Source organism: Paenisporosarcina sp. TG20, from assembly GCF_000286315.1.
Classification (GTDB): Bacteria; Bacillota; Bacilli; order Bacillales_A; family Planococcaceae; genus Paenisporosarcina.
This window is the reverse complement of record NZ_ALJG01000357.1, coordinates 1-45,310: the sequence shown is the minus strand read 5'-3', so window position 1 is coordinate 45,310 and position 45,310 is coordinate 1. Positions and strand designations below refer to the sequence as shown.

Below are 45,310 nucleotides of genomic sequence, written 5' to 3'. Positions count from 1 at the left end.
TTCCCACTGGAGTCGCCGCCTTGCGCTACAATCAAACGATACCTGTTTAAAATAAACGGATAACAATTAAATGTTCGTGTTTATTATCTAATTGAGGAGTTATGAAATTGACTCAAGTGGAATAGAGAAAAAATCTTAATTACATTATTTGAATTAAGTGAGTAGCTTCTAGTGCTGTCTATTAGGATAAAATACACTAATAATTAAAAAACGTTATTGTTTTAGTGGTCTTGTTTACTTGGAATAAGGTTATTATTAGGGGAAATAGGGTGAACAATAGAATCATGTAAAACAGAATCAATTTTAAAAAGGCCACTCCTTAAGTGAAAACTGTGGGAGTGGCCTTCTATTTTATTTATAGGCTCGTCTATATGGATAATGATTAAAAATTATGCAACAACTAATCTGTTATCTTTAAAGATAACAGGGCTTCATGTATCATTTGAAGTTTTGTTTCGACACGGTGCATTAAATAAAATGACACAAAAATCGGAAACCCTACTTCCTGGATCATTGTCAGCCATTCATCCATCAGAAGTTCCTCCTCTCTACTATTAATCTCACGAAAAATCCAGTGTTTCTTAACTGTAGAAAAAAAGGCTGCACACAATTAAATTGTGGCAGCCATTTTCTTCATGATATAAGAAAGTATAAGTTTTTTCGAGTTACACCTTTGAACTTGGAGTAGCTATGTCTAGCTCCAAGCGCCAGCCCGCACCTAAGCTTCAGGCCCTCATGCGAAAGCAGGCTTTCGATTCGGTCCTTCCAGCGCCGGCGTCGGACTAGAAGGCGCTTTCCGCTTTTCTTATATTAAAGTGCAGTTACGTTACGTTCCACAATACGCGCCTGGTAAGCAGATACAAGGTTTGCACCGTCAGCGTAAAACACGTTACTAGCAAGCAAAGCCTGCATGCCAGTGTCTACTTCTAGACTAGTTAAGTCTGCACGAGGCTCGTCCACAGAAATCGTAAACTTTTTCCCTTGAGCTGTATCAAACAACATTTCTAGTACCTTTGCCATTGGTCATTTCCCCCTTTCAAATTAGTTTTGGATATTGCCGGTTTCAATCTTTTCCGAAGCGAGTAATGGACGGGAAGAGAACCCGGACAAAATACTAGTGACACTTCCTAACTGATCAGCAGTTGCAGCTTGACTGATATTGCGGTATGAAGATGCTTTCTTGATCACCTTACCTTCTGGAGTGTAACCAGCTTCAAACGTCATACGAACAACAGCTTGTTTAAAGTCGATGATTGCCATGTTTATCACCTCCTTTCAAAACTTATATAGAGAAGGAGAGAGGGAAAGACGACACGAGAGACATATTCTTCTAAAATATAGATTTAGGTTAATTTCATTCACTAGAAGAATTTGAATAAAGGTATTTAATAGGGCCGAATTCGTGTGAGGATTTTGAATAATCTAGCATACAATTGTTTTATCGAAGTCTTTAACACCCCTACATTAGTTGGTATGTAGTAAGAAGGAGAGTTATTTTTGTGTGAGTAGGATAATTCGGAAGGTTTATCAGAAAGATACGTCGAACTAGATAAAAGAAGAGGTTCTGTAATGGCAGTAGTCATGCTATTTTTTATGCGTCACATGTACACAAAGAAACGAATGAATTTGATCATACTAGCTACTAGTGCAATTGTTTTTGCTGGTTCACTTTGGTTGGTACGTAGTCAAACAACTGTCGAAGATACCTCTTGGATGAAAGCAATGATTCCGCATCATTCCATTGCCATCCTGACAAGTGAGCGTGCTAATTTGTCAGATTCTCGCGTCCAAGAGCTTGCAGATAAAATTATTGAGGCACAGCGTAAAGAAATAAAGGAAATGGAAAAACTTATAGAAGAACTGGAAGACGAGAAGTAATAGAATAGAATATATTATCTATTTGATTTATCTCTCTTGTCTTCAACACGGCTACTCAAGTTTTTCTCACTAGAATTATAGATTTAGTCCATGCTAAAACACCTTCGATTTCTGTACTTGTGTACTTTTTTTACGAAGGTGTTTTAAAGTGTCTCATTAATTTGAAATTATACGATAAGGTTCTCGAACCTTTTTTAGTAGTATTTGTTCAAATCTTTATAAAGTAAGAGATTTTAAGCTGACATTTGTCGGCACATTTCAGCACAGGAACGACAAATTTTAGCGCATTCTTGGCAATGATCGTCTTTGAATGTCTCACATTCAGTAGCACAAGCTTCGCAAATTGATGCACAAAGTCCGCAAAGTGCTTTTGAGTTTGTACTGTTTCTTGCCATAAACCCTGTTGCTACAAAGCAAATATCAATACAATCACGTAAAGTTTGCATACAGGCAACTCTTGCATGAACATCTGGTTCTTGTAAGCATGCAGTAAGACATTCTTCACATGCACGAGAACATCGCAAACATTCCTCGATACATTGATCCATCATTGTTGGAGAAGTTGAAATAACCCCCATTTTATTTCACCTCCTAATAAAAAACTGATACCTAAATAGTGTTCCTAATGAATCATTTTTTATGCAAACTCAATTAAAAACCGAGAAAATGGGAACAATAGAACAGAATGGAAAAACAGTGGCAAAAAACTTATTTTTATTGTAAAAGGAAATAATAAAGTTGCTATTATTAACTCTTCATGTTTATTTCTAGAAATTAGTGGTATTAAATGATAGACCATCAATGGAGGTTTTTGTATTGCAAAGTAATAAAGATAATAAGGATTTTTTCTATTTCCATATGGGGACCTTTGAGGTATCTTTCGATAAAAAGTATCGAATTATAGCATTATTGAATGACTTAACCTTAGGGTTAGAGTTTTTAATTGGTAGTATATTATTTTTGTCTGAGTCTACACAAACAGCAGGGGTTATTTTGTTTATTATTGGAAGTGTCCAATTACTATCCCGTCCTCTACTCAAAATTTTGCATGCCTTTCATTTTTCTCGAAAAAATCGAACATATTTTGATAATTCTAGTGAATAAGTTACACACATTAATTTTGGAATAAAACCTATTTTGACGTCTTGGAACAACACCAACTAGAAAGTTTAAGGAGTTGAGAATATGGAACGTTATTGGTTAAAGTTCAAGGAGAGTATTTGGTTTGTTCCTAGTTTGTATGGTTTACTCTCTGTCATTTTGGCCGTTATTTTTTCTGCGATTGATCTAATATTAGAAGATTTTCTATTGGAATCCGTTCCACATGTTATTTTAACGACGGTCGACCTTGCACAGATAATATTAGGTGGTCTATCAGCGGCACTCTTGACCATGACGACGTTTACTTTCTCGACAATCCTGGTAGTATTAACGACTTATTCTTCTCAGTTTTCACCACGAACCATGAAAAATTTTGTTCGGGATCCAATGGTGTGGAGAGTGTTAGGAATCTTTATGGGTGGATTTATTTATACCACGTTATCATTGTTATTTATGCAAGAGTCAATTAACGGGGAAACGGTTATTTCTTCATTCGTAGGTGTTTTGTATGCGATGGTTTGCCTTGGTTTTTTTGCAGCTTTCATTTATCACATTGCTCAAAATATTCAAGTGAATAAATTAATTGAGAAGTTGGCTATTGAAGGTGAAGAGGCAGTCGCAGGTTATGAAAAACTTTTGAAGAGAGAAAATCTAACGACAAATATAGATGGGAAATGGTCTGCTCACCCTATTGCTCATCCAATTATTGCAGGTCAAGACGGGTATATTCAATTGTTCGATATCATTCAACTAGTATCTTTAGCTAAAAAATATGATGGCCGAATCGAAATCGAATTTTATATCGGAGATTTTGTTCCATCTGGATCAACTGTAGTTACACTCTATCTAAAAGAATCAACTGAAATTGAAGAAAACCCTGAAAAATTGTTTACTATTGGACGTGAGCGGGACACAAGACAGGATCCAGTATTTGCGATTCAAAAAATGGTAGAAGTTTCGTTACGTTCCATATCGCCAGGAATTAATGATCCTAACACGGCCATCCATAATATTCATCAATTAGGTAGGTTACTAGGTAGATATAGTCAATTACCTAAAGCAGATTTAATCTTCATGGATAAAGAAAATAAACAGCGAGTTAAGCTTAGTCTTCATCGTTTTGATGAAGTGCTTTACCACACATTCTATCAATTAAGTCATTTTGGACAAGGGGATGTTTCCGTTTTGGGCGCCATGACGGACTCGCTCATAAATGCAGCACAACTAGCACCAATACAATCTAAAGAGGATATTTGGAAAATCCAATTGTATATCATTGAAAGCATGGATAAAAATGAAATCCAATCTTTAGACCGTCAGTTTTATCAAAGGAAAATTGATTTATTGGCAAAACTTGCAGCTAAGGAAACCATTAATTTGGAGAATCTAGTAAACAAGTCTACTCAAAGAGCCAACCTTTTGTAATTGTAAAAAGGTTAAAAATGGTCGAAACTTCAACTTCTTAGGACGTTTTTGATGAGAAACCAGCATGGCATACGTTACGTTTCACGTAAGCCACCATCTACTATGAAAAGTGATCTTCAAGCAAAAAAGAGGTAATAGTAAAACTCTTCAAAAAAAATAAATATTGAAGGGTTTGGTTTAATATTGTCTTTTGTCTACAAGTGTTTCTATACAAAAGTATATAACTATAGAGTCTCAAGAAACCCGAGTTCATAGTGTTTTTAGTATAGCTAGACTAACATGCTAAAACGTTACTTCTTCGGTACCACTCTCGTTAATCTGATTAATGTGAAGTCGTGATTTCCTTTTTTAGAAACGCAAGTTTCCTCTTAGTAGAAGTCCTACCAGAATATAGGATTGGGTACGTTAATTTTATAAAATATGACAACTTTTTATATGTATTTACGTTGATTTTTTGATTTTTAAAAAGGAATGATTGTAGTGGAAGGCGGCGACTCCTGCGGAAAAAGCGAGACAGACGAGACCCCGCAGGAGCTTGCGACGAGGAGTCTCGGTTGCTCGCCCGCGGAAAGCGTCCGCCTGTAACGAAAATCACTAGACTTTAATAGAAGGCTATCTTATAAAGGACCGGACGTACTTTGCTGGATTTACTTATGTTGGATGTGACTATTCTTATTATTTGTCACAGCAACATTATGGTAAAATTTTGTCCATTTAAAGGAATTAATAGATGTTTGTCGAAAGTATAATGATGAATATTGAATCTATAGTTTTAGGAGATGGTGAAGTATGAGTGGGATTTGTATCTAAGCATATAGAACGGGATCGGGAGTTACCGATATATCGGCAAGAACTTTTAGACAAAGCGTTAGCGGATTTGTCTAAAGATCAAAGTGTGTTAGCCATTTATCTTGGAGGATCCTTAGGTAGAGGTGATTTTGATAATTATTCAGATATTGATTTACATGTTATCGTGACTTCGGATAGTAAAAATGGTTTTATTAAGAACAAACGAGAACGCTCATCAAAATGGGGAACCGTATTATTCCACGAGCAAGCTTCTCCGACCACACCTGTTGTAGTTACACACTACGATAGTTTTATAAAGGTGGACAGTTGGTATAAAACGATAGATGAGGTCGTTCCATCTATATGGTTAAAAGGGTTAAAACCTCTTTACGATCCATCCAATCTTTTGAAACAGTTAATAGTGGAAATATCCAATCAACAATTTATAATTGAAAAGGAAGATATTTCTTTTTGGAAGAACAAGGTCCTCGCCTTTCTCCACGAAACATACCGGGCTTTTATGAGAAATGAGATGTATTATGCACTTTCCAACCTGGATAGAGTACGATGGTTGATCGCGGACGGATGGTATATGGAGATGGATAAGCATCTGGATAGTTCTTACGGCGTATGGTCAAAAGTAGAAGGGAACCGGAGCCAATTAAATGATTGGCAACTATCACTTTTGAAATCTTGGTCATGCGGTCGGGAACCCAGTTGCATTGCTAGAACGATGGAAAGTATGTATCCAGAGTTATTGCGACTGAATAAGTCCTTAAGCCAAAAAATCGGAATCGATGATGAGGAAGAGACTTTTAAGAGAATAATCAATATGGTTTTATAAACATAAACTTTAAAAGTGATTAATTATCTACAACATACACAAAAAAGCTTACATAATACAACAACTGAAAAGAACATCTTCAATCCAGGTATAGAAGGGTGGGAGTGTTCTTTTGTTGAGTAAATTGATTAAAAATTAATGTAAATCCCCTTTGTTCATATCTTTATTAAGATAATCAGAAATATTCTTTGCATCATAATCTATTCCGTTAATTTGGGCTGATCCTACTCGAGAAAGCAAAGGAAGTCCCAAGAAATAAATTCCTTTTAGTAGACTGATTCCCCTCCTATGGAAGGGTTTGTTCTGAGAATTTAACACGCCAGGAATGTCAATCCAACTGTAAATTGACTTGGATGGGACATTTAATTTTGTCCGGACCTATTTTTGTGTTTCTTTATAGGGGATAAATATAAGAATAGTCAAACTACTATATTGATTAAAATGTATAATGAAAAGTAATAGAGAAAATTTTCTTTCCAAAATGGAAATATAAGATACATAGAAAGGAAGTCCTGCATCGTGAAACGGTTCCAAGAGAAATATAATCCTTCCTTAATCGGTAGAGCTACTCAATTGGAACAGTTACATTTGATTATAGATGAAGGACTAACAGATCGCATTCAAACGATTGTGATCAAGGGAGAAGCTGGAATAGGTAAAACAAATCTAGCCCATGACTTTACTAATCAAGCGCAAGAGAAGGGTTGGCTGGTGTTAAAGGGTCATGCTTGGAATATGGGGAAAGGCCTTGCATTTGCCCCAATAATTGAAGCGTTCCGTTCAGAGTTAGAACAATACACTCCTAAGAAAAGAAGTACGCTAGCTATGGAGTATCCTTATCTAAATGTCTTATTTCCTAGTCTAGGAGGCCCTCTTCCTATTCCGTTAGCTCAGGCTAGTCTTGAAAGAACTAGGTTATTCGAAAGCTTAAGGCTTTTTACTTTATCTTTATCTGCTCAAAGGTCAGTAATCTTCTGGATAGATGATTTACCTGAGGCAGATCTAGATACATTAGAATGGATACAATATTGCATTCAGTATACTAAAGAAGAGGGACGGCTTGTGATTTTGTCTACAAGTAGAAGTTCTCTTTCGTCTGAATATGAACCTTACAACCAACTAGAGAAATATCTTGCTCACCACAAGCTGCTTAAGACAATAGAATTAAGCGCCCTATCCATCTCTGAAAGCAATGAACTTATACGGACAAAATTGTCTGGGAAGGTAGAAGATAGGACCTTGAGTGCAATAAGTGCCCATACTGGAGGAGTTCCGCTCTATATTATAGAGATGGTAACCAATCTCGAACTATCTGGAGGTATATATAACCATGATGGAAGCTGGGATCTAGATAAAGGAGCCGAAAAACTGGTTCCTTTAAGTATCACATCCTTACTTGAAGAGAGGTTGAACGCTCTTTCTGCAAATGAGTGGGATCTTCTATTATTGTTTATTGCTAGTAAACAGTTTATCCCATGGGGAGTATTACAGAAAGCGAGTATTACTAAGGACTTATCAGACCATGTGTCAGGTTTGCTGAAAAAAGGAATCATAAAAGAGGAAATCGTCATAGATGATATTGTGTATACACTATCACATCCAATGTTAAAAGATGTTGCTGTACCGAAATTTCAGCTGCTAGAGATTCGTCAAGCTCATTATACATTGGCAAACGCTTGGTATAACCAAGACATTATTTATGCTGCAAGACATATGTTAGAGACTGGAACTATGTTCGATGGCTTATTGTCAGCAAATATTTTGTATAAAGCAGGAGAAAGATATTTAACACTTAGAAGCTATGAAAAAGCAGTTGAATATTTAGAAAAGGCGAAACAAACTCTTCAAGCCATAGACTCTTCTGACAATAGTGAATTGCAATTTAGCGTTAGTCTTATGCTTAGTGAAGCGCTCACATATGTAGATAAACCACATCAGGCGCTAGTTCTTTTAAACCAACTATTTCAAGAGACATTTGAAGATCCTATCAAAATAAGAATTAAACGTTTAATGGCTTGGGTTGAATCAACACGTTCATTTGAAGAATGTATGCGACATATTTTGGAAGGACTCGATTTATGGGATGGTGAAACAGAAAGTGCGGATATACTATGGATGATGAATGAAATGGTGTTTAATGATTTAAATGCAGGACAAATCAGTCAAGCTAATAAATCCATTTTGTCTTTAAAAGAGTATGTTATGAAATTCCCATCACCTCACGGAGAACTTCTTTGGAGAAACCGTGAAGCCCATTTTTCACTCATGTCATTGGATCGTTCGCCTGTTAGTCTAGAAAAGGCAAATACGATGCTTGCAGATGCGCGCATGTTACGTGAACCAGAGTTAATTTATGACGTGTATTGTTTATTTGGCTACGTTGCTTTAAATCAAGGTGATTTTAACAAAGCTATAAAATATACAAAGGAATGTGTAGAATTAGTCAGACAAAACGGGATGGTCATTCATGAAATATCTATTCGCTTAGTAGGGATGAATGCATATTTCATGCAGGGTGACTGGAACAAGTCGTTGCTTGAAGCAGAAGCCATTGAGAATTTAGCACGGGATTACGAAGTGTATGCTGCGGTGATTTGTACATTGGATTTAAGAGCTCTCATACTAGTATTACAAGGGAAAGAAGCAGAAGGACATCTTCTTGTTCTAGAATCGCTTAAACTAACTCATGAGGTATTTCTTGAAGGGGGAGCACATCAGTCAAAGTCTGCTTTGCATGTCATTGATGCTGTTGAAGCAATTACACAAGAGTATCTCGAGGATACTTCTGTAGGAAGCAAAATAGTATATTGGGGAAATGCACATGGAATGCAAATCTTTTTAAAGTTAATAGAGGGGCTTTGGCTGGTGAAAGTCGGATTGGTGGAAAAGGCAGAAGAGCTTCTAGTACAATTATATCAAGGGACGCCTGAAAAGGAGCCTAACTATGTAAACGGTGTTAGTCATCTACTGGCAGGTTTGCTTCGTTATCAAAATGGTGAAATTGATGTTGCAAGAGATCATTTAAATAGAAGCATAAATTGCTTTGAGATTCTTCGAACACCCTTAGAGTTAGCGATAGCCCGCGCAATCGTATCAGATACATACGAGACTAGCGAAGCTACTACTATAAATGAACAAAGTATTAAAGAGTTTAGAACCTTGGGTGCCTCTGTCTTTGAAAAATGGGCTTCTCATAAGAACCTGTTTAATGAGAAGTTTAGTGAAGGAGATAGCGGAAGTGGACAAACCGAATTTCCTCTTGTTGAATCATTAACTAAAAGAGAAGTCGAAATATTGGAAGCAATAGCTTCAGGTCTTTCTAACAAGGATATTGCAATAAAATTTAGAATTACTGAAGGTACAGTAAAAAACCACTTATTTAATCTATATGGAAAGCTAGGCGTTAATAAAAGGATTCAATCTGTTTTAGTAGCAAGGGAACATGGTATCATCGAATAGCTTCTGTAGTGGATATATATTATAAGTAAGGGGAAGTCTGTAATTAGTAAAACGTTAGAAGTTAGGCTATTATATGATTTACAAACTAAATTAGAGGTGAAAAACATGACTGATCAACGTAAAAAAATAACAATTTATAGTGATTTTCTTTGACCATTCTGTTTCATAGGGAAAGTCCCGCTTGACCAGTTGGTTAAGGAACAAAATGTAGAAGTAGAGTGGAAAGCATTTGAATTACGTCCAGAAGGGGTTGAAATCCCTCCGAAAACCAAAGAATATATTGAACGAGCTAAGGCTGGGGTAGAAACTTTGTCTACTCAGTATGGTCTTAATATGCAATGGAATGATAAGAGTAAACATTCTAGACATGCTTTAGAAGGAGCAAAATTTGCAAAAGTAAAAGGTTTAGAAAACGAATATCATGACGCTATCTTTGTTGCTCAATTCCAGGAAGTTAAAAATATTGATGACTTGGAAACGTTAATCAGTTTAGGTAAGCAAATTGGTTTGAATGAAGAAGAGTTCCGACAAGCTTTGGAAACAAGGAAGTATGAGGAAGATGTACTGAGCGATCACCAAGAAGCCACACAACTTGGAATCACTGGTATCCCTTGCTTTGTTTCTGGCAATAGAGGAGTTATGGGTGCACAAACATATGAATCCCTTTTAGAATTAATTGACAATGATTAACTTTTTACATTAAGAAGATTATCTGACTCACTAACTTAAAAGAGTCTGCTTATATAGGTAAAGAAGCTATTCGCACATTTTGTATTATGTGTGAATAGCTTCTTTTATGTGTTTAAGGATGCAATAGCTTTTTCTGAACTTACACGGCGTTTTCTACCTAGTATATTCACGATGAGAACACCTGAAATTGCAATAATTCCACCTATAAGTGATAAAGTTGATGGCAATTCATTTAACCAAATCCATGCTACCAAAATCGCAATTCCTGGTACGAGGTACATCATGCTTGATACAGTGCTAGCATTACCTAAAGATAGTGCAGTGGCCCATGTAACATAAGCGATGCATGCAGGAAAAATGCCAACATAAAGGGTAGATAAATGTGCTTCCATTGTGGCGTTTTGAATAGATGTAAAGAGTCCAGGTGAAAAAATGAGAAAAGGAAGGGTACCTGCCCAAGTAAAGTAAGCTGTTAATTCTATTGGATTATAACGAGTTAACAATGGTTTTTGAAATACAAAGAAAAACGAAGTTGCGAGCGCTGCCATTAATAATAGTAATGATCCAGTAGAAAATGAGAATGACGAGCCAGAAGACCCCAATGTAATAAAGACAATTCCAGTAAACCCAACCCCAAGGCCTACCCAACCAAGTGGGGTTAAACGCTCTTTTAATACAATAATCGCGATGATCGCAGTTAAGATGGGTGCTGAGCCAATCAACATTCCAGCAGTACCCGCAGGGATGGTTTGTATCCCGAAAGTTAATGCAAAATGATAAAGACTAATTCCGGTCCAACCAAGAATAAAGATACTTACTAAATCCTTTTTATGAGGCAATTTGAATTTACTTCCTGGCCACATGGCATAAAGGAGAAATAATACTGATGAAATCAAATAACGAACTAGTACTAGATGACCAGCTTCATAGCCCCCTTGTAAACTAGCACGAATACCAGCAAAAGCAGAACCCCATAGAATAATTGTAATGAATGCCATTGAAAAAACTTTTGTATTCAACTTCATCCCTCCCTGTTTAATTTTAAATGTTCGTTTCATCATAACATGTGGGTATATCTAAATCCCAAATATACTCTTAATTTCACCAGATCATAACTATCATAGAATTAAATAAGGAAAAGTAGATAACTGAGGTAACCCTGTCAGGGGGATGTAATGGATAATTTTACTAGGAGTATAGAGAACATCTTAAGTTTTACTTGTATAAAAAACCAGCATAGAAAGTAAAATTTACCCCTAATTAAATTGAGATGGTCCTAGGACAACCTTTCAAATTTATTGCGTAGCCTTTGTCTGTAATAACTTTATGCTCATTGCGATAAAAACGATTCCTGTTAGTTTGTTTAAAACAAGTTGTATTCTTGAATTTCCTCTTAGTTTATTTGTCGAAAGGGAAGAGAAATTAGCTACGAATAACCCCCATATGCCTCCAGTTAAACAAAAAGTTAAACCTAACACAATAAATGGTAGGGGACTTGTATTTTCTAGGCTAATAAACTGAGGTATTAATGCAATAAAGAACAGTGCCACTTTGGGATTTGTCACATTGGTTATCAACCCTTGTAAAAACATCTTTCTATGGGGCATTTTCTGTACAAGTGCTTGTTCTGGTACGGTAGTCTTTTTAACTATCAACATCCTAATTCCTAAATAGGCCAAGTATACTGCTCCTACTATTTTAATGGTATTAAATAGTAAGGTTGAGTTCATTAAGATAATAGATAAACCAAAGGCAGCTAACAAAGTATGAACGATAGAACCAGATGTAATACCGAGTGCGGAATAAACACCTGCTTTGGTTCCTTGTGAAATGCTTCTACTGATAATATACATGGTATCCGGTCCCGGGGTTAAGTTTAATAAAATAGCAGTAATAACAAAAACTTCAAAGTTTATAATACCGAACATATTCATTCTCCTTGGGTTTAATGGTTAATTTATTTTACATTGAAATGACAAAAGAATACAGCCTTATTCATCTTAGTTGTAAACTTCTGATAACCCCGTATTCATTGCTGGAAGTGTGATTAATAGGATCATTAAAACCAAGGATATTTCGAGATTACTGGAGTTCTTTTTTTAGTTGAAAAGTATATCAATTTGAAGAGAAATCTGTAGGGATTTTAGATAAGTGAAGAAAATCGGTTCGCTTTATTTGCGATTTCGAAGATATTGCTAGTTTTTTTAATGAAATTTTGGGTGAGCGAGTGCTCAGTTGGAAATTTTGAGGTCCAAGTTGGAAAAATACGAAGCCAAGTTGGAATATTTGAACTCCAAGTTGGAAAAATTACGTTCCAATTTGGAAAAGAGAAAATATGGAAGTTAATAAAGAGACCCGGAAACAGAAGGAAGATACAGTTTGGTTTATAACTTTTAACTGATATAAAATTGATGTACCAAGAACCCAGTGTAGATAGAGACTAATATTTTAAAACGGGATTTCTTTGGTCGGATCTCGTTAATCCTATTAAAGTGAAGAGTTTTGATGCTATGAATCTTTAACTTGAAGAACATTGTATCTTCTACATAGATAATTGGCAGAATGTGATTACCCCTTCATACCCCAGGTAGTTTTATAAAATCATTGTCTTTCTTACTTGTGGTTATGGTTATACTGCAGTAATTTGCAGTACGAAGCGAAAGAAAAGACGTCATTTCGTTCAATTTCGAACAAAATTTCGCCTTTTTAATACGGATCAGAAAGCATAAAATTATTATCGTTTTTCTTTCTATAAATATTTTCTATGTCTAGCTCCAAGTACCTGACCGATTGGATCTTATACCGAATAGAAAGGAGAAAGATTAGCCTTTCATCCTTCCAACGTCGGTGAATTTCAGTTTCCAACAAGAATATAAAATCTGGACTTAGCTTTAATTCAGTAGCTTTAAAAAAGGATTTTAACAACAATTCAGATGACAGATTACTCATATATGTGAATTCACTTCCTACTTAAATAGGAACTCTAAACAATTCTTAAAAAGATACTTACAAATTTAAAACGTAAGATTTTCAGTGTCTAGAGGAGGAAGGTGTTTATTGATATAGATATATTTATACCTTACGCTTTTGAATAATGGGTCTTAATCTATATCCAAATAAGCCCGCAAGAACTGCTAGTAATAGGTCTTTTGGTAGCGGAACAGCCATCCAAGCCCAAGCCATTTTGTAAGAAAAGGCATCAGGTGCTGCAAACCAAAGCTTGTAGGCAGCGTACATCCAATTTGTACCGAAAAGATAGTTAAATGCAGTTCCGGCCAAAGCTGCGACTACAAAACCAACTTTCTTTGGATACTTTTCAACAATATATCCAGCGATGTATGCAACAAAAATAAAGGAAATAATAAAGCCAAATGTTGGACTTAAGATTGTGTCTACTCCACCAGAAAAGCGAGCGAAAACAGGTAATCCTGCCAAACCGATAAGTGCGTACACAATCATGGCAATTGCGCCATGGCGTTTACCAAGTAAGAGGCCGGCTAGTATTGCAAAGAATGTTTGTAGTGTAATTGGCACACCACCAACTATTAAAAATGAAGAAATGTTGGCACCAACCATCATTAATGCGGCGAACATCGCCGTTTGAACCAATTGTAAAGTACGTGAATGATTTGCTGATTTCTCTACTGTTGAACTAGTCATTAGAACCCTCCAAAAACTTAATATAGTAGTAGTATAAAAGATTAACAATTTATAAGTCAACCTTTTTTTTATTATGGTTAACACAAAGGTCAATAATATCCCATGTGGAGGATAGTGATTTGTAAAACTCTTTATAGAAGGCGTAAACAAAATAGTATCCAGGCTATGTTCGAGTTTGGGTGTTATTTCGTGTGCTCATAGGTAATTGTCCCATCGTGCTTAAGCTCGTAGTCAATATCCTCAGTTTGAAAAAACATTTATAGCAAATAAAATCATTTTAATAATTATACTGAGTCTTAACAGTGAAAACGGATGTGTGGACTTACTTACTTAGTCCACACATCCGTTTATTAAACTAATTGCATTAGGTTTTTGAGTCTATTTAGATAAAATCACTCCAGTAAATTTGTCATTCAAAAGGTAATCTGGTGCGTAGGTTATTTCAAACTTACTTTATTTCATACAAAGGGGAAATGACTAAGGTATAAACTGAATAAATATTTTTGTTAGCAATGCTCTGCGAAAAAATATTGCAAGTCTCTGAACACTTTTTACAAAATGCATCATTCGGTTTATTATAATAATCCATATTTTATTATGTAGGTGACACTCGGGGTCGAACTAGGATAAAGGGAGTGTAGACCTTTTCCTTGAAACTTGGCTATGTCACCGACGTTTAACAACGATAAAGCTTATCCACCCTGGTAATATTGAATGTCCTTTTCTTCAAGAATATCTAACATTTCAAAATATCCAGGTGTGTTCTCAACTTCATAATTTCTAATACAATCTAACAGTTTAATTTTTAATTCTTGGGATAAATCTTCTCTGTATTGTTGTTTAGTTTGTTGCAATGATCGGTCGATTTTTGCTGAAAATAATTCTATAACGATTTCGAGTGAGTTGTTATCCGTTTTGGATTGCTTTACGAGTGTATACAAACTTTCATTCATTCCTACCCCTTCCTTCTCTATCCGTTTTCAATGAGTTTTTTAGCTTTTTTAATGCTTTTTTATGGCTTCTGGAAACTGCTTGCTGGGATTTATTTAAGTAGACTGCAATTTCAGAGTCATTTAAACCATAGATATAAGTTAAATTTAGCAGTTGACGCTGATTTTCCGTTAAAAATTGAATTGCTTTATATAAGGAATAACTTGTTAAATGATCGGCAATGTTGGAAGAAGTAATATATACTTCTTGTCCTTCTTCTTGCCATTCTTTAGAAGCTAAATAGTCAAGTAATGGTACATAACGGTCTTTTAGTTGACAATCCAGAATCGACTTATTCCTTTCTAGATATAAGTTTACTTTCTTATCATAATTTATGGCATTAAAGTATATAGTTTGAGATAAATAGTTGGTAAATCTAATTGTGAAGTAATATTCTCTGAACGTATCATCTAGTTTTTTCTTTGACAAGTTCGTTGGATTTTCGATTACTTCTACTAATAGATCCATATTATCTGGAATCTCTAAAAATGATTTTATTACTGGATTTTGAAGATGTTTTTCAAATTTATTAAGGTAGTTTTCAACATTGGTACTGGAACTACTGAATAAATCTTTCAATTTATAACACCCCCCGCAAAGAACAATAGTTCGGTTAAGCGGTAAGAAAAGATTAAATATTAGTTGTTTTCGTTTCTCTAATTCTTCATCTCAATTTGTGGTATCCATCTTTTATTACTTCATTAAGCTCAAGTATGACAACTTCTAATTTTTCGATTTTTTTCTCGAAGCGATAGAAGAGATAAATAGTAATCGCAATCGGAAACCCAAAATTCCCTAAAATAGTTGTCCATACTGGAACATCTAGTGCATTCATAAAATATCCTCTCCTTCTTTTTATTAGTTGTTATTTATTAAAGAAGAACGATTGAAATATTTCACAACGTCTAGATGTGACTTTAATAAAAAAATAATGGATTAATCGGTTCTAAAGAAAAGAGTTATTGCATATTAAAGGTAAATAGGTAATAGGCACTTTAATCAAATATATGAAAAAACAGATGCCTTAATTGAAAGTATGGGGCATCTGTTTTTTCTTTATATACTTATCAGAGCTCTTACTGTTGGTTGATCAAAGACTTTTTTAACATAATCCAAAAGTGTCAAATAAACAAGGCCGTTTCCTTCAATCTTTGGTGAGTTCCCAAGTGGAACGGTTCTTTTTATTAATTGGGAATACAATTCAGGGACGGTCAAATCACGTTCAAAAGTTGAATTAGAAATCACTTTTAACAATGCCAATGCGCCTGATACGTGTGGAGCAGCCATTGATGTGCCGCTTAATGTCGCATAATTTCCATTGAGATAGGTTGAAACGACTTTCTCTCCAGGAGCGACTAAATCAACTTGATTATTTGAATTGGAAAATTCAGATGACTGCCGTTCTAGGTTAACTGCACCTACGCTAATCACTTCGTTGTAACTTCCAGGATAGCCAAATTCATCTGTTGAATCTTGATCATCTCCATCATTACCCGCTGCACATACTACTAAAATGTTTTGATTTACTGCTTTAATTATTACATCATGCAGCTCCTTTACATCAGTCGGTCCACCTAGAGACATTGAGATAATGTCTACTTTTTGGTCGATAGCGTATTGGATGGCTTTAATAATCCAGTCGTATTTCCCCGAACCATTTTTCCCAAGTACCTTCAAGATTAATAAGTTTGCTTCAGGCGCGACGCCTACAACACCAGTATTATTCAAACTAGCAGCAATCGTTCCGCATACATGTGTTCCATGCCCATTATAATCTTCAAACTTTAAGGAATCTCCTTCATCGTCCTCTGTGAAATTGTATCCACCAACGATTCGATCCATTAAATCTGGGTGATCCGTATCGCAGCCTGTATCTAAAACTGCTACGGTAATACCTTGTCCTTTTGTTTCTTGCCAAATCTCAGGGGCTTGAATAATCTCGATTCCTTTAGGTATTTCATTTACCATTTCTAGGTGCTCTACTAATACGTAAGGTATTAAATGTACATATTTTTCCATGTTCTCCCTCCTCCAATTATTTTTAAGCCGGTTCTTGATGTAATTTAATTGTATGAATTTTGAAATAAAATTAATAGATTACAATGTAGGATTTTAGAAGATATAAGAATAGGTATATGTCCTTGAAATTTACAAGAACATTTTATAAAATTTTTCATTTTGACAGTACTCGACATGATTTGATAATAAAAATTTAATAGATAATAATAACAGTGTTTTATATTCGTTAGAGAAATCAACAACAGGATTAATTTAGGTATTATACCCATTTTATTTAGCGAGAAGATGATTATGTTCACGTTATTAGGATCTAATGCGATGAAGAAACAGTAGTTAATTGGGTCTAGATTGGTCGCTACCTTATTAGTTGGAGTTGTAGCTTGATGGGCAAAAGAAAGCTAAAAGGATGCAAACAATGGAGCAGGCTCAGAATTTATTCTTGTGAAATTAATAATTTTTTCTTCAAGTGAATTATACTTTTCAGAGATATGGAAGACGGTAAAATGGTAGGTTACGACATCGTTGTCGGTTCTGAAATTGGATTTAAGCCATTGCGATTAATAACCATATAATTACAGATGAACGTAAAAATAAATGAGTTTCACTCAGCCTTACTACTACTCTGATTCCAAGATTTTTTTACACCTCATTTATCGTTTCGGGAATTTACTATTGGTCTAGCTGTTCATGTCGGAGTTTACATATCTGAAGTCATTTGAGGTTCGATTAGTTTAATTGATAGAGGCCTGTAATTTTATTTACAGATATTAATATTTTTTTATTATTTATAAAAAATATTAATATATCTTTAAATTTTAAAAAAATATTTAGTACTTCTTTAAAATTTATATTGTTTTCTTGAAAACACTTAGTTATAATGAAATTAATTAGACGGAGGGTGACTGATGATTGACTTGACTGAATTAGATATAAATTTATTGAAATCTCTTCAAAAAGATGGGAAGAAATCCTATACTCAGCTTGCTGAGGATTTTAATACCACGGTAGCTACCGTTAGTAATCGTGTACAACGTTTGATGGACAAGGATGTCCTTAAAATTGTGGGTGTTGTGAATCCCATTAAAACTGGAAATCCGTTTGTTTGTATTTTTAATATGAAGGTATCCATCCCGAAATACGAAGAAGTGATTGCCAAACTTCATGCTATTCAAGATGTTCGTTATATTGCTGCAACAGTAGGTAAGTTTAATTTAGTGGTTGAGGTTGTAACGTCTTCGAATACAGAATTATATAGAATTATACGTGAGGAATTTAATAATATTGAAGGCATAGAACAATACGAATCACTATCTCTATTAGAAGTCCATAAACAATCCTATGAGTTTGGGGCTGGAGTAAAATAATTTTAAAGTTGAATAAAGAACTTGCTCAAAAGTGAGTGTTCAAAAAGGAGCATAAAAAGAGCCAAGTAGGTCGAGGCGGCGTAGCCTTCGAGCACCGGAGCGTATGGTGTTGATACGTGAGGAGCAGAGAAGCAAGCCAACGAAGAGATACGACAGCTATTTTTAGCGGACTTTTTGAACAACCTCTAAAAGGGTAATTAAAAGTTCGTATACAAGGAGGTGAATAGGAAGCCATAAAGTAAAAGATTGATAGTTTGGTCTAGTTATGTTTAAAATTTTGAATTTGATAATTTTAAAGGAAAAAATTTTTTTAAAATAAATAGTCAGAAAATTTTAAGTATAAGTACTATTTTGTTAATGGGAGGTGAGAAGGATTAATAATACGACGAAAAATATCAAAGAATCTATAGATTTACTTGAAACGATGAGCAATATCGTTAATGTACGTCATTTTGAATCTCGTTCTATTCCAATAAAAACACTTAATTTATTGTTTGAGGCGTTTAGTCTTGGTCCTTCTTTAGCAAATCAGCAGCCTTGGGAAATTATTGAAATAGAACAAGAAGAAGTCAGGAAGATTGTTAAAGCAACACTGGATCCTTTCTTAACAGTAGGGACAACCGGAGGACAAAGTTGGTTGAGTTCTTCACCACATGTTTACTTAATCATTAATGATTTAAGACGTGCTGAAGCTAGGATCGGTCAGGTCGGACAAGTTTTTTCAACACAAGATACGTTCGCGGCTCTACAAAATTTAAGAATATATGCCCAAATTGAAGGTGTCGGAACTTCAGTTGTCAGGGAGTTTGACACAGATTTATTAAAGAAGGAATTAAAAATTCCAGATGCCTATTCTCCGGTCGCTATTTTGGCAATGGGTTATTCAATTGACGAACCTGAGATTCCTCCGAGATTTACGTTTCATGAAATCCTCCATAAGGGGGGTGTAGAAGATTAATGACACACGAAGAAATTTGGTCGATTTTTGATCGGCGTGCGAGTGTAAGGAGTTTTTCAGATCGCACCATAGATGATGAAACGGTTGATTTGCTCATCCAGTGTGCTGTGACAGCTCCATCAAATGGAAATATGCAACCTTGGGAATTTATTGTAATAAGGAGTCAAAGCATAAAGGAAAATATCGTTGATTGTACATTTCTCGGTTATCACTCTAAAGGAGGGACTCATCAAAACTGGATTAAGGATGCACCCGTCATTATTGTAGCTTGTGCAAATCAAAAAAGAACGCGTGCACGATACGGTGAAATGGGGAATATAGGATCAATTATCGATGTAGCGGCTGCGATACAAAACTTACTGATTGCGGCGGCTAACCTAAAGTTAGCATGCTGTTGGGTTGGAGGGTTTGATGAAGGAATGTTAAAGGAGCATCTAAAGTTACCACCGAATGTAAAACCGATTGGTGTGTTACCTATTGGATACTCTACTGAAAAACCAGTTCGAAAGAATCGCTTAAAGATTGACCTTATCACACATACAGAAACATATCACAGTAAAGATAGAAAGGAAGATACAAAGAATGCCAATTAAACAGAAACCATATAACGACTATCGCTCATTTTCTTATTTAGAGGAAGGAAAAGACTATAAACCATACAAACTATCTAAAGAGTATGACCGTGTAGAACCATTTGTTTATCCAGTTTCAGAGGATGAGGAAAAGCGTGTTGAATCAATTTTTGATGAAAACATTATTATTTCCCTGCATGAACATACATTTGTGACTCCTAATGATGTCGGTGAAATTTTTGAATTTCGAAGACAAGGTAGGGATTGGACCGGTTATGAAGGGCTAAGTAAATCTGGGTTAGATGTTATTTTTGAAAATTTTATGGATGGAACAGCATTTATTACGTCGAATGCTGGATGGAAATGGAATGATGTTCTTCACGACTTAGGTATTCGATATAGTGATTTTGCGCATCAGGATTTAGTAATTCGTGCAGAGACACTAGATGACATTCAACGGGCAAAAAAAGAGAATAAAATAGCTTTTGTAACTTCTTTAGAATCTGCAACTCAGATTGAAAATGAAATTGATCGAGTCGATATTTTATATGGATTTGGCGTCAGAGTAATGGGGATTGCTTACTCAGAAGCGAATTCACTAGGATCCGGTCTACGTGAAAAAAACGATTCTGGATTAACAGTCTTTGGTCATAAGGTAGTCGAACGTATGAACAAGCTTGGAATGACAATTGATGTTTCGCACTGTGGTGATCAAACGTCACGTGATGTAATTAAGGCAAGTAATAAACCAATTTTCATGACCCATGTCGGAGCACGTGCAATTTGGGATATTAGTCGGTTAAAGCCAGATGATGTCATTATTTCATGTGCTGAAAAAGGCGGCGTGATTGGTATTGAAGCAGCACCACATACAACGATGACACACAATCATAAGGAACATACGATTGAGTCTGTTATGGAGCATTTCGAATACACAGTGAAGTTAGTTGGGATTGACCACGTTGCTTTTGGTTTGGATACATTATACGGAGACCATGTAGGATTACACCACGCTTTTGCAGAAGCTCTTTCAATTAGCGCTTCACATGCAGGTCCACAATTTGAAGAGGTGCCTTATGTTAAAGGGGTAGAAAACCCTACAGAAGCATATCAAAACGTGGTGAGATGGTTGGTTAAGCACGGTTATTCCAATGAAGATATTGGCAAGGTAATGGGAAAAAATATCATGCGTGTCCTTAAGGAAACGTGGATCAAATAAGAGGAGGGAATATCTTATGATGAAAAGAAAATGGCTGTTTTGGTTTGGATTAGCAGTTTTGCTTACAGTTGTGATTTCAGCTTGTTCAAACGAGGAAGTAAAAGAAGATGTTGTTAAAGAGGAAAATGTTGTGGTAGATGTTGATCCAACTCGTTATCTTGACCCGATTTCAATTTTATCCAGACCGCAGTCTGCGGCACCGGATGAATACGAGACTGCTATTTTAATTCGCGATGCGTTAATTGAATTAGGTGCTGAGACCGAAGTGCAAACAATGCCTTGGGAGCAGTTAGCGGATATCGTTTGGTACGAGAGAGACCAATGGCAAATGACAGGATGGCAAATGGCTGCACGTCCTGAACGTTTAGACCCTGATGAATTTACTTACAACTTGTTCCACTCGCAGGGGATGGTAGATGGATACAACTTTATGGGATACAACAATCCTGAATATGATGCACTTGCAGAGGCACAGCGTGTTGAGGTGAATCAAGATGTACGTGCTGATTTAATTAAACAAGCACAACAACTTATCGCTGATGATGCAGTTTACCATTTTACGGTTCACCCAGACATTAACATTGTTTATAACAAAGATGTGTTTGATGAAGGAACAATTACAGACATGACAGGTATGGGAGCCCGTAACTTCTGGACATATGTAAACGCAGAACCATCGGGTGACCAAACAGATATTATTTTGAACAGTGCAGATAATGTTCAAGCAGTTAATCCATTCTATATTAGTGGTTCAACAGACTCGTGGATAACTGAGTTAATATGGGATCGAGTAATGAGAATGAATGATAAAGGACTACCTGAGGCCTGGGCAGCAGAATCAGTGAAGTGGGTAGATGATACAACGGTTTCAGTAGTTCTTCGTGATGGAATGACATTCCATGATGGTAATCCTGTCACAGCTGAGGATGTTAAGTTCTCATTTGAAGCTCCTAAAACAGGTGAAGTTCCAATGTATCAACCTTTTGTTGAATACATTGAAGAAATTGAAGTTTTGAATGATTTAGAATTAGTATTTCACTTATCTCAGCCATGGGCAGCATTCGAAACGGCCAGCTTGGCTAAGTTGAATATCGTTCCTAAACATATTTGGGAACCAATCTTAACTGACCTTCAAGATTCACCTGAAAATGCTGAATCTTTTCAAGAAGATGTACCTGTTGGATCAGGACCATATAAGTTCGATGCATTACGTTTCCAAGAAGAGGTTGTTTTAGAGGCTAATGAAGAACACTTTAATGCACCAAAATTTGATCGTTGGATTGTAAGAATTATTCCGAATATGGAAGCGGCACTAGGTATGATTCAAAATGGGGAAATCAATTTCTTAGCAACTTACACTGGGGATGCTGAATTGTTGAACACTCGTGTTGAAGAAGCAGGAAATTTAGAAATGGTCACATCCGTTGACCTTGGGTTCCGTTTCTTTGCGGTAAATCAACGTTTGGAACCATTTAATAATTTGGCATTTAGAAAAGCACTACAAGCCGTAATCGATAAACAATTGATTACTCAGATTGTTTGGAAAGGTTTTGCAACACCAGCAGATAGTGTTATTGCACCAACTCTTGAATTTTGGAAGAACGAGGGAATTGAAACACCGACGGGTGGTATCGCTGAAGCACGAAATATCTTAAGCGAGGCAGGCTTTGCATGGGATGAAGATGGTAAATTATTGAAACCTGAATAAAAATGTATTAAATAAAAGGGCTCTGATACCTAGAGCCCTTCTATTCAAAAGGGTGGTGAGACTATGAACTGGATGTATTTACTTAGAAGAATAGGACAAATGATTTTAACATTATGGGTCGTTGCGACGATATTGTTTTTTATTTTCCGTTTAATGCCGGGAAATCCGTTAGCCGCCTATATTGATCCTACTTTCACGGCAGAACAACAACAAGAATTGATGCGCCAATTTGGACTGGACAAACCGTTGTGGGAACAATACTTCATCTATATGGCAAATTTACTTCAAGGTGAATTAGGTCAGTCATTCTTTTACAAAGATTCTGTTACATCTATTATGATGAATGTCTTACCCAACACGATTTACTTAATGGTGTTTTCATTTGTAATTGCATACGTTCTTGGAATTTTGTTTGGTGTATTGTTCGCGTGGTATAGAGGTTCAAAGTTCGAGACGATCGGATTGATTGCAACGTTAATTACTCGTTCAGCACCACAGTTTTGGGTAGGGATGGTTTTATTAGCGATATTTTCGTTTCACTTTGGTTGGTTGCCTTCAGGTGGGGTTTCCGCTGCAGGTTCACAATACAATTCAGAATGGGATAAATTAACTTCACTTGAATTTTATAAATTTCTCTCTTTACCAGCTTTTACGTTGATTTTTTATTTAATTGGTTTACCACTGTTGCTTATGCGTTCAAATATGTTAGATGTGTTAGGTGATACGTATGTTGAAATGGCGAAAATGCGAGGGTTAAGCAAATATCGAATTATGTTTAAATATGGTGCACGCAATGCAGCTCTTCCAGTATTAACCGCTATGGCAGTTGGAATTGGTTATACAATCGGTGGAAATGTCATTATAGAAACAGTATTTTCATGGCCAGGAATTGGACGTTTACTTGTGAATGCCGTAACCGCTAGTGACTATCCATTGGCACAAGGTGCGTTCTTAGTGATTGCTGCATTTATGATTTTTATGAATTTTGTAGCAGACCTCTTATATGGTTTATTAGATCCAAAAATTTCGGCGGGAGGGGGTAAATAATGGAGCAAATGATAGAAGAGCAGAAGGGTAAAGATTCTGAGTTATATATAATTTTAAAGAATTCATGGAGTAATTTTTTTAACTTTTTCAAAGAAGATCGATTTGCGATGGTGGGGCTAATTATCTATTTATTCGTCGGAATAATCGCTATTTTTGCTCCAGTTATTGCACCATATGATCCCCATGAAATGTTACGTTACGATGGTGAATACCGAACTAATGCTGGACCAAACAGTGAGAATATACTAGGAACAACAAATATGGGTCGCGATGTATTTTCACAGCTTATTTATGGTGCAAGACCAGCTGTGTTAGTAGGCGTAAGTGCCGCATTTATGGTTGTTTTAATAGGAACATTGGTTGGGCTTGTCGCGGGCTATTACCGGGGGAAAGTTGATACGTTCTTGATGAGAGTTACAGATGTTGCTTTTGGAATTCCGTTTGAGCCCTTTGTAATCGTGTTGGTTGCGTTTCTAGGACCCAGTATTTGGAATATTGTACTTGCGATGGGGCTTTTATTGTGGCGAGATACAGCGCGAGTTATTAGGTCACAAGTTCTTGTTGTTAGGGAACGAGGTTTTGTTGAGTCAGCAAGAGTTGCTGGAGCGTCTAATTTCCGAATTATTTTCAGACATATTACTCCGAATATTTTGCCGTTAGCACTGTTATATGGTTCTCTCGCAATGGGTTGGGCAATTTTAACTGAAGCGGCCATTAGCTTTTTAGGTTTTGGAGATCCTTCTGCGGTAAGTTGGGGGTTTATGCTTAATGATGCCTTTGTTTCTCAAGCATTATCAAGAGGGTCGTATTCGTGGTTTGTTCCTCCTGGAATTTGCATCATGCTTGTTGTGATGGCCGGATTCTATATTGGTAGAGGGTCTGAGAAAATCTTATACCCAAGAATGAATCAGTATTAAATTGGAGGGGAAAAGATGAGTTTTTTAACCATTGAAGATCTGAAAATTCATTATCAGTTAAAGAACAGTGTCTTTAAAGCGGTTGATGGTGTTGATCTGACAATAAAAGAAGGACAAATAATTGGAATTGTTGGGGAAAGCGGATGTGGTAAAAGTACCCTTGTGAAAGGGATTATGCAGGTCATGGCAAGAAATGGCTTCATTGCTGCTGGTGATATTAAATATAATGGTGAATCGATGATTAAAATGTCTGAATCGAAGCGACGGGCTATTCTATGGAAAGATATCGCGATGATACCCCAGGCTTCAATGGATTCTTTAAATCCAGTTTATCGGGTTGTCGATGCCTTTATTGAAGTCATGACTTTAAAAGGTGGAAAGTCAAAGAAGGAAGCTATTGTTCGAGCAGGGGAACTATTTGAGCTCGTTGGAATAGATAAAAAACGTCTCCGTGATTATCCTCACCAATTTTCAGGGGGGATGAAGCAAAGGGTAGCAATTGCTTTGGCACTTTGCCTCGACCCCAAGATTATTATCGCGGATGAGCCTGTAACGGCACTAGACGTCATCGTTCAGCACCAAGTCTTGACGATGTTAAATAATTTAAGAAGTCAATTTAACTTAACCGTTATCCTCATTACACATGACATTTCAGTAGTAGCACAAACATGTGATGAACTAGCTGTTATGTACGCCGGGAAAATCGTTGAAAAAGGTAATATTAGAGATATTTTAAAAAGTCCAAGACACCCGTATTCAATGGGGTTAAGCAATGCATTTCCAGATTTACTTAAAAACGATAAGCTTATCTCAATTAATGGGAGTGTCCCAAATTTAGCATTGGAACAAAAAGGGTGTCGCTTCGTATCTAGATGTCCATTTTCAGTCGATATTTGTCACACGCATGAACCTGAATTGACTGAATATGAAGAAGGTCGTTATGCAGCTTGCCATCGTGTACATGACTATAATGAGCTACAAGAACTGGCAAAGGGGGTGTCTGTATGGGACAAAGTGACTTCTTAATCGAAGTTGAAGATTTAAAGAAATGGTTTTACCCAAAGCAGTCACTAATTGGTCGTAGAAAAGCACCTCTTCGTGCAGTTGATGGTATCTCATTTTCCATCAAGAAAGGAACGTCAATTGGTATTGCGGGTGAGAGTGGATGCGGTAAAACGACGACAGGAAAACTTTTACTTAAATTGTATGATGCAACGGAAGGAAGTTTCAAGTTTGATGGGGTAGAAATGAATTCCGGTATGACGAAGCAAGAGCTTAAAGATTTTCGCCGGAAAGCACAACTTATGTTTCAGAATCCATATGAAGCTCTTAATCCTCGTTATACCATTTACCAGTCATTACAAGAACCATTAATCATTCATAAATATGGTACGAAAGAAGTGCGCCGGAAAAAAATCATTAATATGCTGGAAAAGGTACGTTTGACACCAGTTGAAAGCTATCTTCACAAGTTTCCTCACCAACTCAGTGGTGGTCAGTTGCAGCGTGTCGTTTTAGCACGTTCATTGGTTGTAGATCCTCTATTTTTAGTCGCGGATGAACCTGTTTCTATGCTAGATGTGTCAGTACGTGCTGGTGTGTTGAATTTAATGCGTGAAGTCACTAGCACAATGGGATTAACAACGGTCTATATTTCGCACGACCTTTCCCTAATCAAATATTTATGTGAAGAAACAGTCATCATGTATTTAGGGTCAATAGTTGAAAAAGGACCAACAGATAAAATTTTATTTTCACCAATGCATCCATATACAATGGCTCTAATCTCAGCAGTACCATCGTCCGATCCAGATGTGGAATTAAAAGAATTAAATATTAATAATTCCATTACGTCGGCTGACAATATTCCAGATGGTTGTAAATTTCAAGATCGATGTCCATATGCACAAGAGATATGTTTCAAACAAGAACCACTGTTACAAAAGACGAAGAACGACCATTTCGTTGCATGTCATTTTTCTGAAGAAATAGGAGGCAAACAATATGAAAATCGTTTATGTAGTACCAGGTCCTATGGATAATAAAGAAGCAAAAAGAAGAGAAAACTTGTTAAAAGAGTGGGTGTTCCCATCCACAGAGGTAGAAGTACGAACTGTAACGACAGGCCCTGCTTCAATTGAATCGATGTATGAAGAATACTTGAGTATACCCGAGACAGCAAAGTTAATGGTTGAAGCAGAACGGGAGGGGGTCGCTGGGGCTGTCCTTGGATGTGCTGGTGATCCAGGACTAGATGCTTATCGTGAGTTGACAAAAGATATGGTTATTATGGGGCCTGGTGCTGTTGGAATGCACGCTGCAGTACTTCGTGGGAGTAGATTTTCAGTTTTAACTGTAATGGATAGTACGATAACGAGTGTCTATGATTTGGTGGACAAAGCTGGTTTACGCTCGAAATTTGTTTCTGTTAGAGCTGTAAATATTCCAGTCCTTGATTTAGCTAAAGACCGTGAAGGGACTCTTGCAAAGTTAGTTGAATACGGTAAGAAAGTTTTAGAAGATGGAGCGGATTGCATTGTTTTAGGTTGCATGTCGATGGGCTTCTTAGAAGTAGCTGAGGATATGGAAAAAGAGTTAGGTGTTCCGGTTATTAACCCTGCTAAAGTAGCAATCAAGATGACGGAGGCTTTCGCACATATCAACTATACGCATTCAAAAAAAGCATTCCATACACCACCAAAAATAGCGAATGGTAAAGTAAAATCTTTAGACGAATTACTTGTAAGCAAATAGAAGGAGGAGTTGTAATGGAAAAATTAGCGACAGTAGAGAGCGATTTATTAGAACAACTGAATTTGGATATTCCAAACCAAGTACTAGGTAAATTTCAAACACTTATTCGTGAATCAAGTAGTGAAGATGAAAAAGAAGCGTTTAAATTTCTGGGAAGTTTACTAGATAAAGCAGGAGTACCTCATACGATTCGCAATCCAAAGATTTACTTAAGTGTTCCTGTTTCAGCCTCTGTAGAAGTGAACGGCAAGACATTCCGAGCAAAAACACCAGCCTTTTCAAAATCTACAGACGGATTGACAGGAGAGCTCATCTACATTTCGGCCGGTGCTGAGTCAAACGAAATGGATATTTTTGCACTAGATGTGTTAGATAAGCAAGCATCTTTTGAAGGGAAAGTGGTTGTTTCAGAAGGGTTTGCGATGCCTGCTCGTGTGAAATACTTTGAAGATCGTGGAGCATTGGCTTCCATCTTTATCAATCCTGGAAAGAATATTCACGATGGAATTTGTACACCTATTTGGGGAAGTCCGGATCTAGATAATTACGAAACAGAGCCAGAAGCTGTTTCCATAGCCGTCAACTATGAGGATGGTCAAGAACTGATTAAACTTGCACAGGATAGTAATACACAAGCAACCTTGAAGACCAAGCTTAAAAAGGGATGGTTTGAATGTCCTCTTTTGGATATTCATATTGAAGGAACTGAGGAACCTGAGAAATTTGTCTTATTACATGGGCATCTCGATTCCTGGACTTATGGGCTTGGTGATAATGCAACAGGTGATGCGGCTTTGGTTGAAATGGCTCGCGTTCTTTATCATAACCGAAAGCATCTTAAACGCTCAGTACGTGTGGCGATTTGGCCAGGTCACTCGACGGGGCGCTATGCTGGCTCAACTTGGTTCGCGGATTATTTCGGTTTAGATCTTGAGGAAAACTGCGTGGCACAAGTTAACTGTGATTCTCCTGGTTGTCGATGGGCTACCTCTTATGAATTTATGGATTGGACAGAAGAAGTCGATGGTCATTGCCAAACGGTAATTCTTGATGCGTTAGATAAGCCATCAAAAGGAAATCGACCAGCCCGGGCTGGGGATTATTCGTTTAATAATATTGGGATTTCGTCTTACTTTATGTTGTCATCGACAATGCCACCTGAATTAGCTGCTGAAAAGGGATATTACCCAGTTGGTGGTTGTGGAGGAAACATCGTATGGCACACTGAAGATGACTTAATTGATGTGGTTGATACCGATATTTTATTGAAAGATATGAAAATGTATTTATTGGCCGTCATTCGTAATGTAAATGCAACGGTGTTACCTTATGACTTCACAAAATCGGTTGAGTCACAATTAAAGGTATTAGAAAAATATGAAGAAGCTGTTAAAGGTGTCTTCACTTTTGCAAGTGTGAAAAAAGACGGTGAGAAATTACTCACTGTAATACAAGAATTTAACGAAAAGCTAGAGCCACTTAAACAAAACGGTTCTCTTCAAGACCAGCAAGTTAAACATGCAAATGACTTGTTACTAGAACTAGGTCGTGAGCTTATTCGAATAAACTATTCACGTGCGGGCAAATTTAGACACGATCCTGCATTAAATATACCGGCCCTTCCTGATTTAGCTCCAGCCACCGAGTTGCATGATCACGAAGAGGGAAGTCATTTATATCTTGTGACATTGAATCATTTATTGCGTGGAAGCAATCGAGTTTCTTCAACCTATAGAAAGTTAATAAAAGAGCTAAGTAATTTCTAAACTAGTGTATTCCTCCCCTTAGAATATAGATGCAAGAGTTAACCGGTATTATAGTAATAACCGAACTGTGGATCTTCACCACAGTTCGGTTATTCTTTTGTAATGGTTAAATAATTATTTGGTATTTAATAATCTATTGACGTCTGTAAAGTACAAAATAGCGGTCGCGATTGTTCTGAGGCCACTATTGTTTCATACAGTTGGTTGCTATTCTTTCTCTATCCAGAAGGAGATATTGAGTACGTAACATCAATATTTCCTTTGCATTTCACGATTGAGCAATTCGAAAGCGGGTACGTAATTATAACCAAGATCTTGTGCTACGGCTTCATATGTTACATTTCCTTCTAGCGTGTTCAGTCCTTTTAGAAGTGCTTCGTTATCTAGGCATGCCTGTTTATATCCTTTATTTGCGATTTGTAATGCATATGGAACAGTTACATTGGTCAATGCCATCGTAGATGTGTTTGGAACAGCACTTGGCATGTTCGCTACAGCGTAATGAAGAACGCCATGTTTTTCAAATGTGGGATTGTCGTGTGTTGTGATCCAATCAGATGAAGTCTCAAAGATGCCTCCTTGGTCGATTGCGACGTCAACAATTACTGAGCCTATGGACATGGATTTGACCATCTCTTCTGAAACAAGTTTTGGTGCTTTCGAACCTGGGATGAGGACCGCCCCTATTATGAGGTCTGAGTTTTTAACAGATTCGGAGATATTAAATGGATTGGAAATGAGTGTTTGTACATCATTACCAAATAACTCTTCCAGCTGACGAAGGCGCTCAACGTTCAAGTCCAATACGGTAACTTGTGCACCTAAGCCGATTGCTACACGCGCAGCATTTGTCCCAGCAACTCCACCACCGATGATCGTCACTTTTCCGCGTTGAACGCCTGGCACACCGCCTAACAGAATACCCTTTCCGCCGTAAATCTTCTCAAGAAATTGTGCCCCGATTTGTGTAGCCATTGCGCCTGCAACTTCACTCATCGGTGTCAATATCGGCAATGTCCGATTCGGAAGCTGTACCGTTTCATAAGCAATTGAAATTACACTTTTCTCTAGTAATGCTTTCGTTAGTCTTGGGACTGCCGCCAAGTGTAAATAAGTGAATAGAATTAGGCCTTCATGAAAAAAATGATACTCTTCTTCCAGTGGTTCTTTTACTTTCATGACCATATCAACGTCCCAGGCATCAGCTGCCATTTTGACAACAGTTGCGCCCACAGAAATGTAATCTTGGTCTGTGAATCCTGATTTCAACCCAGCCCCTGTTTCAATAAACAATTCATGTCCAGCAGTCTTTAGTGTCACGACACCACTTGGAGTCATCGCAACTCTGTTTTCGTTGTTCTTAATCTCTTTCGGTACACCGATTCTCATATCTGCACCTCACTTATTATTATTGAATACCTCTTTCAATATTAATACGATAAAACTAGTCTTATAACCTATTATATTAATTGTTCCAATAATTCTCACTTTACGTAATGTCAAATGATTTAATGAATGGTTATACAAAACGAAGGGGAGTGGGTGGAAGCTGGAGGAAAAAAGCTTTCCATCAAAAAGTGATATACCATTGACCAATCATCCAAGTGAGGAAGGGATGAATTTTTGCCGAAAGATTCCTGTAGAAAAAACATAAAAACCAACATCCTATAACCTCTTTTGGATGTTGGTTTTTAAAATTTAGAATTATTTAGATAAATAATCAATCATTCCAAAAGCACTGACTTGCATGTCGAGTTTAATGATTTCGTATACTTCATGATTATCCTTTACATCCATTTCTCGGAGATGATTCCTTACCAAGTCAAACAGCCTGTCAGCGAGTTCATCTGCCCCTTTTTTTTCGTCAACCACCGCTTGGGCTTCATCCATGAAAATTTTCAGCCATTCAGCCACTTGTTTAAGAGCGTTGTTCGGGTTTTTAGTCATTCCATAATGGCCGTAATAAATGGAAGTCAGGTTCATTGCAAGCAAACGGTCAATTGCTTGTTGCATCGCTTGTGGGTCAAATTGGTTTGGTGAAGTGGATGGAAGAAACAAGTCTATACCATCGCGAACCAGTTGATCATAACGGATTCCTACCGTGTCTCCCGTAAAGATACCGTTGCTGATGGGATCATAAATACTAAAATGATGTTTCGCATGACCCGGTGTATCCAAGAATTGCAATGTGCATGTCGGACTAATTTTTAATAGATCTCCTTCATCTTTAGCGAGTAACCGATCTTCAGGTATCGGAACAATCGGCTCGAATAAATTTGAAAACTTCTCACCGTAAACCATTTTTGCACCAGCGATTAATCTCGTTGGATCCGCTAAATGCCTTGCTCCTTTCTTATGTACAACAACTGTGGCATTCGGACAATCTTGAAGCAGTAATCCTGCTCCTCCTGCATGATCCAGATGGACATGTGTCACAATGATATATTTTACTTGATCAAGTGAAAATCCTAACGCTTCCAAGCCTTTTTTTACATGTTGAACGGAAGGGCTTGGGCCAGATTCTACAAGTGTTAGATGTTCTTCGTTAATGACATATGTTCCAGTCCGTTCAGCTAAACCTAAATCAAATCCATCAATCAGATGGATTCTATCATTTAATTGGACAGGGTGTTTAATTTCCAATAATATAACCTCCTTGAATGAAATAAAGTCTACATGAATTCAGAAAACAGGTGATTGAATTTATTTTATTCTGAATACTCTATTCAGTTTAGTCCAACAGGAGCTATCTTTCAAATTGATAGAGACAGAGATATTGATTTTCTTTAACATTGTTGAATTAACATTAAAATAATAAACATTCCTAGAACACAAAGCGAAAAAATTCTAACCGTCCTATAAGTACTTTTATAATTTGTTCATAAGTAATAAATGCCATTACAAAACCTGCTATAACGTTAAGTATGGATTACATCTAACTATAATTATTGTTAATCACATTTTATACAATGGCTAATTAAATGTAATGTATAAGTAACAGTATTAATCATTATTAGAAGAAGGGAATCCTTAATTCCCTAGCGTCACCATTAAAAGCAAGTAATTATAATATTATGTTTACAGTTATTTAGAAATGTATTATCGATTTGATGGCTGTTATCCTTTACAATAAGAAGATGAGTTTGGAATGGTTGGAGATGAATAAGGCAGTGAATGTGAATACTAAAGTTAACGTGATGCGTTGTAATCTTTCGGTGGCACACCGGTTAAAGAAAAATAAGCCTCAAGTTACGGGAGAACTGTATGGTTTGTTGCAGTCGTCTCCCGTTTTTGATGTCCATATGGAAAGACTAACTGATGGTCAGACAAATCAAAAGCGTGTGGCATTATATGTGGAACCAGCGAAGGAAACCGATAGTAAAGCGCAGGGCATGCAAGTGATGGAGTGTGAGTGGACTGGGAATGGACTTGAAGTGGTTCACTACTATGTGACGAAGAAGCGTCTTCATTTAGGGAATAATCGGCATAAGCATATGAAGATGTCGTTTGATCAAAGAGGTCTTGTGTCATCAGAAATGACGCTTTCTCTTTACGGCCTTATACAATCCCTTCCGATTGCGTCGGAACGTTCTGAGTATGTAAAGAAACGAATTACAGGCTGGGAAGCATACTTACGTGTAATGGAAAGAAACGCAGATGTGGAAAAACTTGAAATTAGTGTGAGAAGTGCTCGATTGAGTCAAGATTTTCGTAAAGTTACTTTTGAATTGCAGAAGTTACCCAATGGTTTCGATAAGTTTTACGGGAAGTCTACTGTACGACTAGCCCCTATAAATCAAAACCTTGGTAAAGTCGTCCAAGTTCAAATGGGCAAGCGAATAATTGACGTGGAACTCGAGAGGGATTTGCAGGAAAAAGCAAGAGAAGGCAAGTGGAAAGTCCCTAGTAACGGGAAACTAGCTTTTGATAATATTGCAGAATTGACGCAAATTAACCGCTTGAAAGAAGGATTCAAAAGACTTGAGAACGGCTGGGCAGTTAATCCAAACCTAGAAAGAATACTATTTGAGAATCGTCCACCCATTAGGAAAGCCAAAATTCCTATTGGGTTAGAATTTAAACAAAACCTGAACGAATTTCAAAGACAAGCCGTAGAAGGTGCGATTGGCGCTCAAGATTTATATGTTATTCAAGGACCTCCTGGAACCGGTAAGACCACGGTGATCTCTGAGATTTGCTATCAAAATGCGAAAATGGGGTTGAAAACGCTCGTTGCGTCACAATCCAATTTGGCTGTAGATAATGCGCTTGGAAAATTGCTGACAGATAAAGAAATAAGAATTTTGCGGATTGGTCGAAGTGAAAGCATCGAGGAGGAAGGCCAACGCTTTGTAGAGGAACAAGTGGCTTTGTACTGGAAAGAACAGACCCTTTCTTCTATCCAAACACATGTGAACAAGTTTGAAACAAATGGTCCAGCTATTCAAGCTGCTATCGATAAGACAAAAGAAACGCTTGAAAAGCTTTTGGCTGAAAGAACTGCTCTCGAGTTACAGTTAACAGAGAAGCAGGAAGCCAAGATTGAGCTAGATCACTTAGAACTTGAGAAGACAACTCTTCAGTCTCACGTGGAAGAGTTATCTCGAGACAAAGACCAGCAAATGGACCAAATGAAGACTGCTAGTGAGCATTTGGTAGGTGTTCAAATCAACTATGAAAAGGCAATAGAACAAGTGGAACTCTTTTCTGGCACTGGTAAGTTTTCAGAGATACAGGAACAAATTCATACTGAAATCGAGGAACTTGAGAATCGACTGAAATATATAGATACAGAATTCACCCTCACGGATAAAAAAATTGAACGTCAGGGATTGATTGGTAAAATCAAGTCCATTAGTTCAAAACAAGTAGCAATGCAAGAAGGTGTCCAACAACTTGAAACCGTCAAAAAGCTAGCTGAGTTAAGAGAGTTAATGGGGGATGAATCATGGACATATCTGGGTGAAGTGTTGTCATTAATTCGTCAATTGGAGAAGCAACAGTTTGATTATATGCGGTTAAATCCAGTATTTCAAGGTTCGCCTGAAGTGGATGCAACATTGATAAAAGCCATTAATTATGCCGAGGAGAAACTCAACGCACATCAATACAACATGAAAATGTTATCGAAGAAAATTAGTATGAATCCACTGCTTGAAACATCGGAAGTGTCGGACCCTCACGCGACTAAAGTTGTGAATGCCTTTCGGGAATACGCCAAAAAAATGCATGGTTTTAGTGAACCTATGAGTCATGGGGATCGGCAAACGCTTTCTTCATATTATGAAAATATGATGAGCTTTAAACAAACTAGGGACTCGGTCCAGCGCAACCGAAGCGTGGGTACTAGTAGTGGGAATGAACGATTAAAACAGGAAATATTACAGACGTTTGAGGCGCTGAAAGAAGCAGTTGGAAAGGCTATGTTACAACGTATTAGCGACCTGAGTGAAGAAATGATTCCTTTTAAAACTAGTCTTGTTACTATGGATGCTGAAATCTCTGAATGGGAAGTTATGATAAAGGATTTAAGCAAGACTTTACACAGCAACAGCGGTTTTGAAACGGAATTCGAGCTTAAAAGAATGCTTGCTGAAAAACAACAGTTATTGTTAGAGATGGGAACAGAAGAATTCTATGTTGATGCATTGGTTTGTTCCATGAACGTTGAAAAAGAAGAAGTGTTAAAGCTACAACGTGAAATAAATAAACTTCAGGAAAGCCTTCAACAACTAAATCAACAAATGACAAATGAAGATGTAAATAAAGACGCGTTAATAGCGAAAATGTCAAAACTTGCAGCTATTGTGGCGATTGATGTTGAACACCTACTGAAACAGGCCAATACCACATATGAGGACACTACTTTGCAATTGGGTGAGTTGAAACGAAATGAAACATTTCTTGCTGTATCAAATGACATTCGCTTGGAATGGAAGGGGATGTTGGAACAATCGACAGCCTATGATTTAGAAGAAATCAAGAAATTGTATATCCAGTATGCAAATGTAATTGGTGTTACTTGCTCAATTTCGGCGAGTAAAGATTTTGTTAAACAATATCCTGATTTTGACGTTGTTATTATTGATGAAGTATCAAAAGCAACACCACCGGAATTGTTGTTACCAATGTTAAAAGGGAAGAAAATTATATTGGTCGGCGATCATCACCAACTTCCACCTTTAGTTGGACAGGACACGATGGATGAGGTGCTAGAGGACATAAAAGACACAACAGAGAAAGCAGAATTAAAGTCTATTTTGAAAGAGTCTATTTTTGAACGTTTGTTTAAGGATTTACCCGATGGCAGTAAAGCGACACTACGTATCCAATACCGGATGCATGAACACATCATGGAAACGATTAATCCTTTTTACCGCGAAAAGAATTACGGACTGGCTTGTGGACTGACCAATTCAGATATCGAGCGGGATCACTTGCTCGATGGTAAGCTATTCGCTCGCGGTCAACATATTCTTTGGTACGACATGCCAAACGAACAAGGCTTTTTGGAGGAGCGAGAACAACATAGTCGTAGCTTTTATAATGCAGCTGAATTGAAACAAATACGTGAATTATTGGTGGATCTGGACCAGGCCACTGCAGCGGCGAAAAGAGAAGGTCGTTTGGAACAGCATGTAAAGAAAAAAGTAGGCATTATCAGTTTTTACGGGGAACAAGTGAAGAAAGTGAACCGGCTACTCAGTCAAGAACTTGACCTTTCGCATCTTCATTGCAGAACTGGTACGGTAGATAAATTCCAAGGGATGGAGATGGACGTCATTATTCTGAGCTTCGTTCGTAATCATCTTCAGCCTGACGGGAATATTGGTTTCTTGAAGGATTATCGAAGATTGAACGTAGCTTTATCTCGTGCACGTGAACTTCTTATGATTGTCGGTAGTGTAGACATGTTCACTAAAAAAGCACACGGGGAATCTCAAAAGGAAATGTTCCGTCACGTTCTGAATGTAGTGAAGCAACACGAAGGACTAAAACAATTAGAAACAAGTGTAGGCAGGAAGTGATGTTATGAGCAAGAATTCAAGAATCGAGGAAGAAGTCTCTAAAGTGGCTGAGAGTTTTCTCGAACAACCGCATCTCCGTTTACTTGGAAGAGAGAATTGTGTATATCCACTTCAACTAGTGGAAGTAGAGATGAAAACGGTAGTTCGGAGTCAAATGGATGTACTGATGAAAATGATTCTGAAGATTTTGGAGCTGTTGGAAGTCAAACAGGCAAGTGAAATCAGTGAATTATTGGCAGTTGAAGTTATCTTCGTTGAGCATATGCTGGAGTTGATGAAGAAAAATAAGATGATTAAGAGGATAGAAACTACTTATCGACTAACTAGTAGTGGTTTGGAGCAATTAAAACAAGGTACATTTGCCCATGATCTAATGGAAGAACAAGTAAAACTGTCTTATAGCCCTTATCATAAAGAAGTAATGAAACGTGAGTACGGTCAAAATGTATTGGATGAGGACAACGAAATATTGGATATTCCATTTGACAATCAATCAGATATCATGGAACTACATGACTCACATGTCAGACAATTAATTGAGGACTCAGGCTACGAGTTTTTAGTTGAAAATGGTCAAAAACTAATTGAGGAAATAGATTCAATTGAAGTGAAAGAAACCTTGCGAGTAGTGTGCTTTGAATTTCATTTGCATGATCAAACTGAAGATACTGTGTTTATAAGAGTCTGGAATACGTGGACTGGTCAATTCGATGTGAAATTTGAAGACGAACTCAATCAGAAGAAAGCTAGGAAGTTGAGGGAGAAATACTTAAAGTAGGTGGAAAATTTCAACCTAATTTGTAAGTATGGTTTTGTAGATGTAATGAAAAAACTAGATATAGATATCTTATAGAAGTTAATCACATTATTTGTTTATGTGATTAACTTCTTTTATATGAATGTGAAGTTTTCAGCTACCTTGACTCTGCCCCTTAAGTGATTCTTGAGCATTTTAAAGGGAAACAAAGGAAGTTTATATGACATTGTCGAATACATAGGGAGAAAAGGGGGATATGATGAAATCTTTTATTTCACCTAAAAATATATATTATGGAATTAATTCTATTGATCAGTTGAACATCATATTAGAAGAAGAAAAGTCACAACATGTGTTTCTAGTAACGGATCCGGGTATTTTGGAACTGGGTATCATTCAACCACTAATTACGATCATTCAAGAGAAAAATATTCAAATGACCATCTATTCTAAAATTGAACCAGAACCTTCAACCTTGTTAGGTAATGAAATTTTGAGAGCTATTCGTGAGAGTGATGCGGATTTACTTATTGGGGTTGGTGGTGGTAGCTCATTAGATTTAGCGAAGACCGCTGCTGTTCTGGTCGATAATCCAGGCGATATCGAAGATTATCTCAATCTTACAGGAACGAATAAAATAACTAAAAAAGGGTTAACAAAAGTCATGATTCCTACTACTGCAGGAACAGGGGCTGAAGTGACGGATATTGCTGTATTTAGTACAGGAAATACTAAAGATGTCATTACGCACAAGTATATGGTTGCTGATTATGTCATAGTAGATCCAACATTAACCTATTCACTTCCGAGTAGAATAACCGCTGCAAGCGGAGTAGATGCTTTTACACATGCGATTGAAGCATACACATCAGTAAATGCCTCACCAATGACCAATTCATTTGCATTAAGTGCCATTAATAGAATTCAAGATTCAATTAGAACCGCAGTTTGGAATGGGCGAGACATAAAGGCGAGAGAGGAAATGTCACTGGCAAGTTTAGAAGCGGGACTAAGTTTTTACAATGCGGGTGTGGCAGGAGTTCATGCTCTTGCATATCCACTTGGTGGGCTGTTTAAAATCCCTCATGGCGAGTCAAATGCAGTATTACTTCCTTATGTGTATAGCGAAATTTGGGCATCTTGCATTCCACAATTAGTAGATGTTGCAACAGCAATAGGCCTGCCAATTGTGAATAAATCGGATAGAGAAATAGCCCTCTCCGTGGTGAATGCATTATTTGATTTAGTACAAGATGTAGGATTGCCAAATAGCTTGCAAGCCTTTGGGATTCAGGAAAGTGACCTGGAAATATTAACTGACAATGCATTGAAACAAACAAGATTATTAGGAAGAAGTCCAAAACCTTTAGGTAAGAATGAAATTTATAGAATTTATGAAAATGCGTATAATGGCAAGCTACCTATGGTTTAAGACCCGTTAGTCAGTAAGACAGTATTGCTAGGATTTATGCATATGTAAAGTTAATTGATGAATATGTTGAATTGGAAAAAAATCAATATCCTGTATCCACACTGGGAACACAAAAACGGAGAAACCCTATTAAATTTAAGAGAAATACATTCACGACATCCAGTACCTAAGTAAACAATACAATAAGGAACAAACCGTAACAGATGAAGACTCGGTGAAAGAATTAGAACACATTGATCAACCTGTATGCACATGATCACAAATTGCCAAGATTATCTTAGACATAAATAAAATCACAAAGGATGAAATGCATTGAAAACATATTCTCTACTAGATTCCAATAATAACCCCTTTGAATGTTTGGAAAAAGGTTTGTTTGGTGGAAACAAAAAGTTAAAGATTTATGGGAAATTAAATTGTAAATCAGCCTTAAGTTACATTGAAAAAGGTCATTACATTACTAATAGAGTGTTTTTTAAAGACGAAACTACTGCTATAGATGCGGGTTATAGACCTTGTGGTAAATGCATGAAAGAAGAGTACGATGTTTGGAAAAATAATAAATTAAAGGCGATAAAATAAATAAATAAAAAAATACACCTGAATCGATTTAATAATAAAAATTCTAGCAATAAAACCCGAACAAAGTTGATTTTCGCTTCATGCGGACGCTTTCCGTGGGGCACGACTTCAATCTCCTCGTCACTGTGTTCCTGCGGGGCTTTCAGTTCGCGCTATTCCCACAGGAGTCGCCGCACTGCGCTACAATCAATCGATACCTTATTAAAATGAACGGATAATTAATGTGAAAACCAATTAAATGTTCGTAATTATTATCGAATTGAGAAGTTATGAAATTGACTCACCTACTGAACAGTTTGGAAGATAAATTGATAGGAATTTGTTTATAGTAAAGGTTGTGTAGGTTTGCCAAATAGCTTGCAAGCCTTCGGAATTCAGGAGAGTGACTTAAATTCATTAACTGAGAGTGCCGTTAAACAAACCAGATTATTAGGTAGAAGTCCTAAGCCTTTAGGAATAAACGAAATTTATAGAATTTATGAAAATGCTTATCATGGCAAGCTACCTAGTTTTTAACAACCGATAATTGATAAGGACAGTGCACGGTAGTGCTGATAAATTCACGAATATGCAAAAGTAATATAAGGAGGAAATGGATATATTTACGACTATGATAGACCCAAGAGTGTCTGAAACGGATGGAGTAGGACATATCAATAATACAACGCTACCTGTTTGGTTAGAGGCAGGACGACTTGAGCTTTTTGAATTGTTTACTCCGGACCATGATTTCAAAAAGTGGAAAATGATTATTTTAAAAACAACAGTAGAATATACAGCTATGATCTATTTTGGTCATCGAGTAGAAATCAAGTGTTGGATCAAAAGATTAGGTAATTCAAGTCTTGAACTCTATGAAGAAGTATGGCAAAAAGGAATACTTTGTGCGAAAGCGGAGACAATCTATGTGAACTTTGATTCAGTAAATCAAAAATCAGAGCCTATTCCATCCCATATCCGAGAAATACTAACACAACATTTGTTAGAAGAGACTGTAGGGTAACGGGAGCAAAGTGATTTATCTTTGAATCAAATTTTGGGTATTACCTTTCATATAAATCTAAATAACCGAAGTTCAGTAAACTGAACTTCGGTTATTTAATTGAAAGAGAAAGTATCCTACCCAATTCTGCAGATATAGAGTTATCTCACATTACATTTGCAGTCAAAGATTTAGAAACAACTTCAGCAAGATGGTCGGAACTATTTAATTTAAAAATTAGCAAAATGTATAAAGACGAGGAACTAAATGCATAGTATAGAACTTTAAAAATCCCCGGTGGGAACCCTGTATTTAGTAGTCCCATTGGAAATGGAGTAGTTTCAGATGTGATTGAAAAGCAAGGAGAAAAAACATTTCAAGTCAATTTTACTAGTAAGAAAAACGAAATATTGTTTGAAATGTTTGGCGGTAGATATAGAATCAAGAAATGTTAATACTGTAGCTCTATAAGATCCATTTTAGTTTCTATTATTGATGTAATCTTGAAGAAAAGTATTTGAATTCTAATAGCGTAAAGTGAGAAGTGGGAGATACCAGAAATAATTATATTTACCAATTATATTGAAAATCCAGTAGCTATTAGGTTACTGGATTTTTGTTTTATAGATGTAACTTATCATACAAATAATGTAATTTAGTTTTATTGATTTCTCATGACATAAATTAGCTGATGAATAAATACTATATTATTGTAGACATGAGAGACGAGTTCGCTATGTGAAGAGATTTTAAAATTTAGATAGGAGGAAATATATGAAATTTGGTCTAATTCCCAAATTGTTACTTGGTCTTGGTGTTGGTATTATAATAGGTTTTTATGGGCCTGATTGGATGATTCGTTTCACAGAAACAGGAAACATGTTGTTAGGGAATCTCATTAAATTCTAATTCCTTTGATTATTTTTGCATTTGTTGCAGCGAGTATCGCTGAGTTTTCTTCAAAAGCAGGAAAGTTATTAAGCTTCACAATTGGTATATCATATTTGGATACGGTTATTGCTTGTATGCTGGCTGCAGCGGCGGCTTATGTTATCGTTCCAAGTTTTGCATTACAAGCTAATCAAGCAGTAGAAGCTGCTACTATTGGCGCTCCTTTTGTTGAAATAGGAATTCCGCCAATTATGGGTATAATTTCTGCGCTTGTTTTAGCAATTATTGTTGGAATGGCCTCATCCTGGGGAGAATCAAAAATTCTCTCAGGTGCTGTAATTGAATTTAGAAATATGATTGAACACGTCATTAAAGGATTTATTGTTCCGGCTATACCAATTTTTATTGCTTGTATATTTGCAGGCTTATCTGCAAAAGGGGAACTTTTTGGAACAATGTCTGTGTTTGGAAAAATGCTAGTATTAATTCTTATTTTACAAGTGGTTTGGTTATTTATTGAATATCTTGTTGCTGGAATAGTGTCAAAGCAAAACCCGTTGATAATGTTTAAAGCAATGATCCCTGCTTACCTCACTGCTATGGGTACTATGTCAAGTGCGGTTACTATGCCAGTATCACTCAAACAAGCCCGTACCGTTCCTTTTATCAATAAAAAAATTGCGGATTTTGTTATGCCGCTTTGTGCAAACGTGCATCTTTCAGGTGCAGCTATGACTTTGACGATTAGCGCGATTACTGTTTCGCTATTAACAAAAGGAAGTTTACCTTCTGTTGCTCTCATTATCTCGTTTATTCTTATTTTAGGGGTTATTGAAGTAGGAGCTGTTGGAGTGCCAGGGGGATCTGCATTAGCGGCAATTGGGATTTTGCAGTCAACTCTCGGTTTTGGTGAAGCCGAAATCGGACTTATGCTAGCCTTATTCATGATACAAGATAGCTTTGGCACAGCAACCAACATTTCAGGTGATGGAGCCATTGCAATGATTGTGAATCGATTCTTTGGTAAAGAAGATGATGAGGAAGCTACAATTAAAGAAAAATAAGTAGCTCATATGGAGGAAGTGATACAATAATGTTCGGATATATTGACCTAAGAAGTGATACTGTTACATTACCTAACCCCCAAATGATGGAGGCCATTGCCAATGCTTCGCTTGGTGACGATATCATGGGTGAAGATGCGACAGTGAATGAACTACAAAGAAGAGCGTCCGAACTTCTTGGGATGGAAGAAGCCCTACTAGTTATTTCTGGGACAATGGCAAACCAAGTAGCCATAATGGGTTTAGCCCAGAGAGGACAGGAAATTATTGTTGGTCTTGATTCTCATATTTTTAATTTAGAAGGGGCAGCTATGGCAGCGGTAGCTCAAGTGCAAGCAAGGCCTATCAATGTTCAAAATGGCTATTACAATCCAGAAGAGATAGAGACATTATTATCTTCTGGCGATATACAAAAAGCAAAAACTGCATTAATTTCCTTGGAAAACACTTACAACTTAAATGAAGGGCAAATAGTGTCAATTGATAATATGAAAGACATCAAACAACTTGCTGAAATCCACAATATACCCGTCTACTTGGATGGTGCTCGTATTTTTAATGCTGCAGTTGAATTGGGTTTAAAACCATCAGAATTATGCAGACATGTTGATGCAGTTCAATTTTGTTTAACTAAAGGACTAGGTTGTCCACTTGGTTCTATCCTTGCAGGTTCTAAAGAGTTTATTAATGAAGCTAAAATGAATCGTCAAAGGCTAGGTGGAGGAATGAGGCAAGCGGGCATCATCGCTGCACCAGGACTCTACGCATTAGATCATATGATTGACCGTTTAATAGATGACAATAAAAAAGCGTATAAGTTTGCGCAAAAACTCTCTATTATTGAAGGTATAACAATTAATATGAAAAATGTTCAAACAAATATTATTTCTTTGAATATCACTAGAGAAGAAATGGATGCTGAAAAGCTTACTTCTCTCTTGAAAGAAAAGAAAATAAAAGTAAAGAATATTGGAAAGAAAAGAATTAGAATGATTGTTCATTATTTAATTTCAGAAGAGGATTTGGAATTTGTTTATCACAATATCAAGAAAATTGTGGAGCAATAGTACGCATTAACTTATAAAATTAACCGCCCGATTTTATAGAGTGACGATTACTTTTTTGATATTGAGTGTACTGTTGATCTCTAGCAGGAGAAGAGAAATTTTAGTTTTAAAGACATATAATATAATTAGTAAGCTTGAAATAAACTGTTAATTCATAGGCGATAGTTATTAAAGGAGGCGTTCATTATGACATGCAAAAAAATTTTTATCATTAATGATTACAAGGGGATAACGCCTAATTAATAAATTGGTTAGTGTTTCCCCGGAATTTGAAAGGGTAAATTATGACGACAAAGAATGTGGGAATTGTAGAATTAAATGCTGAAAACTGGTATGAATGCTGTGAACTAGAAGTATCAGAAGAACAAGAAGAATACATTGAGCCAAACGCTATATCAATTGCTCAATCAAAATTTGAACCTACATTAAAGCCATACGCTATTTATGCTGAAGAAAAAGTGGTTGGCTTTTTGATGTACAACACTGTTCCAGAAGAACTTGATGCCTATTGGATATATAGAATAATGGTTGATAAGCAATACCAAGGAGAAGGTATAGGTAAAGCTGCAACTAAACTCATGTTGTCAGAGATGGTACATTCCTAGGGGCTAAAAAAATTGTTGTAGGTTATCAACCAGATAATATGGGCGCCCATAATTTGTACGAGAGTTTGGGGTTCATTGATAATGGTGATAGATTCGGAAAAGAAATGGCAGTTATAAAACATATAGCTGAGTAACCAGACTAGTATAATAGAAGAAGGACCATTTATTTGGTCCTTTTTCTATTGATGAAATATCAACCTTATTGTTTATCAAATCCTTGTATTTTCTAACAAGTTTCACTTCAAATAGTTATTTGAGAAATTAATATGAAAGAATCAGGAATTATAGTAATTTATTCTTCTTTGAAAATGTCCAGTTTACAAAGAAAATCCCGATGAAAATGAGAAGTCCTCCTAAATAAACAGTCCATTCTACAACTTCATTCAAAAATAACCACCCTGTTAAAGTCCCGAAAAAGGGAGCCAAGAAGAGGAATGCGCTGGTCTTGCCAGGATCACTTTCACTCAATAAATAAAACCATACGGCAAATTGAACGATAGAAGCCATAATCGCGAGCCATAAGATGATCGAGATAGAGTTCGTATTCATAATCAATTTGGGTGTCTCAAGTGTTACGCCCATTATTAATAGTAGAATACCGCCAAAAAGCATCTGATAAGCAGTTAACACCCAGATATTGAAACGACTTCCCCACTTTTTTATTAAGATGGTGGCAATTGACCAAAAGAAAGCAGCTCCTAGTCCGAATAAGGTTCCTGTATTTAATTGTAAATGAAACCCTAGCGTAATGAATACACCGATAAACCCCGTAAAGACTCCAATCCATTGGAGGGCTCGATATCGAATTCCAAGGAATATAGTTCCTAAAATAACAACTATCAAAGGATTACTAAATGTTAATATGGAAGATTCTCCAGCAGTAATGGTTCTTAAACTTAGAAATATACAGCCCATTACGCCTGCAGTCTGAAAGAGACCAATTACAAATATCCTAGACCAATCATGTAGGGATCGAGGAAGAGGTTTCTTAATGACTAATAGAAAAAGAGCCATCAAAACCCCGGCAATTGTAAATCGAATACCAACGAGAAGAAGAGGGGACACATAGGCTAAACCAATCTTACCGATAGTAAAAGAAGAACCCATTAGAAAAGTGGTAATGACAACTAATATTCCATAAAGTATAGGATTCATATATAGTAAACTCCCGACCTTTTAAGCTATCATATCATAATGAGATAAGACCATTATTATTCTAACTCGCATTAAAATTCCCCGGCAAACATCCGTGTTTGTAGCAGGATTTTCTTACATGATTGTTGAATGTAAAATATAACATGACAGGAACCAAGTGATGATACTTATCTATGTCTAGAACCAAGCACCGGTGTTGAAATAAATGGCGCCTTGCACTTTTCTTTGAAACAAAGAAAGTATATAAAATTAGTGAGTCATGAATCCAGTGTTCATGGTGCTTTTATTGAATGTAGATTAACATGCTAAAATGGAATATCTTTGTGATTCTCGTTAATTCAATTAATGTGAAGTCGTAATTTCCATTTTTAGAAACGGAAGTCTCATCTTAGTCGAAGTGAACTTTGTTCAGTATATATTCTATTTTAGTAATTTTTGAATTGTACATAATAAATTGGCCTATCTAAATATAGTGGGGGGACTTTCGTTTTACAAGATAGGACGTTTTTAATTTTTAAAACTATATTGTTATCACTGTTGTTTAAAAGGAGAATGATTGTAGTGAAAGGTGGCGACTCCAGCGGAAA

At 36.6% G+C, this 45,310-nt stretch carries 39 protein-coding genes and 2 pseudogenes; 26 read left to right on the top strand and 15 right to left on the bottom strand.

All coding sequences use genetic code 11. The features are described 5' to 3' along the window. Positions 1-400: 400 nt before the first annotated feature. From B371_RS23130 to B371_RS0118635, 3 genes are all read right to left on the bottom strand, one after another. Positions 401-532: a YvrJ family protein gene (locus B371_RS23130; RefSeq protein ID WP_019415840.1), complete on the bottom strand. Its 132-nt coding sequence runs from the start codon at positions 530-532 to the stop codon at positions 401-403. 278 nt (positions 533-810) lie between these two features. Next, positions 811-1,020 carry a DUF2922 domain-containing protein gene (locus B371_RS0118640; protein WP_019415839.1) on the bottom strand — a complete coding sequence of 70 codons (210 nt, stop codon included), beginning with the start codon at positions 1,018-1,020 and terminating at the stop codon, positions 811-813. 21 nt (positions 1,021-1,041) lie between these two features. Then, positions 1,042-1,260 (bottom strand): DUF1659 domain-containing protein, encoded by a 219-nt coding sequence (locus B371_RS0118635; protein ID WP_019415838.1) that lies wholly within the window; start codon positions 1,258-1,260, stop codon positions 1,042-1,044. Between the two features lie 309 nt (positions 1,261-1,569). Here B371_RS0118635 and B371_RS22150 point away from each other — a divergent pair, with 309 nt between their 5' ends. Continuing rightward, positions 1,570-1,878 (top strand): DUF305 domain-containing protein, encoded by a 309-nt coding sequence (locus B371_RS22150; protein WP_019415837.1) that lies wholly within the window; start codon positions 1,570-1,572, stop codon positions 1,876-1,878. 233 nt (positions 1,879-2,111) lie between these two features. On the opposite strand, the gene B371_RS0118625 is transcribed toward B371_RS22150, so the two are convergent. Next, positions 2,112-2,456: a four-helix bundle copper-binding protein gene (locus tag B371_RS0118625; protein ID WP_019415836.1), complete on the bottom strand. Its 345-nt coding sequence runs from the start codon at positions 2,454-2,456 to the stop codon at positions 2,112-2,114. Positions 2,457-2,694: 238 nt separating this feature from the next. Between B371_RS0118625 and B371_RS22145 the strand changes: the two genes are divergently transcribed. The 5 genes from B371_RS22145 to B371_RS0118595 all read left to right on the top strand — a co-directional run bounded on the left by B371_RS22145 (position 2,695) and on the right by B371_RS0118595 (position 10,186). Continuing rightward, on the top strand, positions 2,695-2,982 hold the full coding sequence (locus tag B371_RS22145) for a YrhK family protein (protein ID WP_019415835.1): 288 nt from the start codon (positions 2,695-2,697) through the stop codon (positions 2,980-2,982). An 81-nt stretch (positions 2,983-3,063) separates the two neighbouring features. Continuing rightward, positions 3,064-4,404 carry a DUF2254 domain-containing protein gene (locus B371_RS0118615; protein ID WP_019415834.1) on the top strand — a complete coding sequence of 447 codons (1,341 nt, stop codon included), beginning with the start codon at positions 3,064-3,066 and terminating at the stop codon, positions 4,402-4,404. Positions 4,405-5,197: 793 nt separating this feature from the next. Beyond that, positions 5,198-6,037 (top strand): nucleotidyltransferase domain-containing protein, encoded by an 840-nt coding sequence (locus B371_RS0118610; protein WP_019415833.1) that lies wholly within the window; start codon positions 5,198-5,200, stop codon positions 6,035-6,037. A gap of 519 nt (positions 6,038-6,556) precedes the next feature. Continuing rightward, entirely contained in the window at positions 6,557-9,496 is a 2,940-nt protein-coding gene (locus B371_RS0118600) for a helix-turn-helix transcriptional regulator (protein WP_019415831.1), read from the top strand. Between the two features lie 165 nt (positions 9,497-9,661). After that, positions 9,662-10,186, top strand: coding sequence for a DsbA family protein (locus tag B371_RS0118595; protein WP_255348678.1), 525 nt, complete (start codon positions 9,662-9,664; stop codon positions 10,184-10,186). Between the two features lie 104 nt (positions 10,187-10,290). Here B371_RS0118595 and B371_RS0118590 read toward each other — a convergent pair whose 3' ends face one another. The 8 genes and pseudogenes from B371_RS0118590 to B371_RS0118550 form a co-directional block, all read right to left on the bottom strand. After that, positions 10,291-11,205 carry a DMT family transporter gene (locus tag B371_RS0118590; protein ID WP_019415829.1) on the bottom strand — a complete coding sequence of 305 codons (915 nt, stop codon included), beginning with the start codon at positions 11,203-11,205 and terminating at the stop codon, positions 10,291-10,293. Positions 11,206-11,481: 276 nt separating this feature from the next. Then, positions 11,482-12,114, bottom strand: a complete 633-nt coding sequence (locus tag B371_RS0118585) for a LysE family translocator (protein ID WP_019415828.1) — start codon at positions 12,112-12,114, stop codon at positions 11,482-11,484. 892 nt (positions 12,115-13,006) lie between these two features. Further along, positions 13,007-13,135 (bottom strand): annotated as a pseudogene (locus B371_RS24190) (sporulation histidine kinase inhibitor Sda); the annotation flags it as partial. Between the two features lie 123 nt (positions 13,136-13,258). After that, positions 13,259-13,846, bottom strand: a complete 588-nt coding sequence (locus B371_RS0118570) for a biotin transporter BioY (protein WP_019415825.1) — start codon at positions 13,844-13,846, stop codon at positions 13,259-13,261. A 692-nt stretch (positions 13,847-14,538) separates the two neighbouring features. Then, positions 14,539-14,799, bottom strand: a complete 261-nt coding sequence (locus B371_RS0118565) for a helix-turn-helix domain-containing protein (RefSeq protein ID WP_019415824.1) — start codon at positions 14,797-14,799, stop codon at positions 14,539-14,541. Then, positions 14,792-15,415: a sigma-70 family RNA polymerase sigma factor gene (locus B371_RS0118560; protein ID WP_019415823.1), complete on the bottom strand. Its 624-nt coding sequence runs from the start codon at positions 15,413-15,415 to the stop codon at positions 14,792-14,794. The genes B371_RS0118565 and B371_RS0118560 overlap by 8 nt, the downstream gene beginning before the upstream one ends. Positions 15,416-15,500: 85 nt before the next feature. After that, positions 15,501-15,671, bottom strand: coding sequence for a YvrJ family protein (locus tag B371_RS23115; RefSeq protein WP_019415822.1), 171 nt, complete (start codon positions 15,669-15,671; stop codon positions 15,501-15,503). A 221-nt stretch (positions 15,672-15,892) separates the two neighbouring features. Next, positions 15,893-16,855, bottom strand: coding sequence for a S8 family peptidase (locus B371_RS0118550; protein WP_019415821.1), 963 nt, complete (start codon positions 16,853-16,855; stop codon positions 15,893-15,895). Between the two features lie 905 nt (positions 16,856-17,760). Here B371_RS0118550 and B371_RS0118545 point away from each other — a divergent pair. From B371_RS0118545 to B371_RS0118495, 11 genes are all read left to right on the top strand, one after another. After that, entirely contained in the window at positions 17,761-18,219 is a 459-nt protein-coding gene (locus B371_RS0118545; RefSeq protein WP_019415820.1) for an Lrp/AsnC family transcriptional regulator, read from the top strand. Between the two features lie 364 nt (positions 18,220-18,583). After that, positions 18,584-19,177, top strand: a complete 594-nt coding sequence (locus tag B371_RS0118540; RefSeq protein ID WP_019415819.1) for a nitroreductase family protein — start codon at positions 18,584-18,586, stop codon at positions 19,175-19,177. Next, positions 19,177-19,770, top strand: a complete 594-nt coding sequence (locus B371_RS0118535; RefSeq protein ID WP_019415818.1) for a nitroreductase family protein — start codon at positions 19,177-19,179, stop codon at positions 19,768-19,770. The genes B371_RS0118540 and B371_RS0118535 overlap by 1 nt, the downstream gene beginning before the upstream one ends. Beyond that, the gene (locus B371_RS0118530) at positions 19,760-20,968 is read left to right on the top strand and encodes a dipeptidase (RefSeq protein WP_019415817.1); all 1,209 of its coding nucleotides are present in this window, start codon (positions 19,760-19,762) and stop codon (positions 20,966-20,968) included. Before B371_RS0118535 ends, B371_RS0118530 begins: the two co-directional genes overlap by 11 nt. A gap of 16 nt (positions 20,969-20,984) precedes the next feature. Further along, positions 20,985-22,676, top strand: a complete 1,692-nt coding sequence (locus B371_RS0118525) for an ABC transporter substrate-binding protein (protein WP_019415816.1) — start codon at positions 20,985-20,987, stop codon at positions 22,674-22,676. A 63-nt stretch (positions 22,677-22,739) separates the two neighbouring features. Next, complete coding sequence (locus tag B371_RS0118520; RefSeq protein ID WP_019415815.1) at positions 22,740-23,723, top strand: ABC transporter permease; 984 nt, start codon at positions 22,740-22,742, stop codon at positions 23,721-23,723. After that, on the top strand, positions 23,723-24,640 hold the full coding sequence (locus B371_RS0118515; RefSeq protein ID WP_019415814.1) for an ABC transporter permease: 918 nt from the start codon (positions 23,723-23,725) through the stop codon (positions 24,638-24,640). The genes B371_RS0118520 and B371_RS0118515 overlap by 1 nt, the downstream gene beginning before the upstream one ends. A gap of 15 nt (positions 24,641-24,655) precedes the next feature. After that, a complete protein-coding gene (locus B371_RS0118510) occupies positions 24,656-25,666 on the top strand; it encodes an ABC transporter ATP-binding protein (RefSeq protein ID WP_019415813.1) in 1,011 nt (336 codons plus the stop codon). Next, entirely contained in the window at positions 25,645-26,682 is a 1,038-nt protein-coding gene (locus B371_RS0118505; protein ID WP_019415812.1) for an ABC transporter ATP-binding protein, read from the top strand. The genes B371_RS0118510 and B371_RS0118505 overlap by 22 nt, the downstream gene beginning before the upstream one ends. Next, positions 26,645-27,394: an aspartate/glutamate racemase family protein gene (locus tag B371_RS22135; protein ID WP_019415811.1), complete on the top strand. Its 750-nt coding sequence runs from the start codon at positions 26,645-26,647 to the stop codon at positions 27,392-27,394. Before B371_RS0118505 ends, B371_RS22135 begins: the two co-directional genes overlap by 38 nt. 14 nt (positions 27,395-27,408) lie before the next feature. Then, on the top strand, positions 27,409-29,160 hold the full coding sequence (locus tag B371_RS0118495; protein WP_019415810.1) for a M28 family peptidase: 1,752 nt from the start codon (positions 27,409-27,411) through the stop codon (positions 29,158-29,160). A gap of 249 nt (positions 29,161-29,409) precedes the next feature. Here the strand turns inward: B371_RS0118495 and ald are convergent, their stop codons facing one another. Together ald and B371_RS0118485 are read right to left on the bottom strand one after the other, a co-directional pair. Continuing rightward, positions 29,410-30,549, bottom strand: a complete 1,140-nt coding sequence (gene ald, locus B371_RS0118490; protein WP_019415809.1) for an alanine dehydrogenase — start codon at positions 30,547-30,549, stop codon at positions 29,410-29,412. Positions 30,550-30,864: 315 nt separating this feature from the next. Further along, the gene (locus B371_RS0118485; protein ID WP_019415808.1) at positions 30,865-31,803 is read right to left on the bottom strand and encodes an MBL fold metallo-hydrolase; all 939 of its coding nucleotides are present in this window, start codon (positions 31,801-31,803) and stop codon (positions 30,865-30,867) included. 515 nt (positions 31,804-32,318) lie between these two features. Here B371_RS0118485 and B371_RS0118480 point away from each other — a divergent pair. The 9 genes and pseudogenes from B371_RS0118480 to B371_RS22125 all read left to right on the top strand — a co-directional run bounded on the left by B371_RS0118480 (position 32,319) and on the right by B371_RS22125 (position 43,702). Further along, the gene (locus B371_RS0118480; protein WP_192811915.1) at positions 32,319-36,188 is read left to right on the top strand and encodes an AAA domain-containing protein; all 3,870 of its coding nucleotides are present in this window, start codon (positions 32,319-32,321) and stop codon (positions 36,186-36,188) included. 4 nt (positions 36,189-36,192) lie between these two features. Beyond that, entirely contained in the window at positions 36,193-36,966 is a 774-nt protein-coding gene (locus tag B371_RS0118475; protein ID WP_019415806.1) for a hypothetical protein, read from the top strand. Positions 36,967-37,204: 238 nt separating this feature from the next. After that, entirely contained in the window at positions 37,205-38,377 is a 1,173-nt protein-coding gene (locus B371_RS0118470) for an iron-containing alcohol dehydrogenase (RefSeq protein ID WP_019415805.1), read from the top strand. A gap of 312 nt (positions 38,378-38,689) precedes the next feature. Next, complete coding sequence (locus tag B371_RS0118465; RefSeq protein WP_019415804.1) at positions 38,690-38,959, top strand: Ada metal-binding domain-containing protein; 270 nt, start codon at positions 38,690-38,692, stop codon at positions 38,957-38,959. A gap of 598 nt (positions 38,960-39,557) precedes the next feature. Then, positions 39,558-39,962 carry a thioesterase family protein gene (locus B371_RS0118460; RefSeq protein ID WP_026023128.1) on the top strand — a complete coding sequence of 135 codons (405 nt, stop codon included), beginning with the start codon at positions 39,558-39,560 and terminating at the stop codon, positions 39,960-39,962. A gap of 753 nt (positions 39,963-40,715) precedes the next feature. Further along, positions 40,716-40,850, top strand: coding sequence for a hypothetical protein (locus tag B371_RS24320; RefSeq protein WP_019415802.1), 135 nt, complete (start codon positions 40,716-40,718; stop codon positions 40,848-40,850). 5 nt (positions 40,851-40,855) lie between these two features. Continuing rightward, complete coding sequence (locus B371_RS22130; protein WP_019415801.1) at positions 40,856-41,896, top strand: cation:dicarboxylate symporter family transporter; 1,041 nt, start codon at positions 40,856-40,858, stop codon at positions 41,894-41,896. Positions 41,897-41,925: 29 nt separating this feature from the next. Beyond that, positions 41,926-42,963: a GntG family PLP-dependent aldolase gene (locus B371_RS0118450; protein ID WP_019415800.1), complete on the top strand. Its 1,038-nt coding sequence runs from the start codon at positions 41,926-41,928 to the stop codon at positions 42,961-42,963. A 284-nt stretch (positions 42,964-43,247) separates the two neighbouring features. Next, positions 43,248-43,702, top strand: a pseudogene (locus B371_RS22125) (GNAT family N-acetyltransferase). Between the two features lie 148 nt (positions 43,703-43,850). Here the strand turns inward: B371_RS22125 and B371_RS0118440 are convergent. After that, positions 43,851-44,723: a DMT family transporter gene (locus B371_RS0118440; protein ID WP_019415798.1), complete on the bottom strand. Its 873-nt coding sequence runs from the start codon at positions 44,721-44,723 to the stop codon at positions 43,851-43,853. Between the last annotated feature and the right edge of the window lie 587 nt (positions 44,724-45,310).

Excerpts from the sequence above, each read along its gene's own strand:
- ald (WP_019415809.1), bottom strand. The coding sequence starts at position 30,549 with ATGAGAATCGGTGTACCGAAAGAGATTAAGAACAACGAAAACAGAGTT.
- B371_RS0118615 (WP_019415834.1), top strand. The coding sequence starts at position 3,064 with ATGGAACGTTATTGGTTAAAGTTCAAGGAGAGTATTTGGTTTGTTCCT.
- B371_RS0118635 (WP_019415838.1), bottom strand. The coding sequence starts at position 1,260 with ATGGCAATCATCGACTTTAAACAAGCTGTTGTTCGTATGACGTTTGAA.
- B371_RS23130 (WP_019415840.1), bottom strand. The coding sequence starts at position 532 with ATGGATGAATGGCTGACAATGATCCAGGAAGTAGGGTTTCCGATTTTT.
- B371_RS0118480 (WP_192811915.1), top strand. The coding sequence starts at position 32,319 with ATGAATAAGGCAGTGAATGTGAATACTAAAGTTAACGTGATGCGTTGT.
- B371_RS0118520 (WP_019415815.1), top strand. The coding sequence starts at position 22,740 with ATGAACTGGATGTATTTACTTAGAAGAATAGGACAAATGATTTTAACA.
- B371_RS0118475 (WP_019415806.1), top strand. The coding sequence starts at position 36,193 with ATGAGCAAGAATTCAAGAATCGAGGAAGAAGTCTCTAAAGTGGCTGAG.
- B371_RS0118450 (WP_019415800.1), top strand. The coding sequence starts at position 41,926 with ATGTTCGGATATATTGACCTAAGAAGTGATACTGTTACATTACCTAAC.
- B371_RS0118585 (WP_019415828.1), bottom strand. The coding sequence starts at position 12,114 with ATGTTCGGTATTATAAACTTTGAAGTTTTTGTTATTACTGCTATTTTA.
- B371_RS0118505 (WP_019415812.1), top strand. The coding sequence starts at position 25,645 with ATGGGACAAAGTGACTTCTTAATCGAAGTTGAAGATTTAAAGAAATGG.
- B371_RS0118535 (WP_019415818.1), top strand. The coding sequence starts at position 19,177 with ATGACACACGAAGAAATTTGGTCGATTTTTGATCGGCGTGCGAGTGTA.
- B371_RS0118440 (WP_019415798.1), bottom strand. The coding sequence starts at position 44,723 with ATGAATCCTATACTTTATGGAATATTAGTTGTCATTACCACTTTTCTA.
- B371_RS23115 (WP_019415822.1), bottom strand. The coding sequence starts at position 15,671 with ATGAATGCACTAGATGTTCCAGTATGGACAACTATTTTAGGGAATTTT.
- B371_RS0118545 (WP_019415820.1), top strand. The coding sequence starts at position 17,761 with ATGATTGACTTGACTGAATTAGATATAAATTTATTGAAATCTCTTCAA.
- B371_RS0118570 (WP_019415825.1), bottom strand. The coding sequence starts at position 13,846 with ATGACTAGTTCAACAGTAGAGAAATCAGCAAATCATTCACGTACTTTA.
- B371_RS0118495 (WP_019415810.1), top strand. The coding sequence starts at position 27,409 with ATGGAAAAATTAGCGACAGTAGAGAGCGATTTATTAGAACAACTGAAT.
- B371_RS0118625 (WP_019415836.1), bottom strand. The coding sequence starts at position 2,456 with ATGGGGGTTATTTCAACTTCTCCAACAATGATGGATCAATGTATCGAG.
- B371_RS0118550 (WP_019415821.1), bottom strand. The coding sequence starts at position 16,855 with ATGGAAAAATATGTACATTTAATACCTTACGTATTAGTAGAGCACCTA.
- B371_RS22150 (WP_019415837.1), top strand. The coding sequence starts at position 1,570 with ATGGCAGTAGTCATGCTATTTTTTATGCGTCACATGTACACAAAGAAA.
- B371_RS24320 (WP_019415802.1), top strand. The coding sequence starts at position 40,716 with ATGAAATTTGGTCTAATTCCCAAATTGTTACTTGGTCTTGGTGTTGGT.
- B371_RS0118470 (WP_019415805.1), top strand. The coding sequence starts at position 37,205 with ATGAAATCTTTTATTTCACCTAAAAATATATATTATGGAATTAATTCT.
- B371_RS0118565 (WP_019415824.1), bottom strand. The coding sequence starts at position 14,799 with ATGAATGAAAGTTTGTATACACTCGTAAAGCAATCCAAAACGGATAAC.
- B371_RS22135 (WP_019415811.1), top strand. The coding sequence starts at position 26,645 with ATGAAAATCGTTTATGTAGTACCAGGTCCTATGGATAATAAAGAAGCA.
- B371_RS0118515 (WP_019415814.1), top strand. The coding sequence starts at position 23,723 with ATGGAGCAAATGATAGAAGAGCAGAAGGGTAAAGATTCTGAGTTATAT.
- B371_RS0118510 (WP_019415813.1), top strand. The coding sequence starts at position 24,656 with ATGAGTTTTTTAACCATTGAAGATCTGAAAATTCATTATCAGTTAAAG.
- B371_RS0118640 (WP_019415839.1), bottom strand. The coding sequence starts at position 1,020 with ATGGCAAAGGTACTAGAAATGTTGTTTGATACAGCTCAAGGGAAAAAG.
- B371_RS0118530 (WP_019415817.1), top strand. The coding sequence starts at position 19,760 with ATGCCAATTAAACAGAAACCATATAACGACTATCGCTCATTTTCTTAT.
- B371_RS0118525 (WP_019415816.1), top strand. The coding sequence starts at position 20,985 with ATGATGAAAAGAAAATGGCTGTTTTGGTTTGGATTAGCAGTTTTGCTT.